51 protein-coding genes and 2 riboswitches (1 of these 53 running past the window's edge) are annotated in these 57,671 nt (G+C 37.6%); of the genes, 10 read left to right on the top strand and 41 right to left on the bottom strand.

Going from position 1 to position 57,671, the window contains the following annotated elements:
- The 8 genes in view from mutS to INF20_RS01685 are tightly spaced (at most 8 nt apart) and all read left to right on the top strand, a layout consistent with a single transcriptional unit that may run on beyond the window.
- A protein-coding gene (gene mutS / locus INF20_RS01720; RefSeq protein WP_226384665.1) for a DNA mismatch repair protein MutS crosses the window boundary here: on the top strand, positions 1-1,084 show its 3' portion. It extends 1,388 nt beyond the left edge of the window; 1,084 of the gene's 2,472 nt are visible here — the last part of the coding sequence; its start codon lies beyond the left edge, outside the window; its stop codon occupies positions 1,082-1,084.
- 8 nt (positions 1,085-1,092) lie between these two features.
- Complete coding sequence (mutL, locus tag INF20_RS01715; protein WP_226384664.1) at positions 1,093-2,922, top strand: DNA mismatch repair endonuclease MutL; 1,830 nt, start codon at positions 1,093-1,095, stop codon at positions 2,920-2,922.
- The gene (gene miaA, locus INF20_RS01710; RefSeq protein WP_226384663.1) at positions 2,919-3,833 is read left to right on the top strand and encodes a tRNA (adenosine(37)-N6)-dimethylallyltransferase MiaA; all 915 of its coding nucleotides are present in this window, start codon (positions 2,919-2,921) and stop codon (positions 3,831-3,833) included. The genes mutL and miaA overlap by 4 nt, the downstream gene beginning before the upstream one ends.
- Positions 3,812-4,954 carry a tyrosine-type recombinase/integrase gene (locus INF20_RS01705; protein WP_226384662.1) on the top strand — a complete coding sequence of 381 codons (1,143 nt, stop codon included), beginning with the start codon at positions 3,812-3,814 and terminating at the stop codon, positions 4,952-4,954. The genes miaA and INF20_RS01705 overlap by 22 nt, the downstream gene beginning before the upstream one ends.
- A 3-nt stretch (positions 4,955-4,957) precedes the next feature.
- On the top strand, positions 4,958-6,247 hold the full coding sequence (locus INF20_RS01700; protein WP_226384661.1) for a methionine gamma-lyase family protein: 1,290 nt from the start codon (positions 4,958-4,960) through the stop codon (positions 6,245-6,247).
- Positions 6,244-6,996: a TVP38/TMEM64 family protein gene (locus INF20_RS01695; RefSeq protein WP_226384660.1), complete on the top strand. Its 753-nt coding sequence runs from the start codon at positions 6,244-6,246 to the stop codon at positions 6,994-6,996. The genes INF20_RS01700 and INF20_RS01695 overlap by 4 nt, the downstream gene beginning before the upstream one ends.
- Positions 6,989-7,633 (top strand): hypothetical protein, encoded by a 645-nt coding sequence (locus INF20_RS01690; RefSeq protein WP_226384659.1) that lies wholly within the window; start codon positions 6,989-6,991, stop codon positions 7,631-7,633. Before INF20_RS01695 ends, INF20_RS01690 begins: the two co-directional genes overlap by 8 nt.
- An 8-nt stretch (positions 7,634-7,641) precedes the next feature.
- On the top strand, positions 7,642-8,997 hold the full coding sequence (locus INF20_RS01685) for an ASKHA domain-containing protein (protein WP_226384658.1): 1,356 nt from the start codon (positions 7,642-7,644) through the stop codon (positions 8,995-8,997).
- 321 nt (positions 8,998-9,318) lie between these two features.
- Here INF20_RS01685 and INF20_RS01680 read toward each other — a convergent pair whose 3' ends face one another.
- The 19 genes from INF20_RS01680 to rplU form a co-directional block, all read right to left on the bottom strand.
- The gene (locus tag INF20_RS01680; protein WP_226384657.1) at positions 9,319-9,624 is read right to left on the bottom strand and encodes a hypothetical protein; all 306 of its coding nucleotides are present in this window, start codon (positions 9,622-9,624) and stop codon (positions 9,319-9,321) included.
- A gap of 261 nt (positions 9,625-9,885) precedes the next feature.
- Positions 9,886-11,094, bottom strand: coding sequence for an MFS transporter (locus INF20_RS01675; RefSeq protein WP_226384656.1), 1,209 nt, complete (start codon positions 11,092-11,094; stop codon positions 9,886-9,888).
- Positions 11,087-11,599 carry a prolyl-tRNA synthetase associated domain-containing protein gene (locus INF20_RS01670; RefSeq protein ID WP_226384655.1) on the bottom strand — a complete coding sequence of 171 codons (513 nt, stop codon included), beginning with the start codon at positions 11,597-11,599 and terminating at the stop codon, positions 11,087-11,089. Before INF20_RS01670 ends, INF20_RS01675 begins: the two co-directional genes overlap by 8 nt.
- Before the next feature lie 12 nt (positions 11,600-11,611).
- Positions 11,612-12,037, bottom strand: a complete 426-nt coding sequence (ruvX, locus tag INF20_RS01665) for a Holliday junction resolvase RuvX (RefSeq protein ID WP_226384654.1) — start codon at positions 12,035-12,037, stop codon at positions 11,612-11,614.
- Positions 12,038-12,122: 85 nt separating this feature from the next.
- On the bottom strand, positions 12,123-12,374 hold the full coding sequence (locus tag INF20_RS01660; protein ID WP_226384653.1) for an IreB family regulatory phosphoprotein: 252 nt from the start codon (positions 12,372-12,374) through the stop codon (positions 12,123-12,125).
- Between the two features lie 51 nt (positions 12,375-12,425).
- Positions 12,426-15,044 carry an alanine--tRNA ligase gene (alaS, locus tag INF20_RS01655; RefSeq protein ID WP_226384652.1) on the bottom strand — a complete coding sequence of 873 codons (2,619 nt, stop codon included), beginning with the start codon at positions 15,042-15,044 and terminating at the stop codon, positions 12,426-12,428.
- Between the two features lie 145 nt (positions 15,045-15,189).
- Complete coding sequence (locus INF20_RS01650) at positions 15,190-15,870, bottom strand: hypothetical protein (protein ID WP_226384651.1); 681 nt, start codon at positions 15,868-15,870, stop codon at positions 15,190-15,192.
- Positions 15,871-15,945: 75 nt separating this feature from the next.
- A complete protein-coding gene (locus INF20_RS01645) occupies positions 15,946-16,893 on the bottom strand; it encodes an aldo/keto reductase (RefSeq protein ID WP_226384650.1) in 948 nt (315 codons plus the stop codon).
- A gap of 2 nt (positions 16,894-16,895) precedes the next feature.
- Positions 16,896-17,978, bottom strand: a complete 1,083-nt coding sequence (gene mnmA / locus INF20_RS01640; protein ID WP_226384649.1) for a tRNA 2-thiouridine(34) synthase MnmA — start codon at positions 17,976-17,978, stop codon at positions 16,896-16,898.
- Between the two features lies 1 nt (position 17,979).
- Positions 17,980-18,423 carry a Fe-S cluster assembly scaffold protein NifU gene (nifU, locus tag INF20_RS01635; protein ID WP_226384842.1) on the bottom strand — a complete coding sequence of 148 codons (444 nt, stop codon included), beginning with the start codon at positions 18,421-18,423 and terminating at the stop codon, positions 17,980-17,982.
- Positions 18,424-18,430: 7 nt separating this feature from the next.
- Entirely contained in the window at positions 18,431-19,603 is a 1,173-nt protein-coding gene (gene nifS, locus INF20_RS01630) for a cysteine desulfurase NifS (RefSeq protein ID WP_226384648.1), read from the bottom strand.
- 73 nt (positions 19,604-19,676) lie between these two features.
- Positions 19,677-19,895, bottom strand: a complete 219-nt coding sequence (locus tag INF20_RS01625; RefSeq protein WP_226384647.1) for a DUF896 domain-containing protein — start codon at positions 19,893-19,895, stop codon at positions 19,677-19,679.
- A 138-nt stretch (positions 19,896-20,033) separates the two neighbouring features.
- Positions 20,034-20,702, bottom strand: coding sequence for a helix-hairpin-helix domain-containing protein (locus INF20_RS01620; protein WP_226384646.1), 669 nt, complete (start codon positions 20,700-20,702; stop codon positions 20,034-20,036).
- 90 nt (positions 20,703-20,792) lie between these two features.
- On the bottom strand, positions 20,793-21,446 hold the full coding sequence (locus INF20_RS01615; protein ID WP_226384645.1) for a TIGR03936 family radical SAM-associated protein: 654 nt from the start codon (positions 21,444-21,446) through the stop codon (positions 20,793-20,795).
- Entirely contained in the window at positions 21,443-23,269 is a 1,827-nt protein-coding gene (locus tag INF20_RS01610; protein ID WP_226384644.1) for a TIGR03960 family B12-binding radical SAM protein, read from the bottom strand. The genes INF20_RS01615 and INF20_RS01610 overlap by 4 nt, the downstream gene beginning before the upstream one ends.
- Entirely contained in the window at positions 23,266-23,799 is a 534-nt protein-coding gene (locus INF20_RS01605) for an HD domain-containing protein (protein WP_226384643.1), read from the bottom strand. Before INF20_RS01605 ends, INF20_RS01610 begins: the two co-directional genes overlap by 4 nt.
- A gap of 15 nt (positions 23,800-23,814) precedes the next feature.
- Complete coding sequence (gene obgE / locus INF20_RS01600) at positions 23,815-25,104, bottom strand: GTPase ObgE (RefSeq protein WP_226384642.1); 1,290 nt, start codon at positions 25,102-25,104, stop codon at positions 23,815-23,817.
- Between the two features lie 51 nt (positions 25,105-25,155).
- Entirely contained in the window at positions 25,156-25,416 is a 261-nt protein-coding gene (gene rpmA, locus INF20_RS01595) for a 50S ribosomal protein L27 (protein WP_226384641.1), read from the bottom strand.
- 31 nt (positions 25,417-25,447) lie between these two features.
- On the bottom strand, positions 25,448-25,966 hold the full coding sequence (rplU, locus tag INF20_RS01590) for a 50S ribosomal protein L21 (protein ID WP_226384640.1): 519 nt from the start codon (positions 25,964-25,966) through the stop codon (positions 25,448-25,450).
- Positions 25,967-26,217: 251 nt separating this feature from the next.
- Here rplU and INF20_RS01585 point away from each other — a divergent pair, with 251 nt between their 5' ends.
- Complete coding sequence (locus INF20_RS01585; RefSeq protein ID WP_226384639.1) at positions 26,218-26,772, top strand: biotin transporter BioY; 555 nt, start codon at positions 26,218-26,220, stop codon at positions 26,770-26,772.
- The gene (locus INF20_RS01580; protein WP_226384638.1) at positions 26,769-27,179 is read left to right on the top strand and encodes a DUF1284 domain-containing protein; all 411 of its coding nucleotides are present in this window, start codon (positions 26,769-26,771) and stop codon (positions 27,177-27,179) included. The genes INF20_RS01585 and INF20_RS01580 overlap by 4 nt, the downstream gene beginning before the upstream one ends.
- Positions 27,180-27,215: 36 nt before the next feature.
- Here INF20_RS01580 and INF20_RS01575 read toward each other — a convergent pair whose 3' ends face one another.
- The 22 genes from INF20_RS01575 to INF20_RS01470 all read right to left on the bottom strand — a co-directional run bounded on the left by INF20_RS01575 (position 27,216) and on the right by INF20_RS01470 (position 57,452).
- Complete coding sequence (locus INF20_RS01575) at positions 27,216-30,992, bottom strand: outer membrane protein assembly factor BamB family protein (protein WP_226384637.1); 3,777 nt, start codon at positions 30,990-30,992, stop codon at positions 27,216-27,218.
- A 14-nt stretch (positions 30,993-31,006) separates the two neighbouring features.
- Complete coding sequence (locus INF20_RS01570; RefSeq protein ID WP_226384636.1) at positions 31,007-32,263, bottom strand: DUF4430 domain-containing protein; 1,257 nt, start codon at positions 32,261-32,263, stop codon at positions 31,007-31,009.
- 3 nt (positions 32,264-32,266) lie between these two features.
- Complete coding sequence (locus INF20_RS01565) at positions 32,267-33,208, bottom strand: hypothetical protein (RefSeq protein WP_226384635.1); 942 nt, start codon at positions 33,206-33,208, stop codon at positions 32,267-32,269.
- The gene (locus INF20_RS01560) at positions 33,190-35,232 is read right to left on the bottom strand and encodes a transglutaminase domain-containing protein (protein WP_226384634.1); all 2,043 of its coding nucleotides are present in this window, start codon (positions 35,230-35,232) and stop codon (positions 33,190-33,192) included. Before INF20_RS01560 ends, INF20_RS01565 begins: the two co-directional genes overlap by 19 nt.
- Complete coding sequence (locus tag INF20_RS01555; RefSeq protein ID WP_226384633.1) at positions 35,198-36,181, bottom strand: DUF58 domain-containing protein; 984 nt, start codon at positions 36,179-36,181, stop codon at positions 35,198-35,200. Before INF20_RS01555 ends, INF20_RS01560 begins: the two co-directional genes overlap by 35 nt.
- A 2-nt stretch (positions 36,182-36,183) precedes the next feature.
- Positions 36,184-37,131 (bottom strand): AAA family ATPase, encoded by a 948-nt coding sequence (locus INF20_RS01550; RefSeq protein ID WP_226384632.1) that lies wholly within the window; start codon positions 37,129-37,131, stop codon positions 36,184-36,186.
- A gap of 86 nt (positions 37,132-37,217) precedes the next feature.
- Positions 37,218-37,400, bottom strand: a riboswitch (cobalamin riboswitch).
- 12 nt (positions 37,401-37,412) lie between these two features.
- On the bottom strand, positions 37,413-37,991 hold the full coding sequence (locus tag INF20_RS01545; RefSeq protein ID WP_226384631.1) for a DUF4430 domain-containing protein: 579 nt from the start codon (positions 37,989-37,991) through the stop codon (positions 37,413-37,415).
- 29 nt (positions 37,992-38,020) lie between these two features.
- Positions 38,021-38,959 carry an ECF transporter S component gene (locus INF20_RS01540; protein WP_226384630.1) on the bottom strand — a complete coding sequence of 313 codons (939 nt, stop codon included), beginning with the start codon at positions 38,957-38,959 and terminating at the stop codon, positions 38,021-38,023.
- Positions 38,938-40,617 carry an ABC transporter ATP-binding protein gene (locus INF20_RS01535; RefSeq protein ID WP_226384629.1) on the bottom strand — a complete coding sequence of 560 codons (1,680 nt, stop codon included), beginning with the start codon at positions 40,615-40,617 and terminating at the stop codon, positions 38,938-38,940. Before INF20_RS01535 ends, INF20_RS01540 begins: the two co-directional genes overlap by 22 nt.
- A complete protein-coding gene (locus INF20_RS01530; RefSeq protein WP_226384628.1) occupies positions 40,590-41,396 on the bottom strand; it encodes an energy-coupling factor transporter transmembrane component T in 807 nt (268 codons plus the stop codon). The genes INF20_RS01535 and INF20_RS01530 overlap by 28 nt, the downstream gene beginning before the upstream one ends.
- 166 nt (positions 41,397-41,562) lie before the next feature.
- A riboswitch (cobalamin riboswitch) is annotated at positions 41,563-41,747 on the bottom strand.
- A 41-nt stretch (positions 41,748-41,788) separates the two neighbouring features.
- Positions 41,789-42,106 (bottom strand): GNAT family protein, encoded by a 318-nt coding sequence (locus INF20_RS01525; protein WP_226384627.1) that lies wholly within the window; start codon positions 42,104-42,106, stop codon positions 41,789-41,791.
- A 21-nt stretch (positions 42,107-42,127) separates the two neighbouring features.
- The gene (locus INF20_RS01520; protein WP_226384626.1) at positions 42,128-43,711 is read right to left on the bottom strand and encodes an ABC transporter permease/substrate-binding protein; all 1,584 of its coding nucleotides are present in this window, start codon (positions 43,709-43,711) and stop codon (positions 42,128-42,130) included.
- Positions 43,711-44,853: a betaine/proline/choline family ABC transporter ATP-binding protein gene (locus INF20_RS01515; protein ID WP_226384625.1), complete on the bottom strand. Its 1,143-nt coding sequence runs from the start codon at positions 44,851-44,853 to the stop codon at positions 43,711-43,713. Before INF20_RS01515 ends, INF20_RS01520 begins: the two co-directional genes overlap by 1 nt.
- Positions 44,854-45,033: 180 nt before the next feature.
- Positions 45,034-46,752 (bottom strand): [FeFe] hydrogenase, group A, encoded by a 1,719-nt coding sequence (locus INF20_RS01510; protein WP_226384624.1) that lies wholly within the window; start codon positions 46,750-46,752, stop codon positions 45,034-45,036.
- Between the two features lie 16 nt (positions 46,753-46,768).
- Entirely contained in the window at positions 46,769-48,649 is a 1,881-nt protein-coding gene (locus INF20_RS01505; protein ID WP_226384623.1) for an NADH-quinone oxidoreductase subunit NuoF, read from the bottom strand.
- Positions 48,650-48,666: 17 nt separating this feature from the next.
- Positions 48,667-49,173 carry an NADH-quinone oxidoreductase subunit NuoE family protein gene (locus tag INF20_RS01500; RefSeq protein ID WP_226384622.1) on the bottom strand — a complete coding sequence of 169 codons (507 nt, stop codon included), beginning with the start codon at positions 49,171-49,173 and terminating at the stop codon, positions 48,667-48,669.
- Between the two features lie 194 nt (positions 49,174-49,367).
- On the bottom strand, positions 49,368-50,462 hold the full coding sequence (gene recA / locus INF20_RS01495) for a recombinase RecA (protein WP_226384621.1): 1,095 nt from the start codon (positions 50,460-50,462) through the stop codon (positions 49,368-49,370).
- Between the two features lie 127 nt (positions 50,463-50,589).
- On the bottom strand, positions 50,590-51,870 hold the full coding sequence (locus tag INF20_RS01490) for an LCP family protein (RefSeq protein ID WP_226384620.1): 1,281 nt from the start codon (positions 51,868-51,870) through the stop codon (positions 50,590-50,592).
- Entirely contained in the window at positions 51,870-53,108 is a 1,239-nt protein-coding gene (locus INF20_RS01485; protein WP_226384619.1) for a competence/damage-inducible protein A, read from the bottom strand. Before INF20_RS01485 ends, INF20_RS01490 begins: the two co-directional genes overlap by 1 nt.
- Before the next feature lie 26 nt (positions 53,109-53,134).
- Complete coding sequence (pgsA, locus tag INF20_RS01480) at positions 53,135-53,671, bottom strand: CDP-diacylglycerol--glycerol-3-phosphate 3-phosphatidyltransferase (protein WP_226384618.1); 537 nt, start codon at positions 53,669-53,671, stop codon at positions 53,135-53,137.
- Between the two features lie 2 nt (positions 53,672-53,673).
- Entirely contained in the window at positions 53,674-54,978 is a 1,305-nt protein-coding gene (gene rimO, locus INF20_RS01475) for a 30S ribosomal protein S12 methylthiotransferase RimO (protein WP_226384617.1), read from the bottom strand.
- 17 nt (positions 54,979-54,995) lie between these two features.
- Positions 54,996-57,452, bottom strand: a complete 2,457-nt coding sequence (locus INF20_RS01470) for an FtsK/SpoIIIE family DNA translocase (protein ID WP_226384616.1) — start codon at positions 57,450-57,452, stop codon at positions 54,996-54,998.
- Positions 57,453-57,671: the final 219 nt, after the last annotated feature.

Genomic DNA, 57,671 nt, shown 5'->3' with positions numbered 1-57,671 from the left:
AGGCATTTCAAATCTGAAGGTCGGATATAATAAAGTATTTGGATATTACATCGATATAACGAAGTCCAACCTTGATAGGGTTCCTGAAAACTACATAAGAAAACAGACCTTAGCTAATTCGGAAAGATATATAACGCCTGAGCTGAAGGAGACAGAAACTTTGGTTCTTAATGCCGAAGCTAAAATTAACGCCAAAGAATATGAAATATTTACAAATTTAAGAGAATCCATTAAGGAGCATATAAGAAGAATTCAGGAGACATCAAAGGCTGTTGCAACTTTAGATGTGCTAACTTCCTTTGCAGAAAGCAGTCACCTTTACGGATATATAAGACCGGAAATGTATGACGGCGATGAAATTCTCATTGAAAAAGGACGACATCCTGTAATTGAACAGATAATAGATGATGGTGTTTTTGTTTCAAATGATCTTTATATGAATAGAGATGATTCATCCATGCTTCTAATTACAGGTCCTAATATGGCTGGTAAATCAACATATATGAGGCAAAACGCTCTTATAGTGCTCATGGCTCAATCAGGATGCTTTGTTCCATGTGACAAGGCTAAAATCGGTGTTGTGGACAGGATATTCACAAGAATAGGTGCCAGCGATAATCTCGCCGGAGGACAGAGTACATTTTATGTTGAAATGAGCGAGCTTTCATATATTCTTGATAATGCAACTCCAAAAAGTCTAGTTATTTTAGATGAAATTGGAAGGGGTACTAGCACCTATGATGGACTTTCCATTGCTTGGGCAGTAGTTGAGTATTTGTGTCGTTCGGATAGAAAAATAAGAACACTGTTTGCATCCCATTATCATGAACTTACAGTTCTAGAAGATAGTGTATCCGGCTTTAAAAACCTCAATGTTGAAGTAGCAGAAGAAAACGGTGATGTAGTATTTTTGCATAAGATTATTGAGGGTAGTGCATCAAGGAGCTATGGTATTCATGTAGCTAAGCTGGCTGGTGTTCCAAAAGAAGTCCTTGAAAGAGCACAGGATAAATTAAACGATCTTGAAAACTCATCCCGTGCCGTTACTTTTCTAGACGGAGAGCAGATAACATTTAATCTATAGGTAAAAAAATGATAAGAATTTTAGATAAAAGCACAGCTGATAAAATTGCGGCAGGTGAGGTTGTAGAAAGACCTCTCTCAGTGGTAAAGGAGCTTGTGGAAAACTCCATTGATGCAGGTGCAAAAAAAATAGCCGTTGAAATTAAGAACGGCGGAAAATCGTATATTAGAGTAACTGATGACGGTTGCGGTATAGCAGCAGATGAGTGTGAAAAAGCTTTTATGCGACATGCTACATCCAAGATTATCAATGCAGAGGATTTGAATTCAATCAGTACATTGGGATTTCGAGGGGAAGCCCTTGCAAGCATTGCTGCAATTTCAAGGACTGAACTTCTTACCAAAACAAAGGAATCAAAAACCGGAAGTAAACTCATTATAGAAGGCGGTCAGATAATCGAAAACACTCCTGTGGGCTGTCCTGATGGGACAACCATGGTAATTCGTGATTTATTTTTTAATACGCCTGCTAGACTTAAATTTATGAGAGCAGATAGTGCAGAAAGTAGCTCTGTAATTGAATTTGTCACAGATATTGCTTTAGCTTATCCAGACATTCGCATACAGATGATTAACAATGATAAAATACTCTTTGCAACAAACGGCAGAGGCAATAGAGGACAGACCATTGCAACCTTAACTAGCTCCATACTGGCAGATAAGTTAATTCCATTTATCTACGAAGAAGAAGGAATCACCGTGGAAGGCTATGTTTCAGGTCCCGGTGAAAGCAGAAGCTCTCGTAAAAATCAGGTGTTCTTTGTAAACGGCAGAGTTATCGATAGTAAAGTTATAGAAAAAGGGATTAACAGGGCATATAGCGACAGACTTTTTGAAGGTAGATTTCCGATATGCTATTTATTTATAACGGTTTCTCCGGAAAGAATGGATGTAAATATTCATCCTAATAAGCGACAGGTACGCTTTTATGATGAGGATGCTATTATCAATACCGTAAGAAAAGGTATAATTACAGCATTGGACTCTGAAGAAGCTGTCCCAACCATAAAAGAAAAAGCAAAACCATATAATAAAATTGAAAATAAAAACGATAATCCTAAAGAAGTAAGAGATGCAGTTGACATAAATAGTTTATTGTCAAATTACGAGCAGACAAAGGAATCAAATAAAACTATATTTGAACAAAATACAGTTGAAACTCCTAAGGAAAAGGAGATAGTTGAAACGCAGGAGCAGATAAAAATAGCAGTACAAGATGAAATATCAAAACCTATTTTTACCGTTACAGAACCTAAAAGATTTGATTTCAGCAGTCTCCAAATTCACGGACAATTTTTCGGTACATATATTCAGCTTTCAGACGAAGAGACGATTTATTTTATAGATCAACATGCGGCACACGAAAGAATTTTCTTTGAAAAGCTTATGAATCAATTTCAAAGTCGTGAAAAGCATCGACAGCCATTACTTATTCCTATCACCTTTGAAGTTTCCCATGCTGATAAGGAAAGGGAAGATTTATGGCTTACCGTCCTTGAAGATATGGGTTTTTCCTTGGATGAATTTGGACCGTTATCCTACAGAGTTAGCGAAATTCCAATGTTTATGAGCATGTCTGAAGCAGAGGACTTTCTTTCAGATTTTACAGACGGCATTGGAACTTATGAAGATATAAGAGATAATAAAACTCTTGATAAAATTGCAACCAGAGCATGCAAGGCAGCTGTTAAAGCCAACGATTACCTATCAAAAGAGGAGATAAAGCAGCTTATCACAGACCTGGATAAATGTAATAATCCTTTTTCTTGTCCCCACGGCAGGCCAACTTTTATCAAAATAACTAAAAGTGATTTAGAGAAGAGATTTAAAAGAATATGAATAAAATAGTTGTAATCGCAGGGCCCACTGCTGTAGGTAAAACTGAATATGCAATTAAAGCAGCTCAAGCTTTCAACGGTGAAATAGTATCCTGCGACTCAATGCAGTTATATAAATATATGGATATAGGATCAGCTAAACCAACATGCGAGGAGCAAAAGGCTGCAACTCACCATCTTGTTGATATAATAGATCCGAGAGATGACTTTTCAGTGGCAGAATATCAGAAATTAGCAAAAGATAAAATCTTGACCCTGCTAAATGAAAATAAACTTCCTGTAATAGCAGGAGGTACTGGTCTATATCTAAATTCCATCTTATATGATATGGATTTCGGTGGTGGCGGCGCTGATAATGAGATTAGAAAAAAATACGAAAAAATAGCCAAAGAGCTAGGTAACGAAGAACTTTATAAAATGCTACAACAAGCTGATCCAGATGCTGCCAAAAGACTTCATCCAAACAACACTAAAAGGATTATACGGGCTCTTGAAAGCATAGAAACAGGCCATGAAGGTATCAAGTCCTTCAATGAGGTTTCTGTCAAAACATCTGAATATAAAGCTATCCTTATCGGTCTTACACGAGATAGAGCAGAACTGTATGACCGTATCAATCGTCGTGTAGATATCATGATGAATTTAGGTCTTGTGGATGAGGTGAGAAAACTTATGTCCATGGGACTTGATGCCGATAGTATTTCAATGAAAGGGATTGGATACAAGGAAATAATAGGATATCTGAAGGGTGAATATGATATCGACGAAGCCATAAGACTTATAAAGCGAAACAGTAGGCGTTATGCCAAGCGTCAGCTTACATGGTTTAAGCGATACGATGATATGAAATGGTTTAACCTTTCCTACGAAGGGGTGGGTGATATGTTATCATGGCTGGAAAAAAGAATATAAAAATACATAACAAGAGCGACAAACCTGATAATATCGTACTTAAAGAGCAAGAAATAATCTTTAGGTGCGAAGATATAGAAAATCGCCTTCCGCGATTCTTGCGTGGTTATTTCATCTATCTTAAGGGAAATGTGCTTCCAATGACAAGACTTGCTTATCTTGGTGATGTGCTTTTCTTTTTTGAATATCTTGTCAATGAAACCGATTTAACTTCAGCTGATAATCCCAAAGATGTTACTCTTTCGGAATTAAATAATATTAAAGCAGTGGATGTAAATATTTTTATAGATTACTGCAGAAGATACACTAAAGAAAAGGAAAACGGAATTTACATATACGAGAATAATAACAAAACACTTGCTAGAAAAAAATCTTCCGTTTCTGTAATGTTTAAACAGCTGTACAGAGATGAGCTTTTGGATAAAAACATAACCGATGGTTTTGACCCAATACGCGTACCTAAAGCTCAGGAGAGAGAAATCAAAGCACTACAGGATAATGAAGTTATGGTCATGCTGGATGCGGTTAGCACTGGTAACGGGCTTACAAAAAAGGAGCATCAGTATTGGGAAAAAACAAAAAAACGAGACAAAGCAATACTTATTCTTTTTGTAACCTACGGACTGAGACTTTCTGAGCTTCAGCAGCTTAATGTCTCCTCATTCAACTTTACCAGAGGAGAATTTAAAATATATCGAAAACGTGACAAAGAATCGGTTATGCCCCTTAATAAGTCGGTAACAGCTGCCGTAGAGGACTATATTTTAAACGAGAGAAAGGAAATAGCAGATATCGTTGATAAAGACGCTCTATTTCTTTCCCTACAGGGCACAAGAATGAGCTCAAGACAGATAAGAACACTAGTTAAAAAATATACCTCCATAGGAATGCAGACATCTAGATCTGGCGGTTACAGTCCTCATAAGCTTAGGGCAACAGCTGCTACAAGTCTTATCGGAAGGGGAAACTCCATATTTGATGTCCAGGCTCTTATGGATCATGAACAAGTTACAACTACACAGCTTTATGCTGCCCATAAGGCCAATGTAAAAAGAGATCTTGTAAATAACATGGAATGGGAAATAGAAAGAACTGATAGTAATAAGCAAAAGGAGAGATAAAATATGAAGGCTGATACATTTGCCTTTTTAAAACAGGAATTTGGTATTGACGAAAAAGTCCTCAAAATCGTTGAGGAAGCTGAAAATGACATAGAACAGGGCTTTAAGGAAACAGACGATATAACTGTTCACAATCAGTATAAAGTGCTTAAAGCCTTTCAGAAAAACAGAATTTCAGATATGCATTTTGGTTGGAATACGGGCTACGGTTATGATGATGCCGGGAGAAATGCCATCGAAAGGGTATATGCAGATATTTTCGGATGTGAAGCGGCCCTTGTAAGAACACAGATAGTAAACGGCACCCACGCCCTTAGTTTGACTCTTTCAGGCATACTTCGCCCTGGCGATGAAGCTATTTATATTTCCGGTAGACCTTATGATACTTTGGAAGAGGTTATAGGTATAAGAGGAGAGGGCATGGGTTCTCTCATGGAATTTGGAATCACATATAACCAGGTTGAGCTTAAAGATAATAAACCAGACATAGAGGGAATCAAAAATGCAATAACAGATAGAACCCGAATGGTATGCCTACAGAGAGCCACAGGATATGCCTGGAGAAATGCTCTTACCATAGATGATATAAGAGAATGTGTAAAAGCAGCAAAATCTGTAAAAAATGATGTCATTTTCATGGTTGATAACTGCTACGGTGAATTTCTAGATATACTTGAACCTACAGATGTTGGAGCAGATGTTATGGCTGGATCTCTTATTAAAAATCCTGGAGGCGGACTTGCTCTTTCTGGCGGGTATGTCGTAGGTAAAAGAGAACTCATTGACAAGATTGCATATAGACTCACTTGTCCTGGTATTGGCGGCGAATGTGGTCTTACCTTCGGACAGAGCAGGGCTATGCTACAGGGGATATTCATGGCGCCCAAAATCGTTAATGGAGCAATTAAAGGCGCTATGCTATGCGGTAGGGTATATGAAAAACTCGGTTTTGATGTTTGCCCTCGTCCTGAAGATAAAAGAAGTGATATAATACAAAGTGTAAAACTCGGCTCAAAGGACGCTGTGGTTGCCTTTTGTCAGGGAATACAGAAAGCTGCACCTATTGATGCCCATGTAACTCCTGAACCTTGGGATATGCCGGGTTATGAAGATGAGGTAATTATGGCAGCGGGAGCCTTTGTACAGGGCTCTTCCATAGAGTTATCAGCTGATGCTCCAATAAGAGAACCTTATATCGTATATTTCCAGGGTGGTCTCACTTACGAACACTCTAAATTTGGAGTCATTAAGTCGTTACAAGAATTAAAAGACAGGGGTCTTATAAGTCTATGAGCATATTCAAAAATGCAAAAAACAGTAAAAAATCAAAAATAGTACTGGCCATCGTTAAGTTTGCAATACTGATTCTTATTCTTGTTGGAATTCCGCTTTATTTTTACTTTTTCCAAAAGGATTTGATAGACCAGATGTCAAGCTTAGAAAGTGTACAAGAGCTTTTTAATGCAAACAAAAATTATACTGTGTTTATAATTATTGCAGCTCAGTGCCTTCAGATTGTACTGTGCTTTATCCCAGGTCAATGGATACAGATAGCTAGCGGATATTTCTTTAGTGTCCCTATAAGCCTTGTGCTTGCTTTGGTAGGTGCCTTTATAGGAAGTGTTATAACCTATTATCTTGCAAAGCTTTTGGGCCATGATGCCATGCATCTTTTCTTCGGAGAAGAAAGAATCCGGGATATGATACATAAGCTGAACAGTAAAAAGGCCGTCATCATAATATTCCTTATATTCCTTATACCGGGAATACCAAAGGATTTGTGTAACTATGCGGCTGGACTTTCTGAAATGAAGCTAAAACCTTTCCTAATTGTATCTCTGATAGGAAGAACACCTGCAATGCTCGGAAGCATTGTAATAGGTCGCCAGCTTTATCTCGGAGGTTACGGCATTGCAATAGCTGTTGCTGTTTTCGCAGTAATTGCCTGCATTTTAGGCATTATATATCGTCATAAGCTCAATCTGTTCTTAGATAGAATGTACGATAAATATATAGGAGAAGGAGAAGAAGAAAATGAATAAGAATATCTTTAACTTTCCACCCGCTTACCTGCAGGAAATGGCTAAAAAAAGATATATACAGATGACAGGAAGCGATGATAAATGGGAAGAAATCATAGAAATCTGTAAAGAGTATATTAAACCACAAAGCGAATATATCATCTTTAAAAGGGAAGAGATAAATGTGCAAGATAACGCACTGACAGTTGAAGGACAAACCTTCCATTGCGATATATTCTCAAATATGCCTGAGGAAATAATAGGGGACATAGCTGTGTATGCCATGACAGCAGGAGAAATGCCTGCAGCTGGTGACAGTGTTTTAAATGAAACCCTTGCTGACATTGTATTTACTGCATATATAGACGCCATGAGAGATATATTGAGAAGTGAATTCCAAGAGGAATATATAGTAAGCGGCTCCATGGCCCCGGGAATCGATGGTATGCCTGTGGAAGAAATACAAATAATCGACAAGCTCTTGGATTTATCCGCTATAGGTATTTCTTTAAATGACCATATGACAATGATTCCACAAAAATCCGCAGCTGGTCTTTTTATGTTTTTCCGTGAAGAACATCCGGTAAATACAAACAGCTGTGCAACATGTATGGCAAGAGGTAAAGGCTGTGACTTTTGCGTAGTCGGAAAGGAATAGCAGAACAAATGTTCAAGTGTACCGGTAATTGCAGTGAATGCGGAAGATGCCGCAATATTCACCAGGATAAAATATTAAAGGAAGTTACTCTCCCTGAAGATTTCAAAAATGATGTTAGAAAGGGAGGATACGGAATAGCCTTCGATATTGGAACAACAACCGTCGTAGGCTCCTTGTGGTCCCTTGAAACCGGCGAGCTAATTGCTCAGAAGGGCGCAACTAACCCACAAAAACAATTTGGAGCTGATGTAATATCTAGAATTTCCTATTGCATAGGCAGTCACGAAAAAATCTACGAACTGCAGCATCCTTTAAGAATGACCATAAGATCCCTTATGTTCGAGCTCAGTAAAGATGCTAATATCGATTTAAAGCAGATAATCAGCACTACTTTTTGCGGTAATACAACAATGATGCTTTTATTTGCCGGAATGCCTGTGGATGGTATAGCTGCATATCCATTTACTCCTGACCACATTGACGGAATGGTGGTAAACAGTAAATTTGATGATTACAATATTGATGGCTATTTACTTCCCAATATAGGCGGACACATAGGTGGAGATATTTCAGCAGGCATTATAAGCACCAGAATAGCTGAATTTCTTGGCAATGCCATACTTCTTGATATAGGAACTAACGGTGAAATCGTTATAAAAGCAGGGGATAAGCTGTACGGTTTTTCCACTGCGGCTGGTCCAGCCTTTGAAGGTGCAAATATCGAATGCGGTATGACAGGAACTGCTGGTGCTATTGAAAGCTTTTCATTTTCTGATGATGACATAAAATACAATGTCATTGGTGATACAAAGCCTTCTGGTATATGCGGTTCGGGAATTATGTCGGCAATATGCGAAATGCTTAAAATGGGTATAATCGATAAAGACGGTAGACTTTTGCCATACGAAATGTATACTCGTATTCATCCGTTTTCGACTATTAAAGAAAGGATTCTAGACGATAGATTTGTTCTTGTATACGGTGAAAAAGGGGAAAAGGACATTGTAATAACTCAAAAGGATATACGAGAGCTGCAGCTGGCTAAAGGAGCCATAAAAGCAGGTATAAATCTGCTTCTTAAAGAAACAGAGCTATGTCCAAAGGATATCGACAAACTGTTTTTAGCAGGAGGCTTTGGCATGAATACGCCTGTTGAAACCCTTTTGGGAATTGGAATACTTCCGGATATTTCGGCGGATAAAATAACTTTAGTAGGCAATTCAGCTCTTGCCGGCGCATCAATGGTATTAATGAGCGAAAAAGAAAAAAGATATTGCGAAGAAATTTCCAAAGAAGTCACACGCATTGAGCTTAATACTTTAACCGGATTTCAGGATGAATTTATGAACTCATTGGAGTTTTAATTAAGATGATTTCTAAAAAGAATAAAAGGGAGTCGTGATTGATACGAAACTCCCTTTGATATAACTATTCCTAAAATCATAATTTTGGGAATAGTTATTATTATAATTAAAAATTCCAGTAAAAAATCCGTAAAAACAATCAAAAACACAGATATCTTTTATCCGGATGTCTATCACCCGTTGATATCTGTGCTTTGATGGATTATATAAATGGATATCTGAATTTGCTTATTCCCCTTTAAAATTCGACCTTTAAAATTGACTTCTAAGGGATTTTTTTATCTTTAGTCATACTGGCTTACCTTTTAATTTTAACAAAGATTAGTTAAAATCCTCTGGTACATCGATTATCATACCATCAACCAGATCACCAGCATTAATATCGTTTATAGTACAAATTTGATGAATGGCATCTCTAGTATCAACTTCATCACCGGCATATGTACTAGCAATATCCCATAATGTATCACCGGATGAAATCTCGACCTGAATATAATTTTTTTCTGTATTACCATTGGATATATTAAAACCTAAAACTGTATTTAACATAGTCACAGCTGCAACCATAAGGATTATAAGAAAAACAGTAAATCTGAATTTTGATTTTATAACCATTCGCCTGTTCACTTCTGTTCCCTCCTCTTTTCAAACATTTGTTCTTTTCCTATATAGTATCAGAATATTTGTTCGTAGTCAAGAACTTTGTAAACATTTGTTCGTATGTTAAGGTGCGAAAGTGACAGTTTTGATATAATTAAGTCATACCAATGTCACATATATAACTTATAATAAAATCGTAATAAGAAATAACCTCTCTATAACAACTCATTAAAATCAAAAGCGACTGTCGTGCAGAACAGTCGCTTTTTTATTAGCTTTTATACGTAATTATTTTGTTGATTTTATATACAATACAAGCACGATCCCTATTAACACCAACATACAAATTCCTGAAATCAGAAACCATATTGCAATTCCTGTCTTTTCAGCAATAGGACTTCCAATAAGTAGACCTAATGGCATAGTTACAGAAGATACCAAAGTCATTGCTGAAAACACCCTTCCCATTTTTTCCGGTACAACTGTTTCCTGTATATAGGCAGTCAACGGAATCATATGAACATTTTCCATGGCACCGAGTAAAACACATAAAACAGCGAACAAACACCATCCCGTAATAGTTGGAGGTATAATGCCACATAATATGGAAACAAATGCTAAAATTATTAAAGCTGTAAACGAAGTTCTTATTTTATGTTTAATTTTTAAAGCTGTGGCAAACATCAGCGAAATAATAATCATTCCAAAGGCATAGGCAAATTCAACTGCACTGCCGTACCAGGCGGAAAGATTAAAGTAATCACTTGTCATTAAAGGGTAAAATGCAGCCATAGGACCGATAAAGAACATACATAATGCTTGGGCCATTACTATATAAAACAGTTTTTTATCCTCTAAAAAAACGTGAAAGCCGACCTTCAGTTCTTCTATAAAGTGTTGTTCCTCAATCTTCCTTTCTAGTTTTGGTATTTTTACTACTGCAAGTGCAATACTTGCCAAAGCTGCGCCTATTACATCGCTGAGCAAAACGACTGACATTGGAAATGCCGCATATAAAGCGGCTCCGATTACAGGTCCTATGAGAAATGATCCTGAGTTTAAAAGCTGCATAAATCCGTTTGTCTTAACAAGATATTCCTTCGGCACCAGCTGCGGTATTATGGATTGTATCGCAGGCTGCTGAAAAGCCGTTCCTGCTCCCCTTGCTCCTAACATAAATATAACCGCCCATACAGGAAGTTCCATAAATAACAGCAAAACAGCAAAAACCATTGCTATTATACCCATTGTCATATCAGACATAATGGATATAAATTTTCTGTTATATCTATCTGCGGCAACTCCTGCAAAGGGACTTAAAATCGCCATTGGTAAAAACGCAACAAAGCCTGACAATCCCATAATGAGCGGTGATGCAGTCTTTTCTGCAAGCCACCATATCAAAGCAAACTGAACACCTGAGCTGCCTAGCATAGAGATAGCTTGACCTGCAGCAACTATATAAAATTTTCTTTTCCAATTATCACTTTTATTCATACAAATCCGCTAAATCTGTAATTACAACATTGTTACCATGGGTGCGAATAATATCTGTTAAATCATCAGTCTTCATCCAAACAGTTGCAGTGTTGTCATTGGGATGAACTCCAATAAGATGTTCTCCTTTAAAAAAGTCTTGGTCCAAATATAAAATGACTTTGCCATCTGTATCGTTTAAAAGCCCCAACGGAGTAACTGCCCCAGGAATAAGACCTAAAATATTCATTAAATCATCTTCAGAAGCAAATCCAAGAGGTTTAGTATTATATTTTTCTCTGAACTTCTTCAGATTTACCCTTTTATCCCCCTTAACGGAAATCAAGTAGTATTCCCTTTTCTTTTTATCTCGTACAAACAAATTTTTGCATTCAGCTTTAGGATATGGCAATTCTATATCCGCCACTTCATCCATATTGTATACTGCTTTATGTTCCGTAATTTCGTGCCATACTCCCTTTTCAGATAGTAATCTGTATATTTCCTGTTTCCCATAAGAAACCATAAATTACCTCCGTTATATGCTGTCAAGGTATCTTTGTAGTATTATAACAGCTGCCTGTTTATCAATTACCTTTTTACGATCCTTTCTGCTTACATCAGCTTCAATTAAAATTTTTTCCGCTTCCGTAGTTGAAAGTCTTTCATCCTGAAAAACAATTGGAATATGGCCCATTTTTGAGCTTCTCATCTTGTTTTCCAGCATTCTTTTAAATTCATATACCTTTTCAGTCTGAGGGGTGTCGCTTCCATCTAGACGTTTATTTAAGCCAATTACTACCGCATCACATTCATATTCCTTAATAAGGTCCATGATTATATCACAATCCTTACGAATACCCACTCGTTCTATTACAGTAAGGCCTTGAGCTGTTATTCCCAAAGGATCTGAAACAGCAACGCCTATTCTCACATCTCCCACATCAAGGGCAATTTTTCTCATAATGTTTTTCCCTTCTCAATTTATTATAAATTATACCCTTAGAAAAAACGGACCATTTCAGGCCCGTTTTGACTATTCGATTAAACTATTTACTGAGATAGCTTCTTACCAGTTCCTCTACAAGATCATCGCGATCAATCTGTCTTATAAGGCTTCTGGCCTTATTATGGCTGGTAATATATGAAGGGTCACCGGACAGTATAAATCCGACTATCTGATCCACAGGGTTATATCCTCTTTCTTCAAGAGCCTCATATACAAGTGTGAGGATTTCTTTTGGTGTCTTCTGCTCCGAAGGCACCTGATTGCTGAACATAATAGTGTTTTTATTATCCATTGGGTATTCCCTCCTTTTCGCATAAGTAATTATATAATACGCACAGGATAATTACAACAGTGATTCTGCCACTTTGAAGGCATCAGGAAGCTTGTTTTTATCCTTGGCACCGGCCTGAGCCATATCTGCTTTTCCGCCGCCGCCACCACCTGCAGCCTTAGCAATTTCTTTAATCATATTTCCTGCATGATATCCCTTTGCAACAAGATCCTTGGAAAGTGCAACCATCAGAGTAACCTTAGGACCGTTTACCGCAGCAAATACTATGGCAATATTATCATTCTTGGCTCTAAGATCATCAGCGATATTTCTCAGGTCATCCATATCCATATCCTCAAAGATATGAGTCAGCAAATCTATTCCGTTAACGTTTATTTTTTCATTGATTATATCTGCTGCAGCCTCATTCATATGCTGCTTTTTAAGGGATTCGAGTTCACTTCTAAGTTCTTCGTTTTCTTTAATAAATCCATTAAGTTTTTCAGTAAGTAGATTTGGCTTACTCTTAAGCATAGCAGCAGCTTCGTTTATTGTGCTTTCCTTGGAATTAAGCAGTTCAAGAAGTCCTGCACCTGTTACAGCTTCAATTCTTCTTACTCCGGCAGCAATTCCGCTTTCACTTATTATCTTAAATGGGCCTATCTGACCGGAATTTGAAACATGAATACCGCCACACAATTCCTTACTGAAATCTCCTACGGATACTACTCTTACCATGTCTCCGTATTTATCTTCAAAGAGACCTAATGCACCGCTGTTTTGTGCATCTCTGATAGGCATTTCCACACATGATACAGGAAGGAAACTATTAATCTTTTCGTTCACTATATCCTGAACCATATGTATCTGTTCTGTAGTCATAGCTTCAAAATGAGCGAAGTCAAATCTTAAAAGCTTACTATCGACAGCAGAACCTGCCTGATGAACATGTTCTCCAAGTACATCTCTGAGGGCCTGATGAAGAATATGTGTGCAAGTATGGTTTCTAGCGCTGTTGTTTCTTGTTACCTGATCAACCTTAGCTTTTGCGCTGTCATTTTTCTTAATTTCACCTTCTAAAACGGTGATTTTATGAGCGTATGTACCCTTTCTCTTAAATACATCCGTCACTTCAGCCTTAAAGCCGCTGCCTTCAATGATACCTTTATCGCTCGCCTGTCCGCCGCCTTTTGCATAGAACGGAGTTCTGTCAAGTATTACATTTCCGCTTTCACCGGCAGTAAGAACATCCAGTTCCTTATCATCTGAGAACAATGAAACGACATTACCTTCATCCTCAGCCTTTTCATATCCTGTAAATAAGGTTTCTCCGTCAAAGAGATAATCGATTTCACTTTCCTTCCAAGCTTCATCACTCTTTGCAGCATCGGATTTTCCCAGTTCCTTCTGTCTAGTCATATATATATCAAAGTCATCTCTATCTGCAGTATATCCTCTTTCTGCAAGAATTTCTTCAGTAATTTCCAGAGGGAAACCATAAGTATCGTGAAGCTTGAAGGCTTTTTCTCCGCTTAAAACAGTTTCTCCTGACTTTTCCATTTCATCCATATATTCATTAATAATTGCAAGTCCCTGATTTAAAGTTTTGGAGAATCTATCTTCTTCCTGCTGAATAATCTTCTTTATGAAGACACGCTGTTCTTCAAGCTCAGGATATCCTTCCTTTGAAGATTCTATCACCTTATCGGCAACCTCAGAAAGGAATTTACCTTCAATTCCAAGCTTTCTGCCATGTCTTACAGCTCTTCTTATGAGTCTTCTAAGAACATAGCCTCTACCTTCATTGGATGGCATAATAGTGTCACCAATCATGAAGGTTGCAGATCTTACATGGTCCGTAATTATTCTTACGGAAACATCAGTTGGTTTTGCACCGTCCGCATATTCAACACCTGCAATTTTACATACCTCTTCCAGAACCATTCTGATAGTATCCACATCAAAGATACTGTCAACGCCCTGCATGATACAAGCCATTCTCTCAAGACCCATACCCGTATCGATATTAGGATGAGCCAAATTTTCATATGAACCGTCATCCTGCTTCGAGAACTGAGTAAATACATGGTTCCAAAATTCGATGTATCTATCACAGTCACAGCCCGGCTTACAGTCAGGGCTTCCGCAACCGTATTCTTCTCCTCTATCAAAGTAGATTTCAGAACATGGTCCGCATGGACCTGTACCAATTTCCCAGAAGTTATCATCTTTACCAAGACGAACAATCTTTTCCTCAGGCATACCTATCTTGTTTTTCCATATGTCAAAGGCTTCATCGTCATCTAAAAATACAGTTGCCCAAAGCTTATCCTCAGGCATCTTCATAACTTCAGTTATAAATTCCCATCCCCATGTAATAGACTCCTCTTTGAAGTAGTCTCCAAATGAGAAAGAACCGAGCATTTCAAAGAAAGTACCATGTCTGGCAGTAAGGCCAACATTTTCAATGTCATCAGTACGAATACACTTCTGACATGTTGCCATTCTCGGTGCAGGAGGTGTTTCAAGTCCGGAAAAGAACGGCTTAAGTGGTGCCATTCCGGAATTGATTATAAGTAGACTTTTATCATTATGCGGAATCAGCGAAAAAGAACCTCTAGTGTAATGCTCTTTTGTCCCGTAGAAATCCAGAAACTTTTTTCTTATTTCATTCAATCCTAGTTTTTCCATAAATTTTTCCTCCAGTTCAACAATTACTAAAAATTATATCATGAAACGCTTAAAAAGTGTATATTTCTATGGATTTCGTCATAAAATATATGTAAAAAATAACCTCGCAATAAATATCACGAGGTATTTTATAAGTTTGCGAAAATTATTCAAAAGTGATACATATCATTGAACATCTTTCAAAAACTTCAGTTGTTTTTTCTGGATTATCATACAATATGTCCGGTTCACTGGTAAATTTAGCCGAGCCAAATACTTCAACGCTCTTCTCAAGGCTTCCTTCATCATTTGGAATCCAACAAGCGACAACTGATGTCTCACCCTTTTTCATATCGCAAGTATTGGTGAAAAAAGTATTTAAAGTATCTATATTAGAATCGCTTTTTTCGTATACATTTGTAAAATTAACAGGACCGAACACTTCATTTTCTATAGAAACATATGCTTCTTTCTTAGAGTTCACCATATCCTCAATGATAAACTCATTTTCACCTTTAACAAGTTCCTTTTCAAGAATAGTAGAATTTTCAATCCATTTACCATCAACAAGATTTACAAAAGTAAGCTTATATTTTTCAATAGATCCGTCATTATCCATTACGAATCTATGAGCTCCAAATAAATCATCGCTTTTGACCGGAAGCTGATCTCGTTCCTCACCGAGAATATCCTCATTATAAACCAATTTCATATTTTCCGGCTTATTTACAGTAATATTATCGCCTTTCCCTACTATACCAAGTGTAACCTCATCGTCTTTGCCGCATCCGCTAAGTAATACTATAGTAAATATCATTAAAAGCGGTATAAGCCTTAGTTTTTTCATATTGCACCCCTATCTCCATTTTAGAACCTACTTATGCTTTCATAATATCATATAAAAACATAAAGGCAAGCTAAACTAAAGAAGAATAATCGCTCTTACTGGACACACAGGCGCACAATATCCACATGTAAGACATAAACTGTCATCCACATGGGCCATATCGTCGCTTCCAATATACATCGCTTTATTAGGACATCTGGCTACACATGAGCCGCACCCTTCACAATTTCCAGGCTCAATATATGTTTTCTTTTGTGAGATATCAGGATTAAAATCGCTGGAAAGTTCACCGTTAAGATATTTTACCGCAGTATCAACTTCCTCTGTCTTACCAAATCCCATCATAACAGAATCTACACAATCTAGAGAAAAGACATAATTCATTGCCTCCATATACTTTCCGGTTAGATGACCTCCTCCAAATACCTTCATGGAAAAAATGCCTATACCGTTGTCATGGGCTTTTTTGATGGCCTCTTCCATTTCCTGCCTTGTTCCGGTTCCATCGCCCTTTCTTATACCCAGACCATCGCAATTTATAAGCGGGAAAATTACATCAACCTGCTGGTTATCAGCATACTCCTCAACTATATCAACATGATGAGTTGAAATTCCTATTGCCTTAACCTTTCCCGCTTTCTTCGCTTCAAGAAGTGCTCTCCATGCACCGTTTCTAAGCTCTCCCGGTCTAACCTCATGCATAAGAAAGATGTCTATACAGTCAATTTCTAAAGACTTTAAAGCTTCTTCTATGGCATATTCCATATCACTATGGGTATGTCCCAAGCACTTACTGCAGATTATAGGTTTACTTTCGCAGTTATTAAAAGCAAGCCTGATATAATCGTAAGTTTCATAGTACTGAGCCGTATCTATAAAGTTGATTCCCTGATTTAATGCATGAGAAATAACAGCCGCTCCCTGCTCTAGACTCAAATTGAGCTGAGTAGCACCGACTGTTAAAACTCCCATTCCTATACGAGATACCTCTATTCCCGTTTTGCCAAGGATTACTCTTTTCACGATTATTTCCTTTCGATTGTTATAAGTCCGCCTCCGCAGACTTCATCATCCATATAAAGCACCAGAGACTGACCTCCAGTTGCCGCTCTTTGCGGCTCATCAAATAACACTTTTATCATACCCTCTTTATATTCTTCAACTGAGCATTCTGCGGGTTTTGCTGCATATCTGATTTTACCATACAGCCTTTTACCCATAATAAATTCAGGAATTCTACTGCTTGATGTCGATGTAAAAAATACATTGTCGCATATTACCTGTCTATTGAAAAGATCTACATTTTCACCCAGTGTTACAGTATTATTTTCAGCATCTATATCAGTAACAAATGCCGGTTTGCCCAAGGCGATACCAAGTCCTTTTCTCTGACCGATAGTGTAGTTAATTATCCCTTTGTGTCTACCTAACACATTTGAATCTTTATCTATAAAATTCCCTTCAACGGATTTAACACCATGTTTTTTCAAAAAAGAAGTGTAATCCTCTCCTTCGTTTAAAAAGCATATTTCCTGACTGTCCTTATCCTCAGAATTTGACATGCTTTTTTCTCTTGCAATTTTCCGTATATGCTCCTTATCGTCGTAATCAGATAAAGGCAAAATAAGCCTTTCTATAACATTAGCAGGAAGTCTATATAGCATATAAGACTGGTCTTTTTTTCTATTCGCTGACACCCTAATAACATGACAATTCTGTATGCTGCTAAATGTAGTATCAGCATAATGTCCCGTTGCAATAAATTCAGCACCTAATCTGTCAGCTTCATCTATAAGGGTTTTAAATTTAATCTCAGGATTACAAAGGGTACACGGATTTGGAGTTCTTCCTTTAGAATATTCTCTTATAAAATCAGAGACTACTATTTCATTAAATCTTTGTGATACATCTTTTATAATTAAATCAATACCAAGTTCCTCAGCTACCTTTACAGCTTTCTTTTCACCCGATTTGTCATTTTCGTGTATATTAAAATAAAGGCCTGTTACATCATAGCCTCTTTCTTTAAGAATCAAAGCGGCGGCGGTACTATCCACACCGCCGCTTAAACCTAAGATTACTTTTCTGTTTGCGTCTTCTACTGACATTTTACTCTTCTTCCTCTATATCGTGATGATCCTCTTCATCAGCATTCGGGTCAAAGCCTTCAAGTCCTGCATATTCCTTGCCGTTTTTCTGTGCATAATCATAAATAGCTGATTTTATTGCATGATCGGCAAGTACAGAGCAGTGTATTTTCACAGGAGGCAGACCGCCTAATTCATCCACTATCTGTTTATTTGTTATTGCAAGAGCTTCATCTATAGTCTTGCCTATTATCATTTCGGTGGCCATTGATGAAGACGCTATGGCAGAACCGCAGCCGAAAGTTTTAAATTTAGCGTCAACTATTTTTTCATCTTCCACCTTAATCATTATCTGCATCATGTCTCCGCAAACGGGACTTCCATATACACCCACCCCATCAGGATTTTCAATTTCGCCCACATTTCTCGGATTAGTAAAATGCTCCATTACAGTGCTGTTATACATAGCCATATTATTCCCAACCTTTCTCTCTTGAAACAGGAGACAGTTCTCTTAATTTCTGAACAATCTCAACCAGTTTCTCTATCACATAATCTATATCTTCCTTTGTAGTAGGATCACCAATGGTAAACCTCAAAGTTCCATGTATCCTTTCAACCGGAATTCCCATGGCGGAAAGCACATGAGACGGTGTAAGTGATTTAGAAGAACATGCAGATCCTGTTGATACTGAAATACCATTCATATCTAGAAGTATCAGCATAGATTCTCCTTCGATATATTCAAAGGATATATTAGCATTACCTGGATGTCTGTGTTCCATTGAACCGTTTACTATTGTATCCGGAATCTTACTTGTAACTTCGCTGATAAAATAATCTCTAAGCTCAGAAACCCTATTGATATGACTTTCAAGATTTTCCTTTGCCAGCTCAGCAGCCTTTCCAAATCCCACAATTCCTGCAAGATTTTCAGTTCCGGCTCTCTTTTTCATTTCCTGAGCACCGCCATGAATAAAGTTGCTGATTTTTGTACCTTTTCTGATATACAATGCACCGACACCTTTAGGCCCGTAAATTTTATGTCCCGACATAGACATCAGATCTATGCCCATATTATCCACATCTATTGGTACATTTCCCAAGGCCTGCACGGCATCTGTGTGAAGCAGTATTCCGTGATTATGGGCAATTTCAGCAATTTCCTTAATCGGTTCGATGGTGCCAACTTCGTTATTTACCATCATAATCGATATAAGTACAGTTTTATCTGTGATAGCTTTTTCCACATCCACAGGATTAACTCTTCCTTCAGCATCCACATCAAGATATGTCACATCTATTCCGTGTTTTTCCAAATACTCAGCTGTATGAAGTATAGCATGATGTTCAATTTTAGTTGTTATAATATGATTGCCTTTATCCTTTAAAGCGTCTGCTACACCTTCCAGTGCCCAGTTATCAGCTTCAGAACCTCCAGCAGTAAAGAACACTTCATTTGCCTTTGCTCCAATAAGAGAGGCTACCTGTCCCCTTGCTTTTTCCAACGCCTCCTTAGATTCCTGTGCTATGCTGTAAAGACTGGAAGGATTACCGAAATGCTCCGAAAAATACGGAAGCATAGCATCCAACACTTCTTTTTTTACCGGCGTAGTTGCCGAATAGTCCATATATACATTCTTCATATCTAAAGTCTCCTTATATTATTAACCAGATATATACAGAACATATATACCGCAGATACACCGGCGTCAAACACTAATGTTTTTTGCTTTTAAGATATTCAGCTTTTTCTTCTTCGGTCATATCTTCAACATATTTGATTCTTGAAAGATGATCTTTAACCTGACCTTTGATAGCAGCAATGTATTCCTTACGCAGAACTTCCCTCTCTTTCTTTTCTTCTTCAGTTAGTCCTTCGCTTTTATGTTTTGCCGCAAGCTGATTGATTCTATCGATTTTTTCTTTGCTAATCATTTAAAACATCTCCTCTTTTAATCAAAGTAGATTATACATTGATAAGATGTTTGAATCAACTGTATAATAACCATCAAATCAGCCACAGCAAACAGCAAAAACAGAATATAATCTGTGGTTACAACTTAATAAATTTAATTATACGCATATATCATCCTTTAACCGTTCAAAGGTTTTTTCACCTATGCCGCTCACATCCATGATATCCTCAATTGATTTAAATCTGCCGTTCTTTTCTCGATGATTAATTATCTTTTCCGCCGTAGCAGGTCCAACACCATCCAAAGTCCTCAATTCATCATCATTAGCAGTATTTATATTTACTTTAACATCTTTTTGCGCATCACTAATTTTCTGTGCTTCCTCTGCTGAAGCGGAGTCACCTAAAGTAGGGATTAAAATTTTCTGGCCATCCTCTAACAGCTGAGCTCTATTAACGTTTGATAAGTCAGCCTTATCTGTAAGTCCCCCTGCCGCTTTAATGGCATCATCAATTCTTGAGCCAGACGGTAGCTGTAAAAGCATAGGATTTATTACTTCTCCTCCTATATCAACATATACATCATCGGTTTGATATTCTTCCATCCAGTTTTCGTCATCTTCTGTCATCTGTTCCTCGCTGAGTTTTTCTACCTGTTCTAAGGTTTTATCTTCATCTGACTTCCCTATAAAAATGAAAGTTGCAGCGATTAAAAATATAATTAAAACTCCGCCCTTAAAAAACAACGCCTTATGCTCTATAACATAGTTCTTATTAAAATATTTTTTAAAATAAGATTTTATATAATCAAAAATACTATTATTCATTTTAAAACCTCCTGAAACATATTGTGTTTACAATATATTCCAGGAGGTTGTAATTGTCAATATTTTACATTTATTAATTTCTAAACAAAATTACTGAAGCAAGATTCGCTTAATTTCAATATCTTCCGGCTTTATATCAACATCCGCAAAAGCTTCTAAAGCCTTTAAAAGTACGTCTGGATTGAGATTAGAGCTGCTTCCGCAATCAATTTTAATATTCATAATTATATTATTGTCAACCATATCATTTGAAATTCCAATTTCTCTAATCATAGGCTTAATATTTACAGCTTTAAGTTCTTTTTTTCTTTTTTGTTTTTTATAAGCAATTATTTCTTCTTGAGAAATGAAATCTCTAATAACTTCATTCGATATATGGTACTTCTCAGGAAGCTTAATAATATATGCTGCCTCGGTAATACCTGCCGCTATGCTTTTTGTTTCTTTTTCTTGTTTTTTACAAGATAATATGCTTATTCCATTTGGCATTTGATCATTAATCATATGAGCAAGCATATCCTCTTTAAACGCTTCTACTGTATCTATTTGAGCTAATTCGCAGTCGGAAGTATACCCCAAAGAAAGAGGCTGAGCAAAAACAAGCTTCGGATGGGGATTAAAGCCCTGACTGTGTTCAAGCTCTATTCCGGCCCGTTTAAAGGCTCTGTTAAAAAGTCTTATCATATCAAGATGGGAAATATATTTCATCATTCCATCCTTAGAAAATTTTATCAGATACTTCATTTTAAATTTATCCCTTCAAGAGCACATGTTGTCTTTCTGTTAATGCCGCAGCCTACGCAGCCCGAGCGGCAATCCCTTGTAATAGCAGACTTTTCATTTTCAGAAATAAGAAAATTCTTTGAGATATAGCTGTCAATGATATCCCAAGGCATAACTTCATCATAGGTTCTGTGACGAGTTGCATAAAAATCCTTGGATAATCCCGTTTGTTTAAAGGCCTTTTCCCAGCCCTCCATATTAAAGAACTCACTCCATGAATCAAAGACACAACCGTTTTCATAGGCTTGAACAAGCAGTTTTCCGGTCTTTCTATCTCCCCTTGCAAATACAGCTTCCAATACGCTAATCGGGCTATCATGATAATGAAATGTAACATTCTTCATTCTCAACTTTTCGCTGAGATATTTATGCTTTTCTATGAATTCCTCATAAGTATTTTGGCCAAACCATTGAAATGGAGTGTGTGGCTTGGGAACGAAGTTGCTGACACTTACGGTTACATTAAATCTGCCGCCTTTTCTGCCATTGATTTCATAATTTATATCAAGAATATTTTTTGCAATTTCCGCAATACCGTCAAGATCTTCGTAGGTTTCCGTAGGCAGACCGATCATAAAATATAGCTTAATCTGCTTCCAGCCAAGCTCTATTGCCTTTCTGACCGCACCGTATATATCTTCCTCAGTTATAGATTTGTTTATAACGTTTCTTAATCTCTGAGTGCCTGCTTCCGGTGCAAATGTCAGTCCTGATTTTTTGTATTTTTGAATCTCATTTAAAACATTAAATGAAAAACTGTCCAATCTCAAGGATGGCAGAGACAGGTTAACATGCTTCTCAGCACATTTTTTTACAAGCTCCAAGGCCAAAGGTTCAAAGCACGAATGATCAGAAGTTGAAAGACTTAAAAGAGATAGCTCTTCATGGCCTGTGTTTTTTAATTGCTCTTCTGCAAGGGCCAAAATCGTTTCAGGCTTCCTTTCCCGTACAGGTCTGTATATCATTCCTGCCTGGCAAAATCTGCATCCCCTTGTACAGCCTCTGAATGACTCCACGGAAGCTCTGTCATGAACTACATCGATGAAAGGCACTATGTTTTTAGTTGGAAAAGGAAGAGGTTCAATATCATCAATAAGACATTTTCCTACCTTTTCTGGTGCATTTTCATATTTTTTTATATATGCGGCAACCGTACCGTCTTCATTGTACTTTACATCATAAAATGATGGCACATACACACCTGTCATCTGACAAGCCTTCTTGAGAAATTCTTTTTTTGAATCACACTTTCTGTAAAGATCTGTAATTGCCGGAAGCACCTCTTCGCCATCACCAATCAGAAACAAATCAAAGAAATCTGTTAAAGGCTCAGGATTAAATGCACATGGTCCACCTGCTACAAGCAAAGGATAACTATCATCCCTATCAGCTGACATCATAGGAATACCAGCAAGATTTAACATGTTTAAGATATTTGTATATGACATTTCATACTGAAGGGTAAAACCTAAGATATCAAATTCTTTAATCGGAGTTTTTGTTTCAATGGAAAATAGAGGGACATTTTCTTCCCTCATTAGTTTTTCCATATCCATTGCAGGTGCAAAAACTCTTTCACAATAAACATAATCCTGCATATTAAGTATATTGTACAAAATCTGCAGGCCCATATATGACATACCTATTTCATATGTATCAGGAAAAGCAAAGGCAAATCTAACATCTGCCTCTGCCGGATTCTTTATAACACTGTTGACTTCACCGCCTGTATATCTTGCCGGCTTTTCAACTCTTTTTAAAAGTTTTTCGATATCCTTCATCATTTCCCTTTCATAAGTTCATCAAGGGTAATACCCATGACATCTTCTATTTCATGTATATACTCTTTAAGCATAAGACGCCCCTTTTCAATACTTGGTATAAATGCATCTCGTCCCATTCTTAAAGCTTTTTCCTTTATATACTCCATCCTTTCATCAACACCTACATATTGATCTTCCTTAACAGTTCTATCTCCAACACATAAGAGATCTGTCTCGTTAATTTTAGGCACAGGATTGAAGTCATGATATTTTGTGTGCTGTATTACAATATCGGCAACACTTTTATATCCTTTTTCTTTAAGGTATTTTGCTCCAACGGTTTCATGCATATCATGAACCCTTGCAATATCATGAAGCATAGCTGCTGCTCTTAAAAGTTCGATATTAATATTATATCCTTTTTCATTCAGTCTTTCGCCTATTGAAACTGCCACTCTACAAACCGCCATACAATGTCTTATCACATGGTACGGTGTACCATATTCGCTTAACAGTCTCAGGCATTCTTCTCTGTCAGGTATTTTGTTCATGGTAAAACCTACCTATTAGAATTCATCTATATATTCAAATTCAAAATCCTGTATACGGATAATATCTCCTTCTTCAAGGCCCATTTCCTTTAGCTTCTCCACAGCTCCGCTTCTTTCAATATATTTATAAAGATATCTGATTGATCCTATATCATTGAAATTAGTTGAGTTGAATATCTTTGTAAGCTGCTTACCGCTTAATACATAAGCCTCATTGTCCCTAGAAACTTCAACCTTTCTGTAGTCAGGATCATTATCTTCTCTTTCAAAGTCAAAGATTTCCATTGTTTCTTCAAGAGGCTGCGCCTCAACCGTCGCAAGCATTTTCGCAGCTTCTTCCATCAGCTGCGGAACGCCGACATTGATTGGAGCAGAAATCGGAAATACTTTATATCCTTTAGCTTCAACATACTCCTTAAATCTAGTATACTCTGGACCGTCTTCATCAACCATATCTATCTTATTTGCCGCAACAATCTGAGGCTTTTTCATAAGATACTCAGAATATCTTGCAAGTTCATTGTTGATCTTATCAAAATCCTCTATAGGATCTCTGCCTTCACTTCCAGATACATCCACAACATGAATCAAAACCTTGGTTCTTTCTATATGCTTGAGAAATCTAAATCCCATACCGGCGCCCTCATGGGCTCCTTCAATAATACCAGCTATATCAGCCATGACAAAGCTTGTATTGGAAACCTCCACAACACCTAAATTAGGATCGATTGTTGTAAAATGATAGTTTGCGATTTTAGGCTTTGCCTTTGTGCATACGCTGAGAAGTGATGATTTGCCCACATTAGGAAAACCAACAAGACCCACATCTGCAATAAGTTTGAGCTCCAGTATTACATTTCTTTCCTTTGGTAGACCACCTGCTTCGGCAAAATTAGGCGCCTGGCGCACGGAATTCTTAAAGTGAACATTTCCTTTACCGCCTTTTCCTCCCTTTGCTGCCACAAAGCTATCTCCGGGATTTACAAGGTCTTTCATAAGATGACCTGTTTCTTCGTCAATAACAAGGGTTCCCGGTGGCACTTTTATAATAAGGTCTTCTCCTTTTTTACCATATTTTTTCTTTTTCATACCATTCTGACCGTTTTCAGCCTGGTATTTTCTCTTATATCTAAAATCCATAAGAGTCCTGAGACTGGAATCTGCCATGAAAACCACATCTCCGCCTTTACCGCCGTCACCGCCGTCGGGGCCGCCTTCAGGCACATAAGGCTCTCTTCGGAAGGTAACAGCTCCGTCGCCTCCCTTACCGGATCTTATGAATATTTTCGCTCTGTCAACAAACATAAATCTCCTTTAAATACAAAAATAAAGCCCCTGATATCAGGGGCTCGTGCATTACGCTTCTTTAGGATATACGCTTACCTGCTTTTTAGTCTTACCGGCTCTCTCGAACTTGACAGCGCCGTCAATCTTAGCAAATAAAGTATCATCGCCGCCTCTGCCGACATTATTGCCGGGATGGATTTTAGTTCCTCTCTGTCTTACGATGATGCTTCCGGCAGTTACGAACTGACCGTCGCCTGTTTTCACTCCAAGTCGTTTACTTTCACTATCTCTACCGTTCTTGGAACTACCTACACCCTTTTTACTTGCCATGATTACACCTCCTTCGGTATCTATAAGGTAATTATTTCAGATTTTCGTTTATTGTGTCAAGAATAACCTGCTTTGTAGCTTTTGGATCAACTGTGATTCCGTGTTCTTCAGCAAAAGCTATCAGCTCGTCCTTTTTCATGGACATTGAAGCGGTTTTCTTTGCGGCTGTCTTAGGTTCAGCTGCTTCAGCTACAGGAGCTGCCTTTTCTTCCTTTGCAGGTGCTGCTGCCTTCTTGCCGTTGTCTGTTCCTATGCCTGTGATTTCAACCATTGTATATGGCTGTCTGTGGCCCTGCTTCTTTCTGTAATCCTTCTTTGCCTTGTACTTAAAGATGATTACCTTCTGGCCTTTACCGTTTTCGATTACGTTACCGAATACTTTAGTATCCAGATATGGCTTTCCAACCTGCAAATCCTTGCCATCGCCAGCCATAAGAACCTTATCGAAAACAATTTTGTCTCCGGCAGAAACGTTGAGCTTTTCAATAGTGATTACATCGCCTTCTTTAACTCTGTACTGCTTTCCGCCTGTTTCAATCACTGCGTACATTAATCTATTTCCCTCCTCGTACCAGTCTCGCCATTCAGGTAACTCCATCCCTGTGACGGAGTTTTACAAAACCTTTTCTGTGCGGCTTACGAACATAGATAATATCATAAACCCCTTGGAAAGTCAATCAAAAATCGATTTTAAATTATTCGATTTTTAACAGCTCTTTATTGTTAACTATTTTGTCACTAATGGTTGACATTCATGTTCTTTTCTGATAACTTTTAACTTGAATTACGGAGGTAAAAATTATGACAACAGGACGAAATAATTCTATAGCAACTCAAGATATTACCTACATAGGACTATTTACTGTTCTAATTGCAATATGTTCATGGATATCAATACCTACAGTAGTCCCATTTACCCTTCAAACCTTGGGAATATTTCTAACAGTAGGTCTTTTAGGCGGTAAAAGAGGAACGATAACTATAATTGTATACATATTACTCGGAGCTGTTGGTGTTCCAGTGTTTTCCGGCTTCTCCGGTGGTGCTGGTATAATTGCCGGTAATACTGGAGGCTATATTATAGGATTCCTTTTTTCTGCTCTTGTAATGTGGGGAATGGAAAAAACCTTCGGAAAAAGTTATACTGTACTTGGGATATCAATGATTGCAGGCTTGATAGTCTGCTACACAATAGGTACCCTGTGGTTTATTACAGTTTATACGCATAATACAGGAGATATCGGCATTTTGTCAGTTCTCGGACTTTGTGTATTCCCCTTTATAATACCAGATCTGATAAAAATAGGTATTGCCTTGTATCTTGTGTACAGAATAAGGAAATTCATAAAAATATGACAGAAGAAATTATAAAGCTAAGAGCTCATCACGGTATGTGTATCGCTTACTTTCAAGGACAAGGCTACAGTGAAATATTTACTGAACATATGAAAAGTATAATTAAGCTGTTAAAGGAAAATCCTATAATACAGCTTATTACTCGCGCAGATATAATATGCGAAAAATGTCCTAATCTTATTCCAAAACGAATGAAGTGTAATACAGCAGCTTTCGTGCAGGAATGCGATAAAAAAGTAATTACATTTTGTGGCCTTGAAGAAAACCAAATTCTTACTTGGAATGAGTTTTTTAAGATAATATGCGAACGCATACTATTTCCAGAAAAGAGAGCCCTCATTTGCGGTCAATGTCAATGGAATAATCTCTGTGCTTTATCAGATATAAATCCATATTTATTAAAATGAGATGGTAGAAATTTTACCATCTCATTTTAAATATATTTAGTTGTTGCACTTTTTGCGCGTTATAAGGAGTACAATTAAACCTGCAGCACCCAAAAGCATTAATGCAATCGGATCACTGATGTTTCTTTCGTCTCCGGTGGCTGTTGTGTTTCCTGTTGTATCAATTTTATCAGAAGATATATTTGTAGTATTTCCTGACAAATCTACTTCATTGTCGAGGTCACCTGCAGGAATATCAACTTTTTCCAATAGAGCTAATACAAAAGGTGAAAGTGAATCAACAGTTACAGAAACCTCTCCATTTTTAACAGTCACAGTGTAAGTTTCAATATTGCCGTTATCAAGCATCTGTTTTATTGCAACTATTCTTCCGTCATACTGATTTCCCACATCAAAAGTTAAAGTTATATGTCCTTCATAACCTCCATCTATATGAACATCGTATGTGGAAATGTATCTTTCTATCTCAACACCTTCTTGTTCAAAAGCTTTCTTCATTGCAGTAACATCAGAGCTTGCGGCTTGATTAACTATCAGCTCGGCACCTTCCATAAACTTAGTTGAAACGGATATACCAGTTGCTTTATCTTCTTTTGCAGTAACAGGTGTCTTTTCAACTATCGTGTCATATTTTTCTTGGGCTGACTCAAGTACATCAAGATTACTTACCAAAGCTTTAGCTTCATCGTTGAGAGATTCATAGGCTTCTTTTGCTGCATTTATGGCATCCCTACTCTCTTCGTTAAAGGCTACACTACCAATTTTATCTATAAGTGCTTTAACTTCATCTGCAGCTTTTTTAGCCTGTTCTTCTGCTGTTAACTGAGCATCTGTTTTAAGTTTATCCATTTTGGCTTTCGCATCCTTAACAGCTGCTGATATTTCATCTTTATTTGCTGCTTTGTTTATATCACCTGCAGCATCGCTTATAATAGCTTTTATTTCCTCTTGCTGATCTGTTCTATAATCTGAAAGAACCTTGTAAGATTCAATTTCATCAATTGCATCGTTTTTAGTTTTTTCAAATTCTAATTCAGCAAGTTTTATCTCTGCTGACTCAAGTGCTTTTAAAGATTCCTCTGATATAAGAGTTTTCTGATCTGAAGTAAGTCCGTCATAAGCTGCTCTAGCATCTTTTATCGCCTGAGCACTGTCTAAAGTTATATCAGTACCAATGGCATTTATTTTATCAGTTGCTGCTTTAGCTGCTGCTTTATCAGCTTCTTCTTTTTCTTTTTCTTTTACAAGTTTATCATAAGCATCTTGTATTTCTTTTATTGATTCTTTATATCCTAATTCATCAGCTCTTGATTTCTGTTTGTCATTTAGGTCATCATATGCTGCAACGATAATATCAATATCGGCCTTGCTTTCAAGTGTTATATTTTCCAAAGAATCTATCTTAGAGATAACATCAAGTGCCTTATCAGTTACAGTAATAGTACATTTTGCATTTTTACCATTTATAGCTCGTGCAGTAACCGTTGCTGTGCCCGCTTTTATTGCGCTTATATTACCTTCATCGTCTACAGAAACACAAGCATCTTTTGTAGGACTAACAGACCATGTTATTTTTTTAGTAAAAGCATCATCTGGTGATATTGTTGCGTTTATTTTTTGCGTTTCATCAGTAACATCTATCAATATTTTAGTTTTATCCAAATTTACTTCTGATACACCAATGCCTTTATATAAAGATACATGATAAGTGGTTTTTGTAGTATTATCCTCTGATGTCACATTGATGTCTACATCTGTAGTTACTTCACTATTATTTAAATATACATTAAAACGTACTCTACCATCATTGTCAGTACTAGAATTTATTTTATTTATATTATCACTATTTTCGCCTGATCCAACCACACTAATTGTTGCATTTGGATTTAGAGTATCGCACCATACTCTATAAAATTTAGGACTTGATACTCCGGATAAATCAACAGTATAATTCTTAATATTGCTGTCAAATTCAGGTGTCATATAGTATTCAGCACCTGAGAAACTATTTGACTCATTTACTTTTAATAATGATAAAGTAGAAACATCAATCGTTTTATCGACATTTATTGTATAAGTTCTTTGATAATCTCCAAGTTTTGACGTGATTTTAAGGATATTATCCTCATCAGAGATATCCACTTCCATATTTTCTTTATATGCTTGTCCATTTACCTCTGCGGTTATACCATCAGGAAGAGTAAGCTTTACAGATAATTTCTTAGTTGTTGATTTAGTGTTAATCTGATATTCTTTGCTTTTCTGATCAAAAGTTTTATTCCATAAAACATTTGTTCCATCATCTGCCATTATCTCAATATTAGATATTACAGCAGGATTTGTCTCTACTGCCATAAGATAGCAGCTATCATTTTTATAATATAAAGTTCCTTCATCATCAGCGCAAATGGTACTTATACAGTACTGCTGTTTATCTTCCTCTGGAATATACAATTCCTTTCCCATATCCAAGGCTTCTGTTGCTTCGGTAGTATCATATGTGTAATAGATGCCTCCTGGATTTGCGTTGTATGTAAAGTAAAGATACACTCTGCCATCAGCTTTTCCGTCGCCGTCAAAGTCTTCGTCTTCATATGCAGTAGAAAGCAAAGCTGCAGCTTGTGGATATCCAGGTATAGGAAGTTCATACATTAGAGAATTTTCACTTAAAGTTCCTTCGTTGCTAACAACCTTAAAAGAATGTCCTCCATCAGGATTAAACTGTCCTCCTGGACCACACACACCAATATAAATCTTGTTTTTATATACTAGAGGTGCTGCTGTTGTCATACCACCGAGATCTATGTAGCTTTCATTAGAGAGGTTGCCATTTTCGTCTACATCGACTTTATATAAAGTACCGCCTTTGGTGCTAAAATACAGATGTCCATTATCAAAAACAACTGTAGTTCTAATATCACCTTTAATCTTATCTATTCTATCTATTATTTTTCCTGTTTTAGGATTTAAAGTGTAAAACACTGCATTGGCAGTATAATCACCTTCATTTGTGCCGTCATCTGTTCCAACAGCAATGTAATTTTCACAGGCATATGCTCCCGCCCAGTAAAATCCTCTTTGTGCATTTTCAGTACCTACGAGAGCCTTATCATCGATTGATGGGGTAAAAGTCCATTCAGTAGCCTTTGTTTTACCACCACCTTTATTATTCTCTGTATCTGTAGTTATATTTTCATCATCGATAGCTACACAAAAGTAAGTGCCATCACTCCTTTCTCCAAGACCCCAAGTTCCAGTATAAATATAACCTTTTCCATCGACTTGGGTATATGATATTGGAGAAACAGTCTGACCTCCTATTTTTTCAGTATGCCAAAGACATTTTAAGGTTTTAAGATCAATAGCCTGAACTACGCCGTTACCAACCTGAACAAACAATTTACCTTCAGCATAAAGCACTGGATTCATTGCATAGCCAACATTTCCGTACATAGCATCACTTTCACGGAGTTTTTCGCCTGTTTCTTTATCAATCTCAAGTATTTTATTACCCGAACCTACATAAAGCTTGTCATCTAATATTAATGGGGGTGTAGGTGCCGCAGAATATCCACTTCCATATTTACTTGCCCACTTTAAATTAGCAGTTGCATCGTCTGTAGGCGTCGCAGTTTCCGTTACTCCATTGTTTTCTTGGTTATTACGGAAATTATACCATTCCGTATCTACACCGTAATTGTCAACAGGCTTTGTACCGTAAGCAAAAGCCTGATATGGAACAAGTGATAATATCATTGCCACAAATACTATAAATGCAATAGCTTTATTAGCAGTTTTTGTTCGCATTTTCATTTCAATCTCCTTTTCTATAAATTACAATCATCCCATGTACCATCATATTCATATCCATAATATAAGGTAAAAACAATTCTAAGTTCGTCCCCATCACCTAATGTAATAGCTGACATACCATCAGGCCAACTGCCATTTACACTATACACCCAGCCAGATGGATCATATAAATCATGTTCTCCTAAAGAATTATTCATAATATTTAAGGTCTCAGGGGCATTTATCTCATCAAGATGCTTTTTAACTATTGGATTTATTTTCCATCCGCTAGTTAACCCAGGCTTGCTCAATCTCTTTAAATAATATCCATATGATGTAGTGCCACTGTGTTCAATGGAAAAACCAGCATTTCTAAGAACTCTGTCAACAAAGGAAGCTGTACTTTCTCCTTGATAAATTTCAGCATTGACTGAATACAAAGTACCTAGGCCAAGAGAAGGAGCTTCTAAAGAAAATGATATAGTCCCTTCAATAGGACGATTTCCATTTATATCAACTTCTATTTGTTTAATTATTGTTGAAGTATGTCCTTCCTCGTCAGTAGCAGTAATTGATATCTCATTACTACCGTTATTTAGTAATCCATCTGCTCTATACGAAATAAATCCTCTACCATCTGTTCCAGAGCTGTACATTCGCTGACCGTTTAAATATACCTGCACATCAAAGGAATCCAGCATAACATTTTTATAGCTTACCGCTTTTACGGTAAAAGTCAGCGCATTACCGCTAACCTGCTGGCCATCGGTAAGGCTTGTAATAATGGTTGGATTTTTAGAGGTTTCATCACCTCCCGGATTTGTTGGCTCTCCCCCTTCATTTTCTCCAGTTCCTGGCAATTGATCGCCTTCTCCGTTATTTTCGGCATCTTCATTATTTCCGACATCTTCGCCACTTTCAATGCCTTCACTGCTTCCATTATTCTGTGATGAAAATTCATCTTGATCCTGCGATAGAGCATTTTCTTTAGCTTGTGCAACGGAACGTTCAATACGGCTTTTAGCACTGGTTTCATCAGTTAATTCTTCTTTAATATGTTCTTTTAATTTTTCTTGCTTCTCTTGGTATTCCTCTTCCTGTTTATCATTTAGGGAATAACCTTGTCCTGACATTAAGAGCTGAGAACGAGCTTCATTTACACCAACTATTGGATTGTCGCCGACATCTTCATCCCAAGCCGCAACGATGGCGCTTAATGCTGCAAAAGCCACTATTACAGCTGCTAATACCATAATAGATATTCTGTTTTTCTTTAACCTCTCTTTAATCATATGTTACCTCTTGCTTTTATATAAGCATGTTCCATTATCAAAAGCTTTAATGCTTTCTAAAGCTAGTAAAGCCTTTTCTGTAGCCATAATATTTATCTCCTCGTAGTTTTCGTCACCTGTAACATGAAAATAACCACTGTCTTTTTTGTAGGTCAACAGGCCGTTAAGTAGGCTCTTTTCATTTTTTATAAATCTTTCATCTGCAGTGACATCGACACCTGCTGTAGTTAAAGCTATTATCGCTTCGCTTGTAGACTCGCAATTTCCCATGGAGCCATCCTCCAGCTGAGCCTTAGAAAGTTCCTCAATTTTTTCTTCGATCACATTATTGATTTCATCTCTATCTTTATAGTAGGAAAGAGCCAATACTCCCATGGACACATAATCGCTCATGCCATCAACTGTTACATCATATCCTTTTAATTCATCCAAAATGTATTGAATATATCTTTCTTCGTTTGCAAGTTTTACACCGCACATTTGAGATGCAACTAGAGCATACGCTGCTGCATTTACTCCCTGCTCTCTGATTTTTTCATAATCATCTAAGTATGAAATCAGATTATATCCTTCAACATTTGTAGGATCTTCTCCTATAGAAGCGACGCCCATAGACACTCTGGCATATTCTGTATAGTGTTCCTCGTCAAGGATTCCTTTCTTGGATTTCACCTGAGCTCTTACAGAATCAAAATATCTCGAAGCATAAGTATCTTTAGACTCATCATCTATTTGACTGTTCATAATGCCAATTACAGACCATTCCCCACCTACAGAAGACACTCCCGGAGACTCTACTTCCTGTAAAAGATATTGGGAAGTTTCAGCGATGTTTTCATCTATAGATAAGCTCGAATTTCCACATCCAGTAACGGTAAGCATAGCTACAGCAACAATTATGCACAGTAAGCTTTGAGCTCTTTTTTTCACTTTAGTCTTTTCCATCTAAGCCTTTCCTTTCTATCTGCCTTTTTCGCAGATTTTACTTGAAATAGCATAAAATCTCTTTCCTCTGGAGAAATTGACTGTCTGCTGTAAGCGGCTTTATTTCCAAGCTCTACGGCTCTATCATCAAAACTCAGTCCATGAGTTTCCAAATATTCGAACATTGCAGCGACCGCTTTTTTAGGTTCACCTTTTTTGAAGAAATTAAATCTCCTATATGAATTTATAAGCTTTCTCAATAATAAAGCCAAAATCGCCAGCAACAACACAATAAGCAAAATCAATACTATTATCTTTATAACTTGTAAAATGCTGCTTTCTTCTTGTGATGTATTATTTTGAAGCACCTGATTTGTGCTGGCACCTCCTCCTGAATTTTCCGGCACGAAATCACTTCTTACTATGGAGTTTTCAAAACCGGTATCGAGATTGGCCTGAGGCATAACATCATAATACTCAGGACTAACTTCTATAGGAACAAATCCTATACCGTCTATATATATCTCAACCCAGGCGTGTACATTTTGCTGAGAAATTGACATTTGTCCATCTTCTCCTGCATTTTTTACATCCTCAGGCGTTACCAAATACCCTTCCACATATCTTGCCGGAATTCCGTAGTACCTAAACATGAAGGTTGCTGCAGTGGCAAAGTGGGTATCGTAGCCTTTTTTATTTTTAAAGAAGTCTTCCATCACTGCATCCTGTGATAATCCTGGGTCTTGTGTATATATGAAATTTTGATTTAAATAATCCCTTACCTTTTTTATTGCAGTACTGTATTCGATATGACCTTCCCTCTGATCTCCACGGTCGCCAATATATTCCTGCATAAGGCTTATTTCCTTTGTAGAAAGGTATGTATAGTTTTCATATACAAATTCATTAAACCAGCTTTCGTCTTTAAGATATTCGCTGATTTTTTCATCAGCTGAGGAAGTGAATAGCTTTCCTGCTGTATCTGTCCAGCTGCCGGTGGCATTTTCGTATGCTTTAAACTCATATGACTTCATTCTTCCAAAATTGCCGTTGGTTATATAACTGTCATACCAATTTAGCAAGCTTTCATTTTCACCGGAATACTCATAGGGCAGATAGGCATATTTTTTATTTGCATCTTTAACTTCAATCTGAATATCTATGGTATTTGTATCGTTTACAAGGCTATCTGCCTGCCCTAGCTGTCCGAGCCCGTTAAAGTCCTCATTGTCAAGCCAAAACATCAGATTTCTGCTCTCTTTATATGTAGCATAAGGTAGGGCGCTCCACCTATCTGAAGTATATGATTCCCCAACATAGCCTCTAAGATAAGTAGCCTGGGGATTTGACATTGACACTTCAAGAGCTATATCATTTTGAACATTTCTCTTATCACCTGTAAGCTCACCATTTCCTAAAGGTGCTGTTCCATAATAGAGATTTGATACATTTCTTGTCGTAAAACCTTTGACAGCTGATGCAAAATCTGCCTTTTCAAAGAAAACTGAAATAACTGGAAAGCCTAATGCGACCAACAGTATCAATGCAATTGCAGTAACTTGAACTATGCCTGGAACCAAATTGCTGCTCTTTGATTTCAAATAAGCAAAAGATACAAGTGTCATTACAAGCAAAAACAAAACGCCAAACACATTCTGCCTTGCAGATGTACAAAGCATAGGCAGCAGCGCAAGCATAGGAATTACAAATATTAGCCATTTTTTGCCACTTTGAATTATTCCGTATACCAGTGCTGCGATAACAACTGTGCTTAATACTAAAAAGAGTTCGCAGTTTTCTGAAGCTCCCGAAAGATGTTTTAAAACAATCCCGTCATTTATAAGCAGAGTATCGGCTATACTGTTTACAAAACAAGCAAATCCTCCGGCAATTTCACCGCTGGCAATGTTTGAAATGTTAAATTTTATATTAAACAGATCGGTTATTACAGACATAACTGCAACAGCTGTCAAAAGTGCAAGAACTACTTCACAGACTATTACCCTTGCCTTATTTTTCCGGTCTGTATATATCAACTTCCCCATATTCCATGAGCCTTTCTTTTTTAGGATCACCGTCAGTAATAAGAATAAATCCAGAATAATTCTTTTCTGAATCCGATTCTATAAATTCGCTTATCACATCTTTCCCATCCTTATAAAATGGAGCTTCTAAAAATTCAGATATGATTAATTCCAAATCTTGTGAACTTTTTACAGATTTAACTACAAATTTTTCTCTGTTGCTGTCATACCATCCAAAGCTATGTTCTATGCCCTTTTCCGATATTGATTTAGAAAGAGATAAAGCAAATTCTGTACTTTTACTTTTTCCTTCAGGGCTAAGAGCATAATCTTCGTATTCCTTTTTGTCAGTCAAAATCATAATTCTGTTATCCACTGGAAAGCTATAATCTCTTACCATAATATCGCCAGTTTTAGCTGATAACTTCCAGTGAATTGCCTTAACGCTGTCACCCTCTCTGTATTGTGATATGCCAAAGGTTTCACTGCTATCACTGCCCTTTTTGTACTGGGAATATCTAAAACTTTCCATATCGTATCTATCTGCAGAATCCTTAGAAATATTTATTTCGTATAAAAAAGGCATACTGTAAAGATTTACTTCTCTATTTGATTCAATTCCTCGCTTAACAATTCCAAGAATATCCGAAATCACTATGCTTTTAACGTTTACTCTTAAACAACCGCACAGATTATCTTTCACGTTAAATATAAGAGTTCTAGTTTTTTTTGGTTTTAGCCATGTAAAAAACTCCATATTGTCGCTGATGCCGGTAATGCTGTTATTAACACTTACTAAAGCTTTACAACAGGCAACTGGCCATATACCTGTATTTGATATTTGTAAAACTACGGTTGAATTAGTATCAGTCGCTATTTTAAATTTGATATTATTATTTGAAGCTCTTACTAATAAAACAGAACTTAAACAGTAGAGCAAAGCAAATACTATTAGAATATTGACTATCATTTTTATCTATAAAAACCTTCTGTTTTGGGTGCTTTTGTTTCGTTTAAAATTTCTTTAAGAATTTTTATCGTGCTTTTGCCGCTTATTTTCCCTTTAGGCTCAAGTATTACCCTGTGAGCACACACATCAACAAACAATGTATCTATATCCTCAGGAACAACATAATCTCTACCTTCTATATAAGCCCATGCTCTCGAAACTGTAGCTAAAGCGATTGCACCTCTCGGACTTACACCAAGTTTGATAAATTCGTTTTCCCTTGTAGCTTCAACAAGAGAAGTTATGTATCTATAAATCTTCTCGTCAGTATATACGGTTTTTACTTCTCTTATCATTTCATCGAGTTTATAAGGTTCAATTACTGAGACTATCTCATCTAGAGGATCTTTTTGCTCTCTGTCTGACAAAATTTTTACCTGTTCATCAAATGATGGATATCCCATGGAAAGCTTCATCATAAATCTGTCAAGTTGGGCCTCCGGAAGCATCTGAGTGCCTGCTGTACCTACTGGATTTTGCGTCGCTATTACAGTAAAAGGCTTTGGTACTTCATGGGAAACTCCGTCAACTGTAACTTTTCCTTCTTGCATAACTTCTAACAAAGCAGATTGGGTTTTACTTGAAGTTCTATTAATTTCATCTCCTAAAAACATGTTGCACATTACAGCACCCGGTATATATTTAAAATTGCTATTTTCCCTATCATAAACTGTAAAACCAGTTATATCAGAAGGAACGACATCCGGTGTAAACTGTACTCTTCCAAAACTTAGGCCCAGACTTTTAGTCATAGCAAGGGCTAAGGTAGTTTTACCTACGCCTGGTATGTCTTCAAGCAGTATGTGTCCACCGGCTAATATCACAGCTAAAATTTTCTTAATTATTTCGTTTTTGCCTGTTACCGCCTTTGAAGTTTCATCAATAATTTTAATTATCTTTTCATTTATCATTTTGATTTCTCCTAACATATAAAAAAACGAGCTATTTATACACTAAAATAGCCCGTTTTTGCCATTCAAAAATATGATGATAAACCGTCATCTTAAACTCTCGGGTAAGTCTCCTGGCTCGTGGATCAACACCTTACTCTCACCTTCTCAAAGGAAAATCCTTCAATGGTATACGAGAGCGGCTCATCACTTACAGTGGCGGCACCGCGCAGGCCTTTCACCTGACTTCCTTTATTAAGTAAAATAACACCCGAAATTGTTATTAAGTTGTAATTTAAGAATTATAATGAAATGTCATCTGGTAACAAATCCCTGACATCTACATCTTCTCCACCATCGCAGGAGAAAATAACTAGTATATTGTCACCATCCCTTAATTCATATCCTGAAATTCCGTATTCCGGTGATTTACCGTTTACATAGTATAGCCATCCGCTCATACCACCGGCATCCCCATTATATAGATTGCTTATACCTTCTATAAAATACGCATCATAAGCCTGTGTATATGAGTATTCAGCCTGTATGCCTTCGTCTGTAGTGGCTTTTTTAAGCATATCAAAAGCAGTGTCTCCTTTTTCCATTCGGTATTCAGTTTGTTCCAAAATAACTCCGTTATCAGGAATATACTCTGCCTTACTTTTATCTTTAAGCTTAGTCACATCATCTGAAAGTGGCTTACAGCTTATTTCAAGGGTAGCTTTTACCGTTTCTTTACCTGAAAGAGTATCCCTTACCGCATTTATCGCGTCAAATTTGAATTGTAATACAACCAATAGAACTACAGCGATAATAATTATTCCAATCACTATATTTCTTTTCTTCTTACTCTTTACCTTGTTTTCAAGACTAGTACTCATTTTACTTCTCCCTGCTCATTTAATTTATATTACCGATAGATACCGTATTTTATCTTTATTCTATCTAACTTAGAAATAATGCTACTGCCTAATATAAATACGCATACAGCTGCTGTAATGCCATGAATAAGATCCATGGGAAGTCCGGATATATACAAAAGCTTTAGACCTTCAATACTGATCTTGCTTCCGCCTGCCATATTCGTAGAATTAACAACTGTACTTAAATTCATTATACCGCCATATACTATTACTGTCATGAAAAAAGTGATTACTGACATGGTCAAATCATCCGAAGGCAGCCTTTTTTTCTGCAATATGAGTCCAACTATTAAACCAATACAGCCAAAAGCATATACTCTCCACCCAAGAAAGGTATCGTCATTTCCAGGAAACAAAAGAAATAGAAGATATCCCAATATTAATGAAAGAACCACTGCTGTAAATGGTCCTGCTACCATTTTAAAACTTCTTGCTCTGACAGATACCTCGCTTCCTTTATCAAATATAAATCCTGCTAAAAATCCCAATAATCCCCATGCAAACATCTGCCATGGTGTCCATGGTCCCTGACCCATATAAAAATTACAGATTAGTCTAGACAATGCGCCAATTAAAAAACCTGCTTCCGGTCCCAAGGCTATTCCTGAAATGATTACCATAGCTGTTCCAATTTGAATAGGAAAAATTATATGAAATAAGCTATGCACGGCAACTGTCATAGCGCTCATGACCACAATCAGCATAAGCTCCCTTGCTTTAGGTCTTCTTCTTTCAAATACCATAAAAAACGGAGCCATCACTGCCACAAGAATAAATACACTTACAAGCATATACATTCCATCCCACGGAATAAAGTATGCAGCAGCTATGGCAGCAGGTATTATAATCAAAATAATCAACACTGATACCTTAAGCCTTTTTGAAGAGGCAGCCTCATATTGACTTAAAGTCTTTGCTTCAGCCATTTTTCTGCCTCCTCACATGTGACTATATCCGGTGCTATGCCTCTAAAGAGCCTGTTTGCTGCTGTGGTGTAAAAGCTATTTCCTGCGAAAAATTTTCTAGCCTTATCTTCAGATGTAACTTCTCCATTAAAAAACATAGCGCATCTATCCGCAAAGCTTGCACAAAATTCCACATCATGGCTCACTGCCAATATACTAAGACCTTCTTTATTCAGATTATGAAAAATATTAGCTAAAGTGAGTTTGAAAAACGGATCAAGACCCTTTGTCGGTTCATCTAAAAGAAGTAAGTCCGGGTCAGTTAAAAGCACCTTTCCAATTGCAAGTCTCTGCTGCTCTCCTCCTGACATATCATAAGGATTTACTTTTCTTAAATGCTCTATTTCCATAATTTTAAGCATTTCATTAACCTTAGAAATCTTAAGATTGTCATCTAAATCCATAAAACGCATTCCTTCAAAGAGCTCTTCTTCTGCAGTGATTTCTGTAAAAAGAGCTTTAGGATCTTGAGGTACCATTGAAATCTTTATATTTTGTTCAATATGTATTTTACCTCTCTGAGGTTTTAGTACACCGCCTATTACTTTCATGAGCGTGCTTTTGCCGCTACCATTCCCACCAAGGATACAGGTTAAATTACCCTTCTCAACGGAAAGATTTGTACCTTTTAGGATAAAATCTCCGTTCTTTTCATATCTGAACCAAAGATTTCGCAATTTTAAAATTTCTACCCTGTTTTCTTCCTTAACTTTGATAAATTTTATATTTTTCTCTACATCTATTGTATTGCTAACACATATATCACTTTTTATATCAGATTTTGAAAACTTTTCTTCAAGCAAAAGCCTTCCTTCTCTGACCGTAAGTGGTACTTTATCCGATATTGCACTTCCGAATATTCTCATAACAGATGGAAGACCGTAAAACATTCTGTGTTTTTCGCCTGTTAGCTTATCTGTAAGTCCACAAGGCAGATTTTCAGGCCTTTCATTTGCCTGTATCCTGCCGCAATCCATTACAATCACTCTGTCAGCCATTGGGATTACTTCTTCCAGTCGATGTTCTGAAATAATAACAGTTACACCAAGCTCCCTATTTATCCTGTAAACTGTATTTAGAAAATCAGTTGTAGCTATAGGATCCAATTGAGAAGTCGGCTCATCTAAAATAAGAATATCCGGTTGCATTACCATTACAGAAGCCAAATTCAATATCTGTTTCTGGCCTCCTGAAAGTGTACTAACATCCTTTTCAAACCATCTGTGAATGCCAAAATAGTTTGCCATTTCAGCAACGCGCCTTTTGATTACATTTGTGTTAAGACCAAGATTTTCAAGACCAAAGGCAAGCTCATGCCACACTTTATCGGTAACTATCTGGCTGTCAGGATCCTGTAGGATAAAACCTGTTGATGATGCACTTTTTCTGTCGTCCAAATCCTCTATTCTAGTGCCTTCGATGAATACTTCTCCTGATTTTTCACCATAGGGAATAAGCTGCTTTTTCATATGACGAAGCAACGTACTCTTGCCGCATCCTGATCTGCCGCAAATAACAACAAATTCAGATCTATTAATATCTAAATTTATATTTTCAATGGCATTTTTTTTAGCCAGTGGATATTTAAAGCTTAAATCCCTGATTCTGATTTTCTCCATTTAATTTCTCCCGCAATATCAGTAATAACAGGCATAAGTGTCAACACTAAAAACCATGCTCCGCTTAAAACTCCTTTTAATGTTAATTTAGGCATTTTAACATCAGGATAAAAAATCATTTCGTTTTTACCTGTTATGGCAAAATATATGGACACAGCGCCGCAAAATATTACTAATCCAATCATAAAAATATCTCTAAGGGACATTTTATATAAGACAAAACTCGTTCTTCCTTTAAGACCATGTCCCCTTGCTGCCATTGAGTCTGCACTTTCTATAGAAGATTCCAGTGACCAACTGGTTAATATTGATACCTTCTTTAACCCTGTTTTTAGCCTTACAAAGCCTTTTTGTTCTTGACCTTGATACATACACCTTTGTCCAGCAGAAATATCAGTATACCTCTTTTTAAGAAGAGGTATATACCTTAAAATCATTGAAATTAAAAGCCCGAAAAAAGACGATATCCTTGAGAAAAGATACATTATCATTTCTCCGTTAACGATTCTGTTAAAGCAGGAAAACCATATCAACACACTTGCAAACATAAAACCTGAAAATATTCCAAAAGTAATTGCTTCCTTTGTAATTGGATTGTTGTTTATATAAAAAAGAATTGTATTACCCTGATGGGTAAACAAAGTATTAAATATGGATATAAATAAAACTACAGGAACCGTCATTAATAAATTTGACTTAATTGCTCTTGCACCTTTTAAATATATGGCGTAAATCCATCCGCAAACTGTAAATACCGCCATAATAAATGGTGAAGACATACTGACGCCCGTTCCTATAACCATTGCAAAATATATAAATATTACCAGTGGATTAAATGTTTCAAATTCCTTTTGCATAATAAAAATAATGGACCACGGCAGATATTGCCGCGGTCCCTACGCCTTATCTTAAATTATTAAAATCTTTCTGATACACCGTCAGCAGATTCATTTTTCGTCATATGCAGGTCTTCTGGCTCGGGCATCATCATCTGTCTAACCTTCCCAAAATCTAATGGATTTCAGTGGCATTTAAAACAAACTCATCCCTTACAGCGGCGGGACCGCACAGGATTTACACCTGTTTCCCTCTTAGCCGATCTAATCGGAACATACGCGTTTATTAAATTACAAAATAAATTTTATCATTTATCTGCAAGATAGTAAAGAATTTACTTTCCTATGGCATTCTCAGCTGAGTCATTACCTGTTAAATTCAAGGAAAACTTATAGTGAAAATTATGCATACCTTCACGAAGATAAAATCTATGGGTATCCTTTCTAAGCTGATGCAATTGTCTTTCAAATCTTAGATTAATAACTCCTATAACTTCATCTCCTGCACAGCGCACAAGACTGTAATAACTTTCACTATTTAGCTGGTTCTTATAGATTTCGCTAAATTTGTCATAGTCAAGCTCTGTGCTTTCCATATCGCAAATCAAATTATAAATCTGACGACAATCATCATATGTACCCTTTCGATACATATAAAAGCCTCCTTTAGCTTTTTAGCCTTCTATTATTCCTTCTGAAACCAGCCAATCACGGGTAACATCCTCAGGCTTTTCGCCAAGTTCATCAACCCTGTAATTGAGTTCCTGCATAACTTCTTCAGTAAGTTTTGCACTGAGCTCATTGCAGGCATCTTCTATTTCAGGATACTTTTCAAGAGTATCTTCCCTTATTGTAGGTATAGCATGATATGGTGGGAAGAAACTTTTATCATCTTCCAGTATCTTAAGATTGAATTTCTTAAGAAGACCGTCTGTCTTAAAGGCATCTATAATCTGCACTTCATCATTTTCAAGGGCAGTATATCTAGGAGAACTATCCATGCCCTTATTAGCCTTAAAGTTAAGTCCGTAATAGTCGCAAAGAGCAACGTATCCGTCTTTTCTGTTAAGGAATTCCAAAGTTGTTCCTGTAGTAAATTCAGAAGCACAAGACTTAAGATCACTTATTTTTTCCAGGCCATATTCTTCTGCCACCTCAGGCTTCATAGCCAGAGTATAAGTATTATCAAAGACTGTCTGCTCAAGGATATCAAGGCCGTATTTTTCCTTCATTTCCTTCTTGCAGATTTCATAAACCTCGTTAGTATCGTTATTTGTATCATGCTTTAAGATACTCATAAACTGGGTTCCTGTATAATCGATATACATATCGATTTCACCTCTCTGTATCGCTTCAAGGCAAACCTGTGTACCTCCTAGGTTTTCCTTTCGCACTACATTAAGGTCAGTTCTATCTTCAATAATATCAGAATAAAGGTTCATCAATACAATCTGTTCCGTATAATCCTTGCTGGCCACAACTATTGAATCGCCACTGTTTTTATTTACCGCTCCAGAAATTGCATTAAATCCGATTATAGCAACAATTATAGCAGCAAAGGCACCGAGAATAATCTTCTTTGTCCTTCTGCTCTTTTTAATCTGTTCGTAATTTCCTTTAAAATCCTTCTGCAGGCTTATAGGAGTTACTAGCTTTTCTATCATGCCAATAATCCAGTCTACAAACAGAGCCAACAGACATGCTGGTATAGCACCTGCCAATATCTGAGCATTATCTACAGTTCTGATACCTGAAAATATCATATAACCGAGACCGCCTGCTCCGATAAATGCAGCCATTGTCATCAAACCTACAGCAGTAACCGCCGATATTCTAACACCTGCCATAATAACAGGAAGCGCAATAGGCAGTCTAATTTTAAACAATCTCTGCGGCTTGGTAAGACCTATCCCCCTTGCAGCTTCAAGGGTCAACGGATCTATATTTTCAAGACCGGTATAAGTATTCTTTATTATAGGAAGCAGTGAGTAAATCACTACCATTACCACCGACGGAAGCTCACCGATACCCAAAAGCGGTATGGAAAGACCTAAAAGAGCCAGTGACGGTACAGCCTGAATTATGTTGGCAACACCGAGAATAGGCTTACTTAACTTCTTAACATAACTTATAAGTATACCCAAAGGTACACCAACAAGAATAGAAACTAGCACGGCTATAAAAGTAAGCTTAATATGCTCCAGAGTCAGTGAACCGATTTGGCCGATGTTTTCACTTACAAAACTAAAAAATCCCATTAAGCCTCATCCTCCTTTCCTGATTCATATTCGTCAAGATAAGGAGAACTGAGCACGCTTATCAGACTGCTGCTTGTGATAAGTCCCTTGAGGTATCCGTTGTTGTCAACAACAGGAATGTTTGTAACATCTGTCTCCTCAATATACTGCAGCAATTCAAGAATGCTTTCGTCAGGGCTTGCAGTTATGGCATTTTCATTTACCATATCCTTAGCGTTTGTCCATGGAAGCACTGTGCTGTATAGTCCTTTACGATTTACAATTCCTATATATCTTCCATCTTCATCCACTACAATAAGCGTATCAATATGATGCTGTACCATCTTCTTTACGCACTCATTTTTAGTGAGATCAGGTGAACATACTATAGGAGTAGTAATCATTATATCCTCGACTTTGATATATTCCGGTGCGTCCCAAATCTTATTTTTACCTATAAATTCCTGAACAAATTCATTTTTAGGATGCTTTAAAATTTCCTCAGGAGTATCATACTGTACAATATCTCCGTCCTTCATGATAATGATTCTGTCAGCGATTTTAATCGCCTCATCCATATCATGGGTAACGAAAACTATTGTAGTATTCATCTTTTTGTGCAACTCTACAAGCTCATCCTGAAGATTACTTCTTGTTATAGGGTCAAGGGCAGAAAAAGGCTCATCCATAAGTATAACTTTAGGATTGTTAGCCAAAGCTCTAGCAACACCAACCCTCTGCTGCTGTCCTCCGGAAAGATCTGACGGATATTTGTTAAGATATAAATCTCCGTCCAAATCCATAATCTCCATAAGTCTATTTGTATTTTCTTCGATTTCCTTCGGATCCTTTTTCTCCAGTTTCTGGATGAGTTCAATATTTTCCTTGACTGTCATATGTGGGAACAGTCCCATCTGCTGTATGACATAGCCTATGCTTCTTCTGAGTTCAGTTTTATCAATTTCCTCGATATTCTTGCCGTCAATCAGGATTTTGCCCTTTGTGGGGACAATAAGCCTGTTAATCATTTTCAGCGTTGTAGTTTTACCGCACCCGCTGGCTCCTATGATCGCAACAAGTTCGTTATCGTTGATTGTAAAACTGATATCATGAAGAACTTTTTTGTCTTTAAATTCTTTTGATACATTTACAAATTCGATCATTCAATACCTTCTTTCTTAAAAAAGTACAAATCCCATATTTATATTATACTACATATTATGTGAACTTATATTACAGATTTGTAATGTAGAATATGTATAATAATACCACATATCCATATAAACGGAAAGGTCTGACGAAACACTCCGCCAGACCTTTCACAGGGTATCATTTTGTTTTGTTTAATCTTCCTTTGCGTAATGTACATGAAGGAGTCTATGATTATCATCCTTGATAATTTCTCTATAGGCTCTTCCCACAAACGGATTTGCATCACTATGTCTAATCCTGGAAATCTTATCGTTAGCATAAAGCTCTTTGCTTCTTCTTGCCAGAGTTCTTCTTGTGCTTCTCGGCTGCCCGCCGCCTCCGATACAGCCGGATGGACATGCCATAACTTCTACAAAGTCATAATGAGCTTCACCACTCTCGATTTTCTTTATAATCTTTTCTGTGTTGCCCAATCCACTTACCATGGCAATCTTAAGAGTTCTTCCCTTGTAAGGTATTTCAACCTCTTTAACGCTTTCAAGACCTCTTACTCCGCTAAAGCTGATGTTTGTAAATGAAGCCGCATCTTTCTTATCAACCAGTCTTCTTATTACCGCTTCCGTTACGCCGCCTGATACACCAAAGATTACACCAGCACCTGAGTACATACCGTAGTTTATATCCGGAGCTTCAGGATCCAAAGAAGCCAAAACTATACCAGCTTGCTTGATCATAGTTACAAGTTCCTGAGTTGTCAGAACATAGTCTGTTCTACTTTCTCCGTTTATTTTAAACTCTTCTCTGTCAGCTTCATATTTTTTAGCTGTACATGGCATAATCGCAACTACCACAGGAGTTCTCTTATCAGGAAGCTCATCGCTTATAGCAGCTTCTTCCTTTACTACAGATGAGAACATTTCCATAGGCGATCTGCATGTTGAAATGTTTTCGAGAAGCTCAGGATGATTATCTTCAGCATATTTTATCCAACCTGGACAACAACTGGAAAAGAGTGGTAATTTGCCACCGTTTTCAAGTCTATCAATAAATTCATTTGACTCTTCAATAACGGTCAAGTCAGCACCGAATGAAGTATCATAAATTTCATCAAATCCAAGTTTCCTTAATGCTGCGACAAGTATAGGGTTAAATCTTTCATTATCTTTAATGCCAAATCTTTCACCTAATGCAACTCTTACAGCAGGTGCAACCTGAACCATTACCCTTTTATCCTTATCGTTTATAACATCCCATACTGCATCAATATCAGATTTAATATCTATGGCTCCAGTAGGACATATGGCAGCGCACTGGCCGCAGTTTACGCAATTTGTTGTTGCAATAGGATCGCCGTAAGCAGTTGTAACCTGAACGTTGCTTCCTCTGAATGCAAAATCGATGGCTCCTACATTCTGCACTTCACTGCACATTCTTACACAGTCACCGCAATGAATACATTTGTTAGGGTTTCTTATTATAGCCTTGCTGGAAGCATCTATCGGAAGCTCATCCTTAAATGCTTTTCCGCTTCTGTCAAAGGAAATCTCAGATATAGCAAATCTCTTTGCCAGTTCCTGAAGCATACAGTCACCACTCTTAGGACAAGTAGTACATTCCCTGCAGTGGCTTGACAGGAGCATCTTTAAGATAAGTCTTCTGTATTTGAACAGCTTTGTTGTGTTAGTGAATATCTTCATGCCATCCTTAGGAGGAGTTGAGCAAGAAGTCATTATGTTTCCTCTTTCGTCTTCAACTATACACATTCTGCAGGCACCAAATACCGACAGATCTGAATAGTAACAGAGTGTAGGAATATTAACACCAGCGTTACGCAAAACTTCCAACACATTCTTTTCGTCAGTGAAAGGAGTCATCTCTCCATTAATTTCTATAAATCCTTGTTTTTCCATTAGAAGATCCTCCTTACTACACTATACGTATTGCGCCCAGTCTACATGTTCCTATGCAGGCCTGACACTTAACGCACAGTTCATTATCGATTACATGAGGCTGTTTAAACGAACCGCCTGTAATTGCACCTACAGGACATACTCTCTTACAGAGACCGCATCCCACACATTTTTCCTCATCGATCATTATCTTCTTGTATGCAATACACTGTCCTGTCGGACATACTCCGTCCTTTACATGAGCATCGTATTCATCTCTGAACTGTGTTATCGTACTGATAACAGGATTTGGAGCTGTTTTACCAAGGCCGCACAGAGCGCATTCCTTAATTGTTTCAGCCAGTTCCAAAAGAGTGTCGATTGTAGATTCATCCGCTCTGTTCTTAACTATATCGTTAAGAAGTTCCAGCATAATCTTTGTACCCTCTCTGCACGGTACGCACTTACCGCAGGACTCATTCTGAGTAAAGTTCATGAAAAATCTTGCGGTTTCAACCATACAAGTATCCTCATCCATTACTACTAGTCCGCCAGAACCTATCATCGCTCCAACCTTCTTAAGGGAATCAAAATCAAGAGGAATATCCAGATGCTTTTCTGTAAGACATCCGCCTGAAGGGCCACCAATCTGTACTGCCTTAAACTTCTTGCCTTCCTTAGGACCTCCACCTATGTTAAATATGATTTCTCTCAAAGTTGTTCCCATAGGAACTTCAATAAGACCTGTATTGCTGATATTACCTGTCAAAGCAAAGGCTTTTGTTCCCGGACTTTCCGGTTCACCGATGGAAAGATACCAATCTGCACCGTTATTTATAATCAAAGGAACATTTGCAAAGGTTTCAACATTATTCAACACTGTAGGTTTTGCAAAGAGACCGTGTTCAACTGTTCTTGGCGGTTTAACCCTAGGCATACCTCTTTCGCCTTCAATGGATATTGTAAGAGCAGAACCTTCACCGCATACGAAGGCGCCAGCACCCTTGGCGATAATAATATCAAAGGAAAAATCACTGCCAAGTATGTTTTCACCGAGAAGTCCTGTTCTCTTACAGTCATTTATAGCCTTTTCCAGTCTTGATACTGCCAAAGGATATTCAGCTCTCACATAGATATAGCCTTCTTTTGCCCCTGTTGCAACACCGGCTATCATCATACCTTCCAGCATCTTATGAGGGTCACCTTCCATGATACTTCTGTCCATGAATGCACCCGGGTCTCCTTCATCGCCGTTACATACAACATATTTTACAGGATCTGCCTGAGCTCTTACCTGAGACCATTTTCTTCCTGCTGGGAATCCGCCGCCACCGCGGCCTCTTAATTTAGATTTGGAAATTGTATCAACAATATCCTCTCCTGACATTTCAAAGAGTGCCTTTTCAAGAGCAGTATATCCACCATATGCTATATATTCTTCAATTGAATTGGCATCTATATGACCGCAGTTCTGCAGTACAATTCTTGTCTGTCCCTTATAGAACGGAATTTCCTCCTGTACAGGATATGATTTTCCGTCCTGTTTATATACGAGTCTATCTATTACCTCATCTCCTATAATGGATCTTGCAACGATTTCCTCGCAATCTTCAACTTTAACCTTAATATAGAGAAGTTTTGCCGGTTCAATTCTCAGCAGAGGTCCCATTTCACAAAAACCATGACATCCGCTGTGCTTAAGGCCCACATGTTCACCGTCTTTATGCTCTTCCAGCTCAACTTCAACCTGAAGGCCTCTTTCTTCAATGAGTTCCTTCAGTCTGTCGTAAATTTCCAGAGAACCGCCGGCTACGCATCCTGTACCGCCACAGACATAAATCTTTTTAACCTGTCTGTCCAGCTGAGCCGAGTATATTTCTCTGGCTTCATTTAATTCGCTCCTGTTTCTAAAAAACATTTACCTCTACCTCCTCCTTACAGCTGAGCTTTTACTTCTTCTTCCTTCTCAGCCGCCTCTTTAAGCTCGCTAATAAGCTCAACAGCTTTTTCCGGAGTCATTGAAGGATGTACCTTGTCATTTACTGTTATAACCGGAGCCAGTCCGCAGGCACCAATACATGAAACTGTCTCAACTGTAAACAAAAGATCATCTGTAGTATCTTTGTCCTCTGATAATCCCAGTTCATTTCTGATAGCTTCAATAATCGGCACTGATTTACGTACATGACAAGCCGTTCCGTCGCAACACTTTATGATATACTTGCCTTTCGGTGTTAGGGAAAAGTTTTCATAGAAAGTGGCCACACCATACAGTTTGGCCATGCTGATTCCCGTTTCTTTTGAAATAACCTCAAAAGCCTCTCTAGGCAGATATCTTAAAGCTTCCTGAACATCCTGAAGTACAGCTATAACAGACAGTTTACTGCCCTTATGCTCTTCAAGAATGTCTGCAACCACCTGTGTTACATTTGTCTTATCCATGTTTTCCTCCCTGGTTACTGGAAACAAAAAGTATCTGAATTGTCTGTTATATAGACTATTTTGATAATATTTTAACGGATTCCTCTATAATTGTCTATACTTTACGTAAAAAATAAACAATATAAAAAGGCATGTGCATTTCTCACATGCCTTCTGGAAACTCTATTTCATATATTTCTAATTTATAAGCTCACTTAATCCAAAATTACTCCGTCTTCGTCTACATTAAGTTCCGTCATTTTTGAAGCTGAAGCGGCATCTGTATCAGCAGTTTTTTCGGCTTCTTCCTTCTCTCTGCTGATAGTATCTAAAAGTAAGCCTTCAACCTTGCTTAATATATCAGGATTTTCGGAAAGATATTTTTTAACATTTTCACGACCCTGGCCTATTCTGTTGCCTTCGAAGCTATACCAAGATCCTGCTTTATCTATTATATCCTTTTCAACGGCACAATCCATAATATCTCCTATTTTGGAAATACCTTCGCCGTACATTATGTCAAATTCAGCCTGCTTGAAAGGAGGTGCAACCTTGTTTTTAACAATTTTAACCTTTACACGATTACCAAGCATCTGATCGCCCTGTTTTATAGTTTCAACTCTCCTTACATCAAATCTCATCGATGCATAGAATTTAAGGGCTCTGCCTCCCGTTGTAACTTCAGGATTGCCATATACAACGCCAATCTTTTCTCTCAGCTGATTTATGAAAACTACAGCTGCCTTCGACTTATTTATAATACCTGCCAGCTTTCTTAAAGCCTGGGACATCAGTCTGGCTTGAAGTCCCACATGGCTATCTCCCATTTCACCCTCTATTTCACTCTTAGGTACCAAAGCTGCCACAGAGTCAACAACCACTATATCGAGAGCTCCGGATCTGACAAGCATTTCACAAATTTCCAAAGCCTGTTCGCCTGTGTCAGGCTGAGAAACGAGCAGCTCATCTATATCAACTCCGAGATTTTTGGCATATTCAGGATCAAGAGCATGCTCAGCATCTATAAATGCAGCTCTTCCTCCAGTTTTCTGAGCTTCAGCTATCATATGGAGAGCAAGTGTTGTCTTACCGGAAGATTCAGGTCCGTAAACTTCAATAATACGGCCTTTAGGTATGCCACCGATACCTGTGGCCAGGTCAAGACTTATAGAACCTGTGGAGATTGCCTCTATGTTAAGCTTCATATGGTCGTCTCCCAGCTTCATAATTGAGCCTTTTCCAAACTGCTTTTCAATCTGCGAAAGCGCGGCACTTAAGGCTTTTTCTTTATCTTCATTTATGTTTGCCATAATTAAAATTCCTCCTAAAAATACATATAAGCCACAAGAACGTCTGTTCTCATGGCTATATGATACACTGCTTGCTTTATATTGTCAATATATTTGCGAACAAATGTTTGCATTTGTCGAAGGCGTCTTATTCAGAATCCGTTCCTTCCGTAATTCCTGTTTCGTTTATAATCTTCTGATTGATTTCAGCAGCTTTATTACTCATCTGATAATCAGTATCACCAAATACCTCTTCATGTAGCCTTGCATTATTTTCTTCAAGAGTTGTAGGCACAGCATACCAGATTCCATCGTCCATGATACCTCCCCAGTAATTAAACGGATAGCCTACTGATTTGCTTATATTGAAATCAAGAAGTTTAGGTATCAGCGATGTAAATGCTGAAGTATTCATATTTGTTCTAATTTCAGGAAGAACGCTGTCTGTAACGCTTGTGATTTTTGTAGGATGGCTCTTAGCTTCTGCCAATACCGCCATAACTACCTTCTTCATTCTTTCGGTTCTTCCTGGGTCACCACCAGAAGTCTTTCTTATACGGCAATATGTAGCAGCCTGAACTCCGTCAAGCCTCTGCTCTCCAGTGGAAGTGATTTCTGTCCATTCTCTTCCTGTGTTTGAAGCTGTTTCAGGGCCCCATTTATTAAGGTCTGCCAGTTCATTTTCCTGAACATCTATTGTAATACCACCCAGTGCATCTACTGTATCGGCAACAGATACCCAGTCCATTACGATAAATTCAGAAATATTCAAATCTAAACTCTGATTGAGCATCTTACATGTATTAACTGGACCTCCGAAGGCATGAGCATGGGTTGCTTTATCCAGGAATGATTCACCGTATCTGTCATCCATAAGCAGATATGAGTCTCTCATTACAGATGTAAGTGTTATATCCCCAGTGTCCTCGTTTACAGTTGCTATAATGATAGCATCGGTTCTTGAAGTTTCTGAGCTTTCGCCCTGTCTTTCATCAGTACCCAGGATTGCTATATTCCTGTATCCGTCAAGCTTATCAGCAACTCCTTCATCTATTCCGAACTCTTCATAATCCGTTTCCACATAGTCGAATTTGCTGAGCTGTGTATCTAAAAAGTAATATGCACCTGCAGCACTTACACCGATAAGTATAAGCAGCACGATGAGAACCTTAGGCCATATTCTCTTTTTCTTTTTACCGTTATTACCATTTCCGGATTTTTTCTTTTTCATCTTGCCTTTGCTTTTATCTGACTGGCCAAAGTCAGTATTCGAATTTACTCCGGCATTTGATGGATTATTCTTTTGCTTTTCCTCTATATTGTGAAATTCAGCCAAAAAGTCTTCAGACATGGTGTCACTTTTACGCTGTTTTTTTATTTCTTTAGGTTTGCGGTTTTCACTGTTATTTTTGTATTTATCGCTTCTCATTATCTGTCCTCCAAATAATCATATATCAGCTTCATCATTGCAAGCATGCTTCTTCTTCTTATGGCATTTCTGTCCATATTACCGAATCTATTTTCAGTGCATCTTATTTTTCCGCCTGCAAGGATTGCAGTATACACCAATCCGACGGGTTTTTCAAGAGTCTCACCTCCGGGACCTGCAAGTCCTGTTACCGCAACGCATATGTCGCTGCCTGATGCTTCGTATAATCCAGATACCATTTCTTCGGCTGTCTGACTGCTTACAGCACCAAATTTTGCAAGGGTTTCCTCTTTTACTCCCAACTCCTGCATCTTAGCTGTATTGCTGTATGTAACAAGAGCTCTGTCAAAGACATCTGAGCTTCCAGGAATACTTATAAAAGCATCCGCAAAGAGTCCGCCCGTACAGGATTCGGCAGATGAGAGACTAAGACCCTTGTCTCTCATTTTATCTAAAATAACTTCACTAAAGCTTCTTTCGTCCTCTGTGTAAATATAATTTCCAACCCGTTCATGAACTTTTGTTGCCATTTCATCAACAGCAGCCTTGGCTTCTTCGGCTGAAGACCTCTTAGATGTCAGTCTCATGGTTACTTCTCCATCCTTTGCATAAGTTGCAATTGTAGGATCCGTCTGCGCATCTACTATATCCATTATCTCAGTTTCCAAAAGAGACTCACCTATGCCTACAGTTTTAATGAATTTGCTATAGATTACACCCTCTGACATAGTTGAAAGATAAGGGATAGCGCTGTTTTCAAACATAGGCATCATTTCCTTTGGTGGCCCAGGAAACGACATAATTGTTTTATTGTCAACTTTGCATATGAAACCCGGAGCGCTCCCATGATCATTTTGCATACAGATTGCCCCCTCTGGAACATATGCCTGTTTAACATTATTTTCGGTCATCTCTCGTCCAGAACGCTTAAAATAACCTTCTATTCTATCCATTGCTTCCTGATTTATTGTCAGTCTGCATCCTGCAAATTCCGATATTACTTCCTTAGTAAGATCATCCTGAGTAGGCCCAAGGCCACCTGTGGTGATAATCAAATCACATTCCTTTGCACAGGTTTCCAATGCTCTTTTCAACCTATCCGGATTATCCCCCACAGTAAAATGATACAGAACATCAAATCCAAGACCATTTAACTGTTGAGATAAATATGCAGCATTTGTATTAACGATCTGTCCAAAAAGAATTTCTGTTCCGACCGTAAGTATTGCACTTTTCATATTTTACCTCTGCTGCAGGCTCTTTTTTAGAGTCCGCCCTTTAAAAATACTTCTTTATTCTTAACGATATATTCTATTCCGCTGATTACTGTAAGTATTACACAAATCCACAGCATTATCTGATCAAGTGGTATATTTATATATTTGCATGGCCAATTTTTCAGAAGAAGCAATGGAACTGCAATCATCTGAGAAACAGTCTTAAGTTTACCTGAAAATCCTGCTGCAATAACAATACCGTCTGCTGCAGCTACTGTTCTGAGACCTGCTACGATAAATTCCCTTGCAAGTATAACAATTAACATCCATCCTGCCACATCGCCAAGCTGTACTAAAATAACAAGAGCCGAAATAACAAGAATCTTATCAGCCAAAGGGTCCATTATTTTACCGAAGTTTGTAACAAGTCCTCTGCTTCTTGCAATATGCCCGTCTAAAGCATCTGTTGCCGATGCTAATATGAAAATAATGGTAGCAGTATAAATATGTCCTAAAAGATAAAGAACTATAAAAAACGGTACTGCTATTACTCTTGCCAAAGTCAATTTATTAGGCAGGTTCATTTTTATATCTCCCTTCCAACTATATCGTAATCATAAGCATCGGTAACTTCCACTGTTATAAAATCTCCCGGCTTATGCTCACTTACTGTTTTCACTATTACGCAATTATCGATTTCTGGAGCGTCATATTGAGTGCGTCCAAGATACACTCCATCCTCATCCTTTTCTTCTATCAGTACTTCCAGAGTTTTTCCCACAAGGCTTTCGTTAAAGGCTCTTGAAATTTCCATCTGTAATCTCATAATAGAGTCTTTGCGCTCCTCTTTAATATCCTCTTCAATCTGATTATCCATTTCCGCAGCAGGAGTACCCTCCTCCATGGAATATGTAAAGACTCCAAGCCTTTGAAACTTTATTTCCTCTACAAAATCATATAGATTGTCAAAATCCTCTTCAGTTTCGCCAGGAAATCCCGTTATTAGCGTCGTTCTTATGGCAATATCGGGAATTGCACTTCTTAATCGTGATATTGTACTTCTAATACTACTTTCGTTAGATCGTCGTCTCATCATGGAAAGCACATGATCGGTACTATGCTGGAGAGGCATGTCGATATAGTGACAAATCTTATCCTCTTTGGCCATTACTTCAATCAATTCATCTGTTATCCTATCCTCATAACAGTACATAAGCCTTATCCATCTGATTTTTTCCACTCGGCATAATCTTTTTAGTAGCTCATGTAAATTGAATGACCCGTAAATGTCCTTTCCATAGGCTGTTACATCTTGACCTATAAGTATCAGCTCCTTAACTCCCGCTTCTGCCAGTTTTTCAGCCTCTTTAACAATGCTTTCCATTGTTCTTGAACGATAAGGACCTCTTATATCCGGTATAACGCAATAAGCACATCTGTTATCACAGCCCTCTGATATCTTTAATGTTGCACTGTATCCAAGGTTTCTACAGTCTCGATAATCCGGATTAGGATCAGTTTTATACTCCTCAACAAACTTTTCTCTACATCCTATTTTATGATTATCTATTATTTCAGGAAGCTTCTCATATTCATTTACACCGATAAAAATATCTACTTCCGGCATATCTGTGATAAGCTCATCTGCATATCTTTTGGAAAGGCAACCACTGACAATCAGTAGCCTATCACCTCTATCAGCAAATTCAAAAATCTTAGCAATAGACTCTCTTTTTGCATCGTTTATAAATCCGCAGGTATTAACAATTATAATATCCGAATCTTCCCAATCGGATACTATATTATGTCCTGCATTTTTAAGTATTCCTCCGGCAATTTCCGAATCATAAAAATTCTTCGGACATCCCAGTGTTTCAATATATATATTCATCAGTTATCCTTTATATTTTATATTTCTTCTGTGGATTGCCTCTTGGTATTATAATCCTCAATGCTCCACAATACACTTCTCGGTCTCGAACCGTCAGGAGGTCCAATTACTCCCAGAGATTGCATATCCTCAATTATGCGTGCCGCTCTGTTATATCCAATTCTAAATTTCCTCTGGAGCATGGAAACCGAAGCCTGCCCTGCATCAATTACAGTCATAATGGCCTCATCCATAAGTTCATCCTCCTGGTCATTGGAAGCCACAGAGACGTCTCCCTTTTCTATGGTTTCTGCTATTTCACTATCATAATTTTCATCCTCAACCTGAGATTTTACAAATCTGATAAGATTCATTACCTCATCATCGGATATATACGGACCCTGTATACGCAATGGCTTGTCTATATCCTGCGGCTTATATAGCATATCACCGTTTCCCACAAGCTTTTCTGCTCCTGCCATATCGATTATAGTTCTTGAATCTATCTGTGAAGAAACCATAAACGCTATCCTAGAAGGAATGTTTGCTTTAATAAGGCCTGTTACAACATCAACTGAAGGTCTTTGAGTAGCCACAATAAGATGCATCCCAGCAGCTCTTGCAAGCTGTGTAAGTCTAGAAATTGCCTGTTCCACCTGGGAGCTCGCAACCATCATAAGATCTGCCAACTCATCGATTATAATTACAATCTGAGGCATAATCTCTTCAGATTTTTTCTCTCTTTTCATCAAAGCGTTATATGATTTTAGATCCCTTACATTGTTTTCTGCAAACTTTTTATATCTGTTTGTCATTTCTGCAACTGCCCAATTTAATGCAGCGGCAGCTTTATTAGGATCTGTTACAACAGGAATCAACAGATGCGGAATACCATTATAATTTCCCAGTTCCACCATCTTTGGGTCTACCATTATCAGTCTTACCTCATCAGGTGTAGCTCTGTAAAGTATGCTTGCAATAATAGTATTAATGCATACACTTTTACCTGATCCTGTGGCACCGGCTATTAAAAGATGTGGCATCTTTGCAAGGTCAGCAACAACCGGTCTTCCGGAAATGTCCTTACCTACTGCAAAGGCCAGCTTTGAAGCTTCCCTCTTAAATTCCCTGGAATCAATCATCTCTCTGATGGTTACTGTTTCTCTTGTTTCGTTCTCAACCTCTATTCCGACAGCAGCTTTACCAGGAATTGGCGCCTCAATTCTTATGCTCCTTGCCCTAAGATTTAAGGCTATATCATCGGAAAGACTCACTATTCTTGAAACCTTAACACCGATGGCAGGCTGAATTTCATATCTGGTAACAGAAGACCCCTTCGTTACATTTACTACCTTAGCTTCAACGTTAAAGCTCTTTAAAGTTTCCTCAAGTAATCTAGCATTTTCAGCTAAATTTTCACTGCTTTTTTTGCTGCTTGTCTTTCCCTGCTTTAAAAGTTCGACGGGCGGCAAGGTATATCCGCTTGCTGAAGTTTTGAAATCTTCTATTTCAATAGTTTCTACAGAAGCTTCTTTAGAAGTCTTATCTTTGTCAACGGTATTATCACTGTTACCAGACACGGCAACTGCCGCCGCTGTTACTGCTGCAACAGGAATGTAATCCTTTAAATCGCTTTCTTTATTATCATTTTTATTGATTCTGCTATCCTTTAAACCATATTTATCATCATTTTTAAGCAAATCCAGAATATGCTTTTTATTCTTTTTTGATATATTATCTCTTTTTCTATCTTCAGGTGCAGCCTTCAAATATTCAAGGAAATCCACCTGTGATTCATCGATTTTATCAATTTCCTCAGCTTCAACATCCTGAAGCATTTCTGCTCTCTTAGCAGCTCTTTCTTTTTTAGCCGCCTTGCGCTCCTTGGCCTTTTCATAAGCTCTAGAAATCGGAGTATTAACCGTAAGTAGAAGGAAAATTATAATTACTGCGAAGGAAAAAAGATATAGGCCCGGTATTCCCACTCCTTTGGCAACCAAATAACCTAAATACATTCCGGCAACGCCGCCACTTCTTAACAATGTACCATTGTGATATACTTCACCGATGCTTGTGGCAGAAATATCAAAATCAGCGACAAATCTGCCTGCATTCAATATATCTATCATAAGGAAAATTATTATCAGAAATATAACGGTACGTCCCTTAAAAGGCTTACTCACCTTTGCAAACATCATAGCACTGAAAATTATAAGAAAATACGGCAGCACAAATCCGCCGAGACCAAAGACTCCCTTAAGAAATGAATTTATTCCCTCGCCTATTATACCTGCCAAATGAGTATGCATAGCAATAGCAAGAAAAATACCTACAACCAACATAATGATTGCAGCTATTTCATCGTAAAGTCGCTTTGCATTCTCATCTACAGCTTTTATATTATTTTTTGAAGAAGCTGCTTTTCCGCTTTTAGATCTCGACTTTGATCCTTTTGCTCCAGCAGCAGAACTTTTACCTGTCTTCTTTGTTGCCATGTATTGAATTTCTCCTGTTAAATCCTTGTTAACCTTATAAATTATACCATAACAGAAGTATCTATTAAACTACAATTTAGTCATAAAAAAACGGTTCTATAATAAATGTTGGGGTATGATGCCTCAACATTTTTTATGCAATAAAAAATTGAGCATAATATCAAGCTCATTTAAAATGAAATCACCACAATAACATAGAAAGGAGTTTTCAATTATGCT

Origin of the sequence: Gallibacter intestinalis, from assembly GCF_014982745.1 — a bacterium.
Taxonomy (GTDB): Bacteria; Bacillota; Clostridia; order Peptostreptococcales; family Anaerovoracaceae; genus Gallibacter; species Gallibacter intestinalis.
This window is presented reverse-complemented; position numbering and strand designations above follow the sequence as displayed.

Coding starts and splice junctions, on each gene's coding strand:
- mutL (WP_226384664.1), top strand. CDS start 1,093: ATGATAAGAATTTTAGATAAAAGCACAGCTGATAAAATTGCGGCAGGT.
- miaA (WP_226384663.1), top strand. CDS start 2,919: ATGAATAAAATAGTTGTAATCGCAGGGCCCACTGCTGTAGGTAAAACT.
- INF20_RS01705 (WP_226384662.1), top strand. CDS start 3,812: ATGGCTGGAAAAAAGAATATAAAAATACATAACAAGAGCGACAAACCT.
- INF20_RS01700 (WP_226384661.1), top strand. CDS start 4,958: ATGAAGGCTGATACATTTGCCTTTTTAAAACAGGAATTTGGTATTGAC.
- INF20_RS01695 (WP_226384660.1), top strand. CDS start 6,244: ATGAGCATATTCAAAAATGCAAAAAACAGTAAAAAATCAAAAATAGTA.
- INF20_RS01690 (WP_226384659.1), top strand. CDS start 6,989: ATGAATAAGAATATCTTTAACTTTCCACCCGCTTACCTGCAGGAAATG.
- INF20_RS01685 (WP_226384658.1), top strand. CDS start 7,642: ATGTTCAAGTGTACCGGTAATTGCAGTGAATGCGGAAGATGCCGCAAT.
- INF20_RS01675 (WP_226384656.1), bottom strand. CDS start 11,094: ATGAATAAAAGTGATAATTGGAAAAGAAAATTTTATATAGTTGCTGCA.
- INF20_RS01670 (WP_226384655.1), bottom strand. CDS start 11,599: ATGGTTTCTTATGGGAAACAGGAAATATACAGATTACTATCTGAAAAG.
- ruvX (WP_226384654.1), bottom strand. CDS start 12,037: ATGAGAAAAATTGCCCTTGATGTGGGAGATGTGAGAATAGGCGTTGCT.
- INF20_RS01660 (WP_226384653.1), bottom strand. CDS start 12,374: ATGGATAATAAAAACACTATTATGTTCAGCAATCAGGTGCCTTCGGAG.
- alaS (WP_226384652.1), bottom strand. CDS start 15,044: ATGGAAAAACTAGGATTGAATGAAATAAGAAAAAAGTTTCTGGATTTC.
- INF20_RS01650 (WP_226384651.1), bottom strand. CDS start 15,870: ATGAAAAAACTAAGGCTTATACCGCTTTTAATGATATTTACTATAGTA.
- mnmA (WP_226384649.1), bottom strand. CDS start 17,978: ATGTCAGTAGAAGACGCAAACAGAAAAGTAATCTTAGGTTTAAGCGGC.
- nifU (WP_226384842.1), bottom strand. CDS start 18,423: ATGTATAACAGCACTGTAATGGAGCATTTTACTAATCCGAGAAATGTG.
- nifS (WP_226384648.1), bottom strand. CDS start 19,603: ATGAAGAATGTATATATGGACTATTCGGCAACTACGCCGGTAAAAAAA.
- INF20_RS01625 (WP_226384647.1), bottom strand. CDS start 19,895: ATGATTAGCAAAGAAAAAATCGATAGAATCAATCAGCTTGCGGCAAAA.
- INF20_RS01620 (WP_226384646.1), bottom strand. CDS start 20,702: ATGAATAATAGTATTTTTGATTATATAAAATCTTATTTTAAAAAATAT.
- INF20_RS01615 (WP_226384645.1), bottom strand. CDS start 21,446: ATGAAGTATCTGATAAAATTTTCTAAGGATGGAATGATGAAATATATT.
- INF20_RS01610 (WP_226384644.1), bottom strand. CDS start 23,269: ATGATGAAGGATATCGAAAAACTTTTAAAAAGAGTTGAAAAGCCGGCA.
- INF20_RS01605 (WP_226384643.1), bottom strand. CDS start 23,799: ATGAACAAAATACCTGACAGAGAAGAATGCCTGAGACTGTTAAGCGAA.
- obgE (WP_226384642.1), bottom strand. CDS start 25,104: ATGTTTGTTGACAGAGCGAAAATATTCATAAGATCCGGTAAGGGAGGC.
- rpmA (WP_226384641.1), bottom strand. CDS start 25,416: ATGGCAAGTAAAAAGGGTGTAGGTAGTTCCAAGAACGGTAGAGATAGT.
- rplU (WP_226384640.1), bottom strand. CDS start 25,966: ATGTACGCAGTGATTGAAACAGGCGGAAAGCAGTACAGAGTTAAAGAA.
- INF20_RS01585 (WP_226384639.1), top strand. CDS start 26,218: ATGACAACAGGACGAAATAATTCTATAGCAACTCAAGATATTACCTAC.
- INF20_RS01580 (WP_226384638.1), top strand. CDS start 26,769: ATGACAGAAGAAATTATAAAGCTAAGAGCTCATCACGGTATGTGTATC.
- INF20_RS01575 (WP_226384637.1), bottom strand. CDS start 30,992: ATGAAAATGCGAACAAAAACTGCTAATAAAGCTATTGCATTTATAGTA.
- INF20_RS01570 (WP_226384636.1), bottom strand. CDS start 32,263: ATGATTAAAGAGAGGTTAAAGAAAAACAGAATATCTATTATGGTATTA.
- INF20_RS01565 (WP_226384635.1), bottom strand. CDS start 33,208: ATGGAAAAGACTAAAGTGAAAAAAAGAGCTCAAAGCTTACTGTGCATA.
- INF20_RS01560 (WP_226384634.1), bottom strand. CDS start 35,232: ATGGGGAAGTTGATATATACAGACCGGAAAAATAAGGCAAGGGTAATA.
- INF20_RS01555 (WP_226384633.1), bottom strand. CDS start 36,181: ATGATAGTCAATATTCTAATAGTATTTGCTTTGCTCTACTGTTTAAGT.
- INF20_RS01550 (WP_226384632.1), bottom strand. CDS start 37,131: ATGATAAATGAAAAGATAATTAAAATTATTGATGAAACTTCAAAGGCG.
- INF20_RS01545 (WP_226384631.1), bottom strand. CDS start 37,991: ATGAGTACTAGTCTTGAAAACAAGGTAAAGAGTAAGAAGAAAAGAAAT.
- INF20_RS01540 (WP_226384630.1), bottom strand. CDS start 38,959: ATGGCTGAAGCAAAGACTTTAAGTCAATATGAGGCTGCCTCTTCAAAA.
- INF20_RS01535 (WP_226384629.1), bottom strand. CDS start 40,617: ATGGAGAAAATCAGAATCAGGGATTTAAGCTTTAAATATCCACTGGCT.
- INF20_RS01530 (WP_226384628.1), bottom strand. CDS start 41,396: ATGTCTTCACCATTTATTATGGCGGTATTTACAGTTTGCGGATGGATT.
- INF20_RS01525 (WP_226384627.1), bottom strand. CDS start 42,106: ATGTATCGAAAGGGTACATATGATGATTGTCGTCAGATTTATAATTTG.
- INF20_RS01520 (WP_226384626.1), bottom strand. CDS start 43,711: ATGGGATTTTTTAGTTTTGTAAGTGAAAACATCGGCCAAATCGGTTCA.
- INF20_RS01515 (WP_226384625.1), bottom strand. CDS start 44,853: ATGATCGAATTTGTAAATGTATCAAAAGAATTTAAAGACAAAAAAGTT.
- INF20_RS01510 (WP_226384624.1), bottom strand. CDS start 46,752: ATGGAAAAACAAGGATTTATAGAAATTAATGGAGAGATGACTCCTTTC.
- INF20_RS01505 (WP_226384623.1), bottom strand. CDS start 48,649: ATGTTTTTTAGAAACAGGAGCGAATTAAATGAAGCCAGAGAAATATAC.
- INF20_RS01500 (WP_226384622.1), bottom strand. CDS start 49,173: ATGGATAAGACAAATGTAACACAGGTGGTTGCAGACATTCTTGAAGAG.
- recA (WP_226384621.1), bottom strand. CDS start 50,462: ATGGCAAACATAAATGAAGATAAAGAAAAAGCCTTAAGTGCCGCGCTT.
- INF20_RS01490 (WP_226384620.1), bottom strand. CDS start 51,870: ATGAGAAGCGATAAATACAAAAATAACAGTGAAAACCGCAAACCTAAA.
- INF20_RS01485 (WP_226384619.1), bottom strand. CDS start 53,108: ATGAAAAGTGCAATACTTACGGTCGGAACAGAAATTCTTTTTGGACAG.
- pgsA (WP_226384618.1), bottom strand. CDS start 53,671: ATGAACCTGCCTAATAAATTGACTTTGGCAAGAGTAATAGCAGTACCG.
- rimO (WP_226384617.1), bottom strand. CDS start 54,978: ATGAATATATATATTGAAACACTGGGATGTCCGAAGAATTTTTATGAT.
- INF20_RS01470 (WP_226384616.1), bottom strand. CDS start 57,452: ATGGCAACAAAGAAGACAGGTAAAAGTTCTGCTGCTGGAGCAAAAGGA.